The following is a 56,112-nucleotide window of genomic DNA, read 5'->3' as shown; positions in this document are numbered from 1 at the left end:
TCCGCTGATCGACCCGCTGCTGGAGATCCGCGACCTGCCGTGGACGGCGGACCTGGCCGGCGTCGGGGCCCTGGCCTTCACCAGCCGCAACGGCGTGGCCGCCTTCGCCCGGGCCAGCGACGAGCGCGGCCTGCCGGTGTTCGCGGTCGGCGCGGCCACCGCAGACCTCGCCGCCGAGGCTGGCTTCACCCGTATCGAATCGGCGCAAGGCGACGTCGCCGGCCTGGCCGGCCTGATCGCCGCCCGGCGCGGCGCCTTCGGCGGCGCCCTGCTGCATCCCGCCGCCGCCGAGCCGGCCGGCGACCTCGTCTCGCCCCTGCTGCGCGCCGGGATCGAGGCCTCGTCGGTCGCCGTCTACGAAAGCCTCGCCCGCGCGCCGGCGCGCGAGACCCTGGCCGCGCTCGATCACCTTTTCGCCGTGCTGCTGCACTCGCCCAAGGCCGCCCGCGCCCTGGCCGCGCTGCTGGGCCAGCGCCCCGCACCGGGACTGAGGGCCCTGTGCCTGTCGCCCGCCGTCGCCGCGCCGCTGGCCGTGCTTTCCGCCGACGGACGGCTGGGGCCTGTGGCCGCCGCGCCGCGCCCTCGCGAAACAGCGTTGTTCGACCTGCTCTCGCCTTAAGGCGAAGTTGCACCCAAATCGCGCGTGGGGCACGAATGGGGATCATGAGCGCCGCCCCCGATCCCGCCGAAATCGCCGCCCCCAGCGACCCGGCCCTCTATGCCAGAAAGCCCCTGCTGGGACCCATGTTCTGGGTGATGATCGTGCTGTGCGTCGCCTGCGTCGGCGCAGGCGTCGCCATCGCTCGTTTCGGCCCGACCTGGTTCATGAAAAAGGGCGGCGCTCCCGAGGCGCCGCCGCCGACCCAGCAGCCCGTCGCCGCCGGCTTCGCCGCGCCCCTGGCCGACACGCCGGCGGTCGCCGCCCCGCCCGCCCCGCCGCCCTCCGCCGAGGTCGACCGGCTGGAGGCCCGCATCGCCCTGCTCGAATCGGGCCAGCGCCGCACGCTGGACGCCGCCGCCGGCGCCCTGGCCGCCGCCAGCCTCGCCGAGGCCGCCCAGAGCGGCGAACCCTTCGCCGACGCCGTCGCCGCCCTCGAACGCGTCCTGCCGCCATCGTCGGAGGTGCGCGCCCTCGAACGCCTGGCCCGCCAGGGCGCCCCCACCGTCGCGGGCCTCGCCGCCAGCTTCGACGACCTGGCCGGCCGCGCCTCGGTGGCCGCCCATGAACCGGGTCCCGACGCCGGCGCCCTGGCCAAGCTGCAGCACGCCCTCTCGCGCGTCGTCACCATCCGCCAGGTCGGCTCGACGGCCGGAAACGGTCCCGACGCCGTGCTGGCCCGCGCCGAGGTCAGGCTCGACGCGGGCGACCTGACCGGCGCCCTGCGCGCCCTCGACGCCCTGCCGCCCGGCGCCCGGCCAGTGCTGGCCGCCTGGCGGGCCGAGGCCGAGCGCCGCGCCGAGATCGACCGCCTGGTCGCCGCCGTCCGCGACGAAGCCCTGGCCGGCCTGATGCAGGTCTCGCGGGCCCAGGCCGACGCCCGCCTGGCCGGCGTCGCGCCGGTTGCCATCCCATGATCCGCGCCCTCCTCGCCCTGGTCCTGATCGCGGTCATCGCCGTGATCGTCGTGTCGCTGACCGGCGAGCCGGGCGCGGCCAGCCTGGAATGGCTGGGCTGGCGCGTCGAGATGACGGCCGCCGCCGCCGCCCTGCTGACCCTGCTGCTGGCGCTGCTGGCCGCCGCCCTGTGGCGGGGCCTGCTGTGGATCATCGAAGCGCCCAAGCGCGCCGCCCGCGCCCGCGCCGAGGCCCGCCGCAAGCAGGCGACCGAGGCCCTGTCGCGCGGCTTTCTCGCCGTGGCGGCGGGCGACGGCTCCGAGGCCCGGCGCCTGGCCCAGAAGGCCGCCGACCTGACCGACGACGCCCCGGGCCTCGTCCGCGTGCTCACCGCCCAGGCCGCCGAGGCGGCCGGCGACGCCCTCGCCGCCCGCCAGGCCTGGAACGCCATGCTGGGCTTTCCCGAGATGCGCCTGGCCGGCCTGCGCGGCCTGATGCAGCTGGCCCTGGCAGAAGGCGACCGCCAGCTGGCCCTGAGGCACGCCGAGACCGCCTATGGTCTGGCCCGCTCGGCCCTGTGGGCCTGGCGCGCCCTGCTGGAAGCCCGCCTGGAGGCTGGCGACTGGGCCGCGGCCCTGCAGCTCGTCCAGGGCGGCCAGGAGCGCAAGATTGTCTCGCCCGTGGTGGCCGAGCGCGCCCGCGCCGCTCTCCTCGCCGCCTCCGCGGCGAACCTTGAGGAAAGCGACGCCCCCAAGGCGCTGGACCAGGCTCTCGACTTCGCCCTGCAGTCGGTGAAGCTGAAGCCCGACTTCGCTCCCGGCGTGGTCATGGCCGCCCGCCTGCTGGCCGCCGACGGCAAGGCCGCAAGGGCTGGAACCCTGATCGAGGCCGCCTGGAAGGGCGCGCCCCACCCGGCCCTGTGGCTGGCCTATCGCGACCTCAAGACCAGCGAGACCCCCAAGACCCGCGCCGCGCGCCTGGCGGCCCTGGCCCAGCTGAAGCCCGAGGCTCGCGAGAGCCGCATCCTCAAGGTCGAGAGCGCCCTGATCGCCGGCGACCCGGTCGCCGCCCGCGCCGCCGCCCGCCTGCTGCCCGAAGAGGCCGCGCCCACCGCGCGCCTGGCCGGCCTGATGGCCCGCGTCGCCTTCGCCAACGCCGAGCCCGACGAGGCCCGCGCCTGGGTCGCCCGGGGCGTCGCCGCCCCGCAGGAGCCCGACTGGAGCGACCTCGACCCCGAGGGCCAGGCCTTCGCCTACGGCCGCGAGGACTGGGCCCGCCTGGCCGCCAGCTACGCCGAGACCGGCGAACTGATCCATCCGCGCTTCGAGCGGCGCGAGCGCACGATGAGCGACCTGCCGCAGCTGCCTTCGGCCTACGCCCAGTCGACCTTGGCCGAATCCACCGCCTTCGTGCACGCGGCCGAGACCGGCGGGGCCCTGATCCCCTTCCTCGACCACCCGGGCCTGGACGACCCCGGCGCCCTCGACGATCCGCCCTCGCCCGACGCCCCCGGACCCGCTCCGGCGCCCCGTCGCAACACAGGCGCACGACGACGCTTGGCAAGCGGCCCGCGCCCCGCTAAATAGGCGCTCCCTCCGCCCGGCGAATCTCGCCGGCGCGCCGTGGGCCGCCTTAGCTCAGCCGGTAGAGCGGCGCATTCGTAATGCGTAGGTCAGGTGTTCGAGTCACCTAGGCGGCACCACCACTTCCTTCTCTTGATATCCAGCCTGCCCGTCCGGGCCGCGCCCATGTGCCCGCGAGGCGGGAGGAACGCGCGTTCTGCGCGTCCGGCGCGCAACCCTCAATGGTCAAGCTTGTGCTGCACAACCTTTCCACAGCTTCCGCGCGGGACGAACAATCAACGGTCACAAGCCGGCCCTAACGCTCTCGATCCAAGGTTGACGTTGACGCGCCGGGGCGGGGCGCGCGCGATCGGCTGAGTGTTCGTAACTCGGGGGATCGACATGCAGTACCGCAGGGACATCGACGGACTGCGCGCCGTGGCCGTCTTGCCCGTCGTCGCCTTCCACGCCGGCTTCAACCAGCTGCCGGGCGGCTTCGTCGGGGTGGACGTGTTCTTCGTCATCTCCGGCTACCTGATCACCGCCAACATCTTCGCCGAGCTGAGCCGGGGCGACTTCTCGCTGGTGCGGTTCTACGAGCGCCGGGTCCGGCGGATCGCCCCGGCCCTGCTGGCCGTGCTGGCCGCCACCACGGCCCTGGCCTATTTCACCCTGCTGCCCGGCGAGATGCTGGAATACGCCCGCAGCCTGATCGCCTCGGTGTTCTCGGCCTCGAACGTCTTCTTCTGGACCCAGGCCGGCTATTTCGACTCCGACTCCTCGACCAAGCTCCTGCTGCACACCTGGTCGCTGTCGGTGGAGGAGCAATTCTACATCGTCTTCCCGCTGCTGCTGTCGTTCGTGCTGCGGGCGTTCCCCACCCGGCTTAAGCCGATCATCTGGGTGCTGATGGCCGTCTCGTTCGCCAGCGCCGTCGCCAGCGTGGCCCTGGCGCCCAGCGCCGCCTTCTACCTGCCGCACAACCGCGCCTGGGAACTGATGGTCGGCTCGGTGCTGGCGCTCGGCATGGTTCCCAAGATCCGCAGCGCCTGGCTGCGCGAGACCGCCGCCCTCTCGGGCCTGGCCATGATCGGCGCGGCGGTGCTGTTCTACCGCGAGCAGATGCCCTTCCCCGGCGCGGCCGCGATCCTGCCCTGCCTGGGCGCTGGCCTGGTCATCGCCGCCGGCGAGACCGGCCCCACCCTGATGGGCCGCCTGCTGTCGTGGCGGCCGGTGGTGTTCATCGGCCTGATCTCGTACTCGCTGTACCTGTGGCACTGGCCGGTGATGGTGGGCGCCCAGATGAACAGCTTCCTGTTCGGCGGCGCCCCGGCCATGGCCATCAAGATCGGCACGGTGCTGGTCTCGATCGTGCTGGCGACGATCTCCTGGTGGTTCATCGAGCGACCGTTCCGCAACGGCCCGCTGAAGCTGGCCCAGAAGCCGCTGTTCCAGCTGGCCGGCGTCGCCGCCGCCGTGCTTGTGGCCGTCGGCGTGGCCGGCCAGTTCGACCAGGGCCTGGCCTACCGCTACTCGCCGCGCGTCCAGCAGATCGCCGACCTGCTGACCGACAAGAGCCACCGCCAGATGCGCGAGGGCAGCTGCTTCCTGCCGTCGGGCTCCACGGTCGACGACTTCGACATGGCCTGCGTGAAGCAGGACCCCCAGCGCCGCGACTACCTGCTGATCGGCGACAGCCACGCCGCCCACCTGTGGTACGGCCTGGCCAAGGCCATGCCGACCGTCAACGTGATGCAGGCCACCGCCTCGGGCTGCAAGCCCACCCTGACCCATCCCGGCTCGGCCGAGGAGCGCTGCGTGGCGCTGATGGACCGGATGTTCGACGGCTACCTGCCCAGCCACAAGGTCGACACCGTGGTGCTGGCTGCGCGCTGGAAGCGGGACGACCTGCCGCGCCTGGAAGCCACCCTGACCAAGCTGCGCGCCCAGGGCCTGGACGTCATCGTGTTCGGCCCGATCATCGAGTACCGCTCGCCCCTGCCTCGCCTGCTGGCCGTCTCCGACCGCATGCACGACCCCGACTTCGTCGACGAGCAGCGGGTGGACGTCAGCGCCGTCGACCGCGCGGTCGGCAAGCTGGCCCGCCAGAAGGGCGCCCGCTACGTGTCGCTGGCTTCGGCCATGTGCCCCGCCGGCCACTGCCTGGAGGTCGACGGCAAGGGCTATCCCGTGCAGTTCGACTACGGCCACCTGACCGGCAGCGGCTCGGAGATCCTGGCCAGACGGGTGGTGGCCAAGGATCCAGGCCTGAGCCAGGGCCCGATCGCCGCCGCGCCGGCGACGACGAACGCCAAGGGGGCCTGATCGGCGCGGTTGCGCGCGGCCGCCCGTCACGCGAAGGTCGCCCCCGTGTTCAGAGGGGTGAACCATGCAGCTGATCAGCCTCCCGGCCTCGCCGTTCGCGGCGCGGGCCAGGATCGCGGTCCGCGCCAAGGGCCTGGACGTCGAGATCGTCCCGCCGCCCTCGGGCTGGCCGCACGACCGGCGATTTCGCGACATCAGCCCGACCGGCCGCGTGCCGGTGCTGATCCTCGACGATGGCGTGGCGGTCTGGGAATCGGCCGTCATCCTGGAGCTGCTGGAAGAGCTCTTTCCCCAGGCGCGCCCGCTGCTTCCCGCCGGCGTCCTGGAACGCGCTCGGACGCGGCAGCTGGTGCGCGTGGCCGATCTCTACCTGATGCCGCCGATGGTCGCGCTGGCCACGCCCCAAAGCCCGACCGAGAACCGACGGCTGCTCGATCAGCTAGCCGACGCCCTGGCCATGCTCGACGACCTTCTGGAAGACGGCCCCTACGCCGTCGGCGGATCGCTGTCGCATGCCGACTGCGCGATCGCGCCAGCGCTGCTGGCGGCCCGGGTCACGGGCGGACGTTTCGGGATCGATCCGATCGAGGCCCTGCCGCGCGTGGAGGCCTATGCGCGCGCGGTGATCCGCGACGAGCACGTCGTGGAGGCGCTCCTGGAAATGGAAGAAGGGATCCGGCGCCTCGTCCCGAGGCGCTGAGATCCCCTCGCCTGCGCGTATTAGTGCTGGCTTTCCGGCAGGCGCACGACCAGGCCGTCCAGGGCGTCGCTGACCTTGATCTGGCAGGACAGGCGGCTGTTGGGCTCGACGTTCTCGGCGAAGTCGAGCATCGACTCCTCCATGGCCGACTTGTCGCCGGTCTTGTCGGTCCAGGCGTCGTCCACATAGACGTGGCAGGTCGCGCAGGCGCAGGCGCCGCCGCAGTCGGCGTCGATGCCCGGCACGTTGTTCTTCACAGCGCCTTCCATGACCGTCAGGCCCGGCTTGACGTCGAGGACGTGCTCGGTCCCGTCGAATTCGATGTAGGTGATCTTGGCCATGGTTCCCCTGCGTAGCTAGCGGGCGGCTTTCAGGCCGCCACTTCCTTCATGGATATCGCCGGATCGGACAGCTTTGTCTTAGACACGGGCGTCCGCTTGGCGATCAATTGTTTGCCGGCCATGAACTCGGGCGGCGCGTTGACGGCTTCCACGGCCTGGACGAGATCGCCCTTGAGGTGGAAGACGGCGAACTTGGCGGCGGCGACGTCGCCGCGCACGATCGTGCTGTCGGCGTCGAACGGCAGGCCGGCGATCTGGAGCTTGAGGTCGTACTGGTCGGACCAGAACCACGGCACTTCCGGTGAAGGCCCGGCGCGGCCGACGATGGCGGCGGCGGCCTGCTTGGCCTGCTCCAGGGCGTTGGGCACGCTTTCGAGGCGGAACTGGCGCTCGTACAGCGGCAGCGGCCGGTGGGCGACATCGCCGATGGCGAAGACGCGCGGGTCGCTGGTGCGGGCTTCCAGGTCGACGACGATGCCGCCCGCGCACTCCAGGCCCGCGTCCTGGGCCAGCTCGACATTGGGATGGGCGCCGACGCCCACGAGCGCGGCGTCGCACGCGACGATCTCGCCGCCCTTCAGGCGCACGCCGGTGACGCGACCATTCTCGCCCTCGAAGGCCTCGACATTGGCGTTCAGCTCGAACGTCACGCCGCGGGCGCCGTGATAGTCCTGGAAGAAGGTCGACAGGGTCTCGCAGGCCACGCGGGCCAGCACCCGGCTCTCGCGCTCGATGACGATAGCCTGCGCGCCTAGGGCGCGGGCCGAGGCGGCCGCTTCGAGCCCAACATAGCCGCCGCCGACCACGGCCAGGCGCTTGCCCGCACCCAGGGCGGCCTTCAGCCCTTCCGCGTCGGCCGCGGTGCGCAGCGCCAGCACGCCGGCAAGATCGGCGCCGGGGATCGGCAGCTCGCGGGCGCGGGCGCCGGTGGCCAGGATCAGGAAATCGTAGGTGATCACCTCGCCCGAAGCGAGGCTGACGGTGCGGGCGCCGCGGTTGAGGCTGGTCGCCACGCCCTGCAGGCGAAGCGCGACATTGGCCTCGGCGTACCATTCCTGGGGCTTCAGAGCGAGGCTGTCGGCGTCGGCCTCGCCCTTCAGCCAGGCCTTGCTGAGCGGCGGGCGTTGATAGGGCAGCAGCGGCTCCTCGCCGATCAGCACGATCGGGCCCTCGTGGCCGTACTGGCGCAGGAAGGCGGCGGCCGAGCCGCCGGCATGGCCGGCGCCGACGATCACCACCTTGGCCTTCGGATCGCTCACGACCGCTTCACTCAACGCCTTTGTCTCCCGCACGGAACAAAATTGACGACCCCGTCATCTTTTGCAAGCCGGGCTAGCCCGGACGGGTCATCCAGAACCAGCCATAGAACAGCAACCATCCCGCCGTGAAGACGGCCAGCGTGGTCTTTGGCCCTGCTCGCCCGCGCATGATGGCGCCGATCAGCGAAAACGCCGCCGCCACGAGCAGAAAGCGCGGCAGGCGAACAGGCAGGGCCGCCGCGGCGAAGGCCGGCAGGCCGGCGCCCGCCTGCGGAGCCAGGGCTGCATAGACCTTGTAGGGCGTCGAGGTCAGCGGTCCCTTCAGGCTGGCGAGGAGCCAGCCCTCTCGGGCCATGTCGCCCCTGGCCTTGTCGATCATGGCGTCGGAGACCGACGGCACGGCCGCCACCGCCTTCAGCGCCGCATCCGGCGCGCTGGCGCTCCACAGCCACATCAACGCCCCGCCGACCATCGCTCCCAGCCCCGCGGCCAGACTGGCCATGGCCCCCATGCGAAAGCCTCGCCGCAGAGCGACGAGGCTTATGAGCACGTCCGGAACGACGAAGAACAGGAAGCCCTCGGCCGCGCCCCACAGGAATGCGGCGAGACCGAAGGCCCGGGCAGTCCTCAGACCACCCGCTCCACCAGCATCTTCTTGATCGAGGCGATGGCCTTGGCCGGGTTCAGGCCCTTCGGGCAGACCTGGGCGCAGTTCATGATCGTGTGGCAGCGATAGAGCTTGAACGGGTCCTCGAGGTCGTCGAGGCGCTCGCCGGTGGCTTCATCGCGGCTGTCGATCAGCCAGCGGTAGGCGTGCAGCAGCGCGGCGGGACCCAGGTACTTCTCGCCGTTCCACCAGTAGCTAGGGCACGAGGTCGAGCAGCAGGCGCACAGGATGCACTCGTAGAGGCCGTCGAGCTTCTCGCGGTCTTCCGGGGCCTGGCGCCATTCCTTCTGCGGCTCGGGGGTCGTGGTGTGCAGCCACGGCTCGATCGAGGCGTACTGGGCGTAGAACAGCGTCAGGTCCGGGATCAGGTCCTTGACCACCGGCGCGTGCGGCAACGGGCTGATCTGAACGGCCTTGCCGGGCACCTCGCCGTGGCCGTGCGTGCAGGCCAGGGTGTTGCGGCCGCCGATGTTCATCGCGCACGAACCGCAGACGCCCTCGCGGCACGACCGGCGGAACGCCAGGGTCGGGTCGATGGTGTTCTTGATGTAGAGCAGCGCGTCCAGGACCATGGGACCGCAGGCGTCGACATCGACGTCATAGGTGTCCCACCGCGGGTTCATCCCGGTCTCGGGATCGTAGCGGTAGATCTTGAACGAGCGCACGTTCTTGGCGCCGGCCGGAGCGGGCCAGTGCTTGCCGCTCTGAACGCGGGAGTTCTTGGGAAGAGAGAGCTGGACCATCTGCGTTCCCCTAGTAGACCCGTTGCTTCGGCGGGATGTAGTCGATGTCGGTCGACATGGTGTAGTTGTGCACCGGGCGGAAATCGATGCTCACCTTGCCGGTCTCGTTGTCGAGCCAGGCCAGGGTGTGCTTCATCCATTCGGTGTCGTTACGCTCGGAGAAGTCCTCGCGGGCGTGGGCGCCGCGGCTCTCGGTGCGGTTGGCCGCGCCGTTCACCGTCACGACCGCCTGGCCGATGAGGTTGTCGAACTCGAGGGTCTCCATCAGGTCGGTGTTCCACACCAGACCGCGGTCGGAGACCTTCACGTCGCCCTTCTTGTCCCAGACGGCCTGCAGACGGGCCACGCCGCTGTCCAGGCTCTCGCCGGTGCGGAACACGGCGGCGTCTTCCTGCATCGCCTTCTGCATTTCGAGGCGCAGTTCGGCGGTCGGGATCGAGCCGTTGGCGTTGCGCATGCGGTCGAAGCGCTCGATGTGGGCTTCGGTCTGGGCCGGCTTCAGCTCCGGCTGCTTGGCGCCGGGGGTCAGGACCTCGGCGCAGCGCAGGCCGGCCGCGCGGCCGAACACCACCAGGTCGATCAGCGAGTTCGAGCCCAGGCGGTTGGCGCCGTGCACCGACACGCAGGCGGCTTCGCCCACGGCCATCAGGCCCGGGATCACCTGGTCGGGATTGTCGCCCGACTTGGTGACGACTTCGCCGTGGTAGTTCGTCGGGATGCCGCCCATGTTGTAGTGGACGGTCGGCAGCACCGGGATCGGCGCCTTGGTCACGTCGACGCCGGCGAACACCTTGGCGGTTTCCGAGATGCCCGGCAGGCGCTCGGCCAGGATCTTGGGATCCAGGTGGTCGAGGTGCAGGAAGATGTGGTCCTTGTTGGGACCAACGCCGCGGCCTTCGCGGATCTCGATGGTCATCGCGCGGCTGACCATGTCGCGGGGCGCCAGGTCCTTAACCGACGGGGCGTAGCGCTCCATGAAGCGCTCGCCCTCCGAGTTGGTCAGGTAGCCGCCTTCGCCGCGGGCGCCCTCGGTGATCAGGCAGCCGGCGCCGTAGATGCCGGTGGGGTGGAACTGCACGAATTCCATGTCCTGCAGCGGCAGGCCGGCGCGCAGCGCCATGGCGTTGCCGTCGCCCGTGCAGGTGTGGGCCGAGGTGGCCGAGAAGTAGGCCCGGCCGTAGCCGCCGGTGGCCAGGATCACGGTCTGGGCCTGGAAGCGGTGCAGGGTGCCGTCGTCGAGCTTCCACGCGGTCACGCCGCGGCAGGCGCCGTCTTCCATGATCAGGTCGAGGGCGAAGTACTCGATGAAGAACTCGGTGTCGTGGGCCAGCGACTGGCCGTACATCGTGTGCAGCATGGCGTGACCGGTGCGGTCGGCCGCCGCGCAGGTACGCTGGATCGGGCCTTCGCCGAAGTTCTTGGTCATGCCGCCGAAGGCGCGCTGGTAGATCTTGCCCTCGGCCGTGCGCGAGAACGGCACGCCCCAGTGCTCGAGTTCATAGACCGCCGCCGGAGCGTTGCGAGTCAGGTATTCGATGGCGTCCTGGTCGCCCAGCCAGTCCGAACCCTTGACGGTGTCGAACATGTGCCAGCGCCAGTCGTCCTGGCCCATGTTGCCGAGCGAGGCCGAGATGCCGCCCTGGGCCGCCACGGTGTGGCTGCGGGTCGGGAACACCTTTGTGATGCAGGCGGTCTTGAGGCCGGCTTGCGCGGCGCCCAGCGCGGCGCGGAGGCCCGAGCCGCCGGCGCCCACGACGACGACGTCGAACTTGTGGTCGATGAACGTGTAGGCCGACATCAAAGGGCTCCGGTGAAGGCGATCTTCAGGATCGAGACGATCCCGGCGGCGCCGGCGAGCATGCAGAGGAACAGGTTGCCGATGACGAGGGCGGCCTTCGGGGCGAACGCCACGACATAGTCCTCGATGACCACCTGGATGGCGTTCTTCAGGTGCACCAGCAGCGCGATGAAGAGCAGCGACAGCAGGACGGCGTTGATCGGGATCGCCACCCAGGCGGCGACCGTGTCGAAGTCGCTGCCGGCCAGGCGGATGCCGGCGAAAGCGCCCCACAGGAACAGCGGGATCAGGGCCAGGCCCGAGACGCGCTCGGCGATGAAGTGGCCCACGCCGTGGTGCGACGCGCCCAGGCCGCGAGCGCGCGACAGCGGGGTGCGGAATTGGCTGTTGGAGGTGCTCATGGTCAGATCGCTCCGGTGGCGAAGGCGATGATCCAGGTGACGACGGCGGCGACGATCGCGAAGGCGATCACGGCCAGGCCCGTGGCGTCGGCGGTCTTGGGGTTGAAGCCCTTGCCCAGGTCCCAGAAGCTCTGACGAACGATGTAGGCGACGTTGTAGAAGACCGCGACCGTGATGCCGAACAGCACCAGCTTGCCCAGCAGCGAGCCCAGCACGCCGGTGTAGCAGGCGTAGTGCTCGGGACCCGAGGCCAGGGCCAGGGCCCAGCCGGCCAGCAGCAGGACGCCGACATAGAGGGCGAACAGGCTGGCGCGGTGCAGGATCGAGCACGCCATGGTGATGTGCCAGCGCCAGACCTGGAGGTGCGGCGACAGCGGACGCTCAGGGAGCCCCCGGCTCGTCTCGGTCATTTTTACGTCCAACCTGTGGATTTGTGCGTTGCGGGACGCTTTTAAGCGCGAGCGCCGGGGTGTCAACGAAACGGCCGTTACTTGAGATACGTTCGCATTTCACTCGTCAGGGGAATGAAGGAACCTCTCTAGCCAAGCTTGCGTTATCGCAGGCTATTGTGGGGGACGACGTTGCGACGATGACCGGGCCGATCGACTTCGCGGCGGTGTTCGATCGTCTGCCGACCCCCTACATGATGCTCGACCGCGATCTGCGGTACGTGGCCGCCAACCAGTCCTATCTGGACACCCTGGGCCGCGCCTGGGACGAGATCGCCGGCGCCTATGTCTTCGACGCCTTCCCCAGCGAGGGCGAGTCGCGCGAACGGCTGGAGGCGTCGTTCCTCCGCGCCCGCGACGGCGGCAAGCCCGACCACCTGCCGCTGATCCCCTACGCCATCGAGCGGCCGGCCCATCTGGGCGGCGGCTTCGAGGACCGGATCTGGAGCGCCACCAACACCCCGATTCCCTGCCCCGACGGCAAGACCGCCTACATTGTCCAGCACACTCAGGACGTCACCGCCATTCAGAGGCTGAAGGAGGTCGCCTTCGGCCGGGGCGAGATGGCGATGCTGCAGGACGACGTTCTGCTGCGGGCCGGAGCCGCCGGCGCCCAGAACGAAGACCTGCGGCGTCTCTTCATGCAGGCGCCCAGCTTCATGGCCGTGCTGCGGGGGCCAGAACACCGGTTCGACCTGGTCAACAACGCCTATAGCCAGCTGATCGGCTGGCGCGACGTGGTCGGCCTGCCCCTGCGCGAGGCCCTGCCCGAGGTCGTCGAGCAGGGCTTCGTGACCTTGCTCGACCGGGTGACCGCCAGCGCCGAGGCCTTCGTCGGCCGCGAGATCAAGGTCGCGCTGCAACGCACGCCGGACGGGCCGCTGGAGGACCGCTTCCTCGACTTCATCTACCAGCCGATCATCGAGCCGGACGGATCGGTCTCCGGCGTGCTGGTCGAGGGCTCGGACGTCACCGACAAGGTGCTGGCCGGCGAGCAGCAGCGGCTGCTGCTCGACGAGCTGAACCATCGCGTGAAGAACACCCTGGCCACGGTCCAGGCCATCGCCCGCCAGACCCTGCGCGGCGCCCTGACGCCCGAAGCCTTCGCCCGCGCCTTCGAGGCCCGGCTGCTGGCCCTGTCGCAGACCCACAACGCCCTGACCGACAGCCAATGGGCAGGCGCGGGCCTGCGGCAGATTCTCGGGCAGGAACTGGCGCCCTACGACCCGGCCCGCATCGTCATGGACGGCCCCGACCTTAACCTGCCCGCCCGGGTGGCCCTGTCGCTGGGCATGGTGTTCCACGAACTGGCCACCAACGCCGCCAAGTATGGGGCGCTGAGCAGCGAGAGCGGCCGCCTGCTGCTGACCTGGCGCGTCGACGCGCCGGGCATGCTGAGCTTCGAATGGCGCGAAGCCGGCGGCCCTGGGGTGACCGTCCCCAGCCGTCGGGGCTTCGGCTCGCGCCTGATCGAACGCAGCATCGGCGGCGAGCTGCGCGGCCAGGTGGCCATCGACTACGAGCCGACAGGGCTGGCCTGCCGGTTCACGGTGTCGCTGGACCGGGTGTTCTGAAGAGGCCCTGCGTCCTTCGAGGCCCGCTGCGCGGGCGCCTCAGGACGAGGAATTCAATGCAAGGAGATCCTCATCCTGAGGTGCGAGCCGCAGGCGAGCCTTGAGGGACGCAGGGAGCTCAGTCCCGCACCCGCCCCACATAGTCCGCCGAACGCATCTCCTGCAGGCGCGACACGGTCCGCTCGAACTCGAACGAGCCGTCGCCGGCCGGATAAAGCGCCTCGGGCTCGCCGGCGGCCAGGGCCACCAGCTTGGCGTCGGCCTCGTAGAGGGCGTCGATCAAGGTGTTGAAGCGTTTGGCTGCGTCGCGCTTCTCGGGGACCAGCAGCGGAATATGTTCCAGGAAGATGGTGTGGAAGCGCTCGGCCAGGGCCAGATAATCCTGCGGTCCCAGCGCCTGCTGGCACAGGCTGGCGAACGAGCTGCGCACCAGGCCGCCGGCGGCGCGCGGCAGGCGCAGTTTCCGCCCCATCACCTCCAGCGTCGCGCCGGTCTCCTCGGCGCCGTCCAGCATGTCGGCCCACAGCGTGTCGAACTCGGCCTCGGTGGTCTTGTCGACCGGCGAGAGCCAGGTGCGGCCAGCCCGCAGGCGGTCCAGGCGGAAGTCCACCGGCCCGCGCACGGCCACCACCTCCATCTTCTCCTTCAGCATGGCGATGAAGGGCGTGAAGAGCTGGCGGTTGAGGCCGTCCTTGTAGAGGTCGTCGGGCGGACGGTTGGAGGTGGCCACCAGCGTGACCCCTTCTGCGAACAGCGCCTCGAACAGCCGGCCCAGGATCATGGCGTCGGCGATGTCGGTGACCTGCAGTTCGTCGAAGCACAGCAGGCGGGCTTCGCCGGCGATCAGTTCTGCCGTCGGCGCGATCGGATCGTCGCCCTTGTGACGTCCAAAGCGGGCTTTGCGCTCGGAAGCATCGCCCTTTCGCCAGGCGTCGATGTGGGCGTGCACCTCGGCCATGAACACATGGAAGTGGACGCGCCGCTTTCGGTGCACCGGGGCGCTGTCGAAGAACAGGTCCATGACCATCGACTTGCCGCGCCCGACCGGCCCCCAGATGTAGAGCCCGCGCTGGCTCTTGGGCTTGCGGCCGAAGAACGAGAAGCTGGGCTCGCCGGCGCTGTCGAGATCGGATTCCAGGCGGGCCAGGGCGTCGATGGCGGCGGCCTGGGCGACGTCGGGACGGATCTCGCCGGCGGCGAGACGCTCCCGATAGGCGGTGCGTACGGACTGGGGCATCGGGGATGCGGGTTAGCGCGTGAAGGGCGGCGGGGGAACCCTCTCCCTGAAGGCAGAGGTGCTGGCGAAGCCGACGCAGAGGGGTGTGGAGCGATGATCGGCAGGTTCAGCGGCAGCTGAAAACGGCCCCCTCCGGCGCTTCGCGCCACCTCCCCCAGAGGGGGAGGATCAAAAAAAGCCCCGGCCTTTCGGGCCGGGGCTCTTTTGAAACTCAAGCGTCGGGCGATCAGGCGACCCGGCGAACCTTCTTGACCTTGGCCATCGCCCGGTCGCGGCGCAGGCGCGACAGGTGGTCGATGAACAGCACGCCTTCCAGGTGGTCCATCTCGTGCTGGATGCAGACGGCGAACAGGCCCTCGGCCTCCTCGACGACCTGCTCGCCCTGATAGTTCAGGTAACGCACCTTGATGCGGGCCGGACGCTCGACGGCGTCGAAATATTCCGGCACCGAAAGGCAGCCCTCTTCGTAGACGAACAGCTCTTCGGAGGGATCGAACAGCTCGGGATTGACGAAGTAGCGCGGCGCCGGCTCCTCGCCCTCGCGGGCCAGGTCCATGACGATGATGCGCACGGGCTCGCCGATCTGCACCGCGGCCAGGCCGATGCCGGGCGCGTCGTACATGGTCTCCAGCATGTCGTCCATCAGGGCGCGCACCTCGTCGGTGACGGCCTCGACGGGCGTGGAGATCTTCTTCAGCGTCGCCAGGTCGGCGGCGTTATCGATGGTGAGGATGCGACGGATGGCCATAACGAAACTCAGGTAGGCGTCCCGTTTCCGAGGGTCAAGGCGGGGGATTGTCCCACCCCGTCATCAGTTTGCGCCCCGGGAGCCGTAATTTCCAGCTTGGTGACCGGCCGGACGGCGGTGTCGACCCCGGCCAGCTCCTCGATGCCCTTGCCGCCGTGCTCGACCTTCAGCTTCTCGAACTCGCGGGCCTTGGGCAGCACCCGGCTCTCCAGCGAGCCGACGAAGGCGTTGTACTTGTCGACGGCGGCCGACAGCGAGCGGCCCATGCCGGCCACGTGGCCGCCCATGTCGGCCACCCGCTTGTAGAGCTCGCGGCCCAGGGCGGCGACCTCGACGGCGTTCTTGGCCTGCTCCTCGACGCGCCAGCCGTAGGACACCGCCTTGCAGAGGGCGAAGAGGGTCGAGGGGGTGGCGATGATCACCCGCTTCTCCATCGCCTCGGTCATCAGCTCGGGCGCACGTTCCAGGGCGGCGGCCAGGATGCCGTCGCCGGGCACGAACATCGCCACGAAATCGGGCGAGACCTCCAGCGCGTCCCAATAGGCCTTGGCCGACAGCGACTGGATGTGGGCGCGCAAGGACGCGGCGTGGCGCAGATAGGCCGCCTCGCGGGTGACGTCGTCGGGCGCGTCCTGGGCTTCGAGATAGGCGGTCAGCGAGCACTTGGCGTCGATGACGAAGGCGGCGTTGCGCGGCATGCGCACCACCACGTCGGGGCGGACGCGGCCGCCGTCCAGCTGCACCTGCTCGGTGAAGTCGACGCCATGCTTGAGGCCAGCCATCTCCAGCACGTTGCGCAGCATCTGCTCGCCCCAGCGGCCCTGCACGCCGGCCCCGCGGCGCAGGGCGGCCGACAGCTTGCGGGCCTCGGCCTGGGTGGCGGTCGAGGCCTCCATCAGGGCGGCGATCTGGGCTTTCAGGCCGCCGGTCTCCTCGGCGCGCACCTTCTCGACGGCGGTGACCTGAGCCTCGAACTTGGCGAGCGTCTCGGCCACCGGCTTGAGCTGGGCCTCCAGACGGGCGTGGGTCAGCTGGTCGCGGCTCTTGGCGTTCTCGTCGGCCCGCTTGATCAGTTGCTCGGCCACGGCATGGGCGCTCTTTTCGGCCTGGGCGCGAATCAGCTCGATCTGGGTCGCCGACTGCTCTTCCAGGTGCCGATGCTTCTCCAGCGCCTGCTCCAGCTGTGCGGAGAGCCGCCACACCTCCTGCTCGGCGCCGGCCGCCTTGCGCTGGGCCATGATCGCCCAGACCACCGCGCCGGCGGCGGCGAGCAGAAACACCAGGGCGAGGATCAGGTAGGGGTCGACGGCGTCGTTCATGCTCCGTTCTTAGCCGGAGTCGACGGCCAGAGGAAGGCGGCCTGCGCGCCGCTACGCTAGTCCGCGAGGCGCCAGCCCTCCAGCGGGACCACGGTGGCGCAGGCCGGGCCGCCGTCCCTGGCGCGGCCGGGCAGCAGGACCTCAAGCACCGCGCCCTCCAGGGCCAGCGCCAGCAGCTCGGCCGGGAGGGTGTGGATGTCGATCTTGGCGCGCCGCGTCCAGGTCGAGCCATAATCGCCCGCCGAGGTTCCGATGGCGATATAGACGAACCGCCGGGTGGGGCCTTCGCTGCGGACGAACTCGCCCAGGAACCGGGGACCGGGCGCGACGCTCAACGGCACGTCGAAGGCCAGCGGCCCGTCACCAGAGACCACCGGCCCCACGGGGTGGTTCTTCTTGTCCTGCAGGCTGTAAGTCACGCCAGGAACCGGATCCTGGATGCGCAGCCTCAGCGTGATCGGCCGACCGGTCATGGCGCTCCTCCCAGGAGGAAATCGTAGCCGCCCCCGCGCCCAGGCGAAACAGCCGTCTGGAGCCTAAGGCCCGCAGGTCCAGCGACCCGGCAGGGTCAGGCTGGCGCCGTCGGCGCGCATGTAGGTCAGGGTCGCCGGGCGCGGCGGAGACTCGCCGCCGCCTATGGCCGGCCCGGTCAGGGCGATGCGGATGGTCTTGCCCTGGCCGCTGAAGGTCGCGCCGCCCGTCATGCCGTCGAAGCCGCCGGGCGCGGCGATCCGTTCCACATAGTCGCCGACCTTGACCAGGCCCTGGGCGGGCTCGCGCGAGCCGACATTTCCCTTAGCCAGCAGCAGCGAGCCCTGCTCTGCCGAGAACCCGCAGGCTAGTTCGCCCGCCAGCGGCTGGCCCTTGAGATCGCCTTCCGACAGGGGCGACAGCCGGATTTCGGAGCCGTCGCCGCCCACCGTGCGCGGCTCGACCGGCGGTCCGACCTCGGGCGGCGGGGTCAGGGTGGTCGGCGGCGCGTCGGGCGATGGCGCGGAGGCCGCCTGGTTCGAGGCGTCCTTGGGCTTGGGATCCGAGCAGCCGGCCAGGGCCAGCGTCGCCAGGGCGGCCGCGCCGAAAAGGAAAAGGGGCCGGGATCGGGGCATGGCGGTACTCCTCGCACTCGGCAGGAAGTACGCCCCGGATCCCGGACGGGTTCCTCCCCGCCTACCTGGCGTAGCGGGCGGCGACCGGCTCGTAGCGGTCCCATACCTGCCTGTCGGCCAGCGAGCGCAGCAGCTTGAGGTATTCGGCGTGCGACCAGGCCAGCGGCGTGGCCGAGTCCGTGCCTTCGCCGGTCACGTAGGGGTGGCGGGTCTTGGCGCCGACGCCGTCCCACACCTGCTCGGGGATCAGCAGGCCGTCATTGGCGAACAGCTCGATGCCCTTGACGTAGCGGGCGCGGATAGCGTCGATCTGACCCTTGCCGACCTTGCCCTTTTCAGCGGCCAGGGCCAGCTCGTAGTGGCCGCGCTCGCCGGTGAAGATCGGCCACACCCGGCCGCGCTGGCCGGGCGACATCTCCCCGCCCTCGCCGTAGTTGGCGCCGGTCCTGGCGTCCTCGCCATAGCCGTCGACGTCGTAGCGCCGCCAGCCGGGGAAGCTGCCCTTCACGCCCGGGAAGCTGAAGTCGTAGCGCACGCGGTACATGTCCTCGCGGGCCGTGTCGTCCAGCTCGGGCAGGCTGCCGACGATGCGGCTGTCGTCGGCCCGGCGCACGCCGTAGCGGACGAGTTCCAGGAACCCGCCGTCCACGACCTCGTCCTCGGGCGGGGCGATCTGGCCGTTGGCGGCCCCGATCGGGGCCTTGTCGTTGGGGTCTTCGTTCTTGTTCAGGCGCATGAAGTAGCTGCCGTCGCCGAACTTGCCGCCGGTGGTGAACATCCGCGCCTCGATCTTGGCCGAATAGGCGTCGGCGGCGGCGCGATAGCGGTCGCCCGACTTGGCATCGCCGGCCAGGTCGGCGATCTCGCCGGCCGTGACCAGGCCCGCGATCACCGCGGCCGTGGTCGAGGGCGAGTGGCCGGCCTGCTCCTCCCAGCGCTCCTGCTGGGTGAAGGGCGGGACGATCGTCTCCTTGTTCCAGCCGATATTGACCTTGCCGCCGTCGACCAGGAAGTCGGCGGCCGGCTTGATCATGCGGGCGTAATAGGCAGCAAGGTCAGGCTCGCTCAGCCAGCCCAGCTTCCACAGCTTCCAGCCCAGCATGATCGGCATGGCCGTCTGGTCGAGCTGGACGCCGACCCACTCGGGCGTGCCGTCCACCTCCGACTTCTGCAGGAACCAGCCGCCAGCGCCCTTGTTGCCCGGGGTCTTCTCGCCGACCTGCACGGTGGGCAGGTAGTGGAAAGCCGCCAGCGGCGTCTCCATGTCGCCCAGGGCCGCGAGGGCCATGGCGCACTGGTAGAAGTCGCGCGGCCAGACGGCCTTGTAGCCGGTCGAGGGCTTGGCGGCGTCCACCGTGTCGCCCCACGGGTTGGACAGCGAGGCGATCAGGGCGCCGGCATGGGTGCGGTCTTCCTGCACCTTCAGCATCAGGGCGCTGGCATAGGCCAGCTTGCCGCCGTCGGCGCTCTGGGCGGCCACTCGCGGCAGCTCGGTCAGCGAGGCGATGTAGTCGCTCCAGCCGACGCGCTCGCCCTCGCCGTTGTAGCGGGCCAGCACCTCGTCATAGCCGGTCTTCAGGCTGTCCATGGCCGTCTGGGCCGAGGCGCCCGGATCGGCGCCGAAGCCGATGGCGAAATCGTAGGTGGCGCTGCCCGAACCCTGCGTCGGCAGCTGGGCGGCCAGCACGATCGCGCCCTTGGCTTCCGAACCGCCGGCCAGCACGCCGTCGTCGCCGAGGATCTTCAGGGCGTCGTTGCCTTCCAGCCTGGCGGCGGCGGCCTTGGCGAAGGGGCGGTCGCCGCGCAGGGTCAGGTAGACCTTGCCCTCGCCGGCCGTCAGGGCCTGGGCGCCGGCCGAGCCGACGTCATTTCCGCCGGTGTTGGCCATGTGCGGCTCCAGCACCAGGAACGGCGTCACCGGGCCCTTCAGCGCCTTGATGGTCACCCGCAGGAACAGGGCGTGGCGGTCGGGATCGGTGAAGATCCGCTTCTCGATGACGAAGCGGCCGGCCTTGTCGGTCGTGGTGATCTTGTAGGCCGGCGACAGCGGGCGGCCCTTTTTGTCCGTGTACAGATATTCCGTTCTGGCGGTCGTATCGCGGCCCTCGACGGCGACGCCGTCGGCGGTCTTCACGGCGATCCGCATCTGCTTGATCTGGGCCTCGTGGATCAGGCCGTACATGGTTTCGGTCAGCACGCCGTCGGCGACCGAGAACCACACCTTCGACACCGCGCCGGTGGGGCCGCCGTCCCTGTAGGCGCCATCGACATAGGCCTCGTACGAGGCGCCGACGGCGGTCTTGGCCGAATAGGCCCAGGTGGTCGCCGGTTCGGCGGCGCAGGCGGCCGAGGCGCCGGTGAGGGCCGAGGCGGCCAGGATCAGGGTCTTGAGGGTGCGCATGAGGGACCTCACGAAGCAGACTTGGCCAGCCGCTTGGGCTCGCCCGGGTCGTTGACGGCGAAGACGGAAACCGCGGCGATCAGGAACGAGGCCGCGCCCAGCACGAGCGCATAGATCGCCTGGCCGCCGAAGAAGGTCTTGAGCAGCAGGCCCAGCACCGTGGCGGCCAAGAGCTGCGGGATGACGATGAAGAAATTGAAGATGCCCATGTAGACGCCCATCTTCCGCCCCGGCACCGAGCCCGACAGGATCGAGTAGGGCGACGACAGGATCGAGCTCCAGGCGAAGCCGACGCCGACCATGCCGATCACCAGCAGCTTCGGATCGCGGATCACGAGGAACGACAGCAGGCCAAGCCCGCCCAGAACAAGGCACAGGGCGTGGGCCACACGGCGGCTGAAGGCCCGCGCGATCACCGGGATCAGCAGCGCCGCCAGGGCCGCCACGCCATTATAGACGCCGAACAGCACGCCCACCCAGTCGGCCCCGGCGTTGTAGGCGGCCGAGGCCGCATTGGCCGCGCCGTAGTGGAAGGCGGCCACGGCCGGGGTGGTGTAGATCCACATGGCGAAGAGGCCGAACCACGAGAAAAACTGCACCACCGCCAGCTGCTTCATGGTGGCGGGCATGGCGAAGAGGTCCTCGACCACTTCGGAAAAGCCGTTGGCCGCGCGCCCCGCCCGCTTCAGCTGGCCGGCGACCAGCTGCGCTAGGCCGAAGCCGGCGACCAGGGCGGCCAGGACGTAGAGCTCCTTCTCCAGCTTGGCGGCATAGACGCCCGCCGCGACGGCGAGGCCGGCGATCGTCCAGATCGCGCCGCCGGTCAGATAAGCGGCGACAGCGCGCCCGGAACCGGCTTCGACCGCCACGGCCTCGCCCTTGGCCCCAGCCTCGGCGGCTTCGAAGGCGGCCATCTGTTCGGGCGAATATTCGCGGGTGGAGAAGACCGTCCACAGCACCGAGGCCAGCAGCGCCGCGCCCCCGACATAGAAGGCGATGCGCACCGACGGCGGGATCTGGCCGGCTGGGGCGGTGTTGGCCACGTCCAGCCAGTTGGTCAGGATCCACGGCAGGCACGAGGCAAGCACCGCCCCGATCCCGATGAAGAAGCTCTGCATGGCGTAACCGGTCGCGCGCTGCTCGTCGGGCAGGTTGTCGCCGACGAAGGCCCGGAACGGCTCCATGGTGATGTTGATAGAGGCGTCCATGATCCACAGCGCCGAGGCCGCCATCCACAGGGTCGGCGAATTGGGCATCAGGATCAGGGCGGCCGTGGTCAGGATCGCGCCCCAGAAGAAGTAGGGTCGCCGACGCCCCAGCCGGCCCCAGGTCTTGTCGGACAGGTGGCCGATGATCGGCTGCACCAGGAGGCCCGTGGCCGGCGCGGCGATCCAAAGAATGGCCAGGTGGTCGATCTCGACGCCGAGGGTCTGGAAGATGCGGCTGGTGTTGGCGTTCTGCAGGCCAAAGCCGATCTGGATCCCGAAGAACCCGAAGCACATGTTCCAGATCTGGAAGAGGCTCAGCCTGGCTTTGATCATCGCTTCCCCGCCTTGACGCCGCCGGTTGGCCCGGCCGCTTGCGCAAATATTTGCAATGCGCTTTGCGAGGCGCATTTGCGCATGGGGCGACGGGGGATGCAATGAGGAAGTGGGCATTTTGGCCCGCCCATCGGGTCATATGGACGACAAACCGAACATCCATGGCCCCGCACCCCGCGATGCCACCGCCTTCGGCCAATCTATGTCGCAGCAATAATTCTCATAAATTTGCATCACCAGAATCGCCTCCCCGGTCCTTGCGCCCAGGGTCCATGGTTCAGCCGCGAAGCCCCACCAGCCATCCATGTCTGAGCGGCGGCGCGATGGATCCTGGGCGCAAGCCCCAGGAAGGCGACCTGAGGGAAACCAAGCGCCCAACGGGAAACTCGTCCCCTTGCACCTCGCCCCATCACGTAACATATATGATTACATGAAACGGAACAGCCGCCTCTCCGTCGCCCTGCACGTGCTGCTGCACATGGCCGAACAGGCCGACAAGGCCCTGACTTCGGACGTCCTGGCCTCGTGGGCCGCGACCAATCCGGTGGTCATCCGCCGCACCTTCGCGGGCCTGCGCGATGCCGGCATCGTGGGCTCGACCAAGGGCCACGGCGGCGGCTGGACCCTGCTGAGGCCGCTGGACGCCGTCACCCTGGCCGACATCCAGGCGGCGCTGGACGAACCGCTGCTGGCGCTGGGCAAGGCCGAGGAAAGCCCCGGCTGCATGGTCGAGCGGGCGGTCAACGCCGCCCTGGACGACGCCGTGGCCGAAGCGCGCCGCCTGCTGGACGAGTGCCTCTCCAGGATCACCCTGGCGGACCTGGCCGCCCAGATCGGCCCGCGCCGCGTCGTGCTGCAGGCGGCCGGCTGCAAGGATCCCCATCATGAGTCATGACGTCATCGTCGTCGGCGGCAGCTTCGCTGGCTTGTCCGCCGCCATGCAGCTGGCCCGCGCCCGCCGCGACGTGCTGGTGGTCGACGCCGGCCTGCCGCGCAACCGCTTCGCCGACGCCTCGCACGGCTTCCTCGGCCAGGACGGCAAGGCGCCGTTCGACATCCTGCGCGAGGCCCGCCGCCAGCTGGCCGGCTACCCCACCGTCGCGTTCGTCGAGGGCGAGGCGCGCGACGCCGGGACGGACAGCGACGGTTTCGCCGTGGCGCTGGGCGATGGCCGCACCCTGCGGAGCAAGCGCCTGGTGCTGGCCACCGGCGTCGCAGACCAGCTGCCCGAGATACCGGGCCTGAAACCCCGCTGGGGCGCGACCGTGCTGCACTGCCCCTACTGCCACGGCTACGAGGCCCGCGACCGCAGGTTGGGCGTGCTGGCCAGCGGCGCGATGGATCTGCACAAGGCCCTGATGATCCCCGACTGGGGCCCCACCACCCTGTTCAGCCAGGGCCTGCCGATCGACGCCGACATACGAGGCCAGCTGGCCGCGCGCGGCGTGGCGATCGAGGAGGTTCCGGTGGTCGAGCTGCTGGGCGACGAGCCGGACCTGTCGGGCGCGCGCCTCGCCGATGGCCGCATCGTGGCCATCGAGGCGATCTTCGCCTCGCCCACCGTGCGCATGGCCAGCCCCCTGGCCGAGCGCCTGGGCTGCGCGCTGGAGGACGGCCCGCTGGGACCGATGATCAGCGTCGACGACTGGAAGGCCACCAGCGTGCCGGGCGTCTTCGCCGCCGGCGACGCCGCGCGGGCCAACCACAACGCCACCCTGGCCTCGGCCGACGGCGTGCTGGCGGGCGTGGGCGCCCATCGGTCGCTGGTGTTCGGGTGATCCCCTACCCGTAAAAACCCCCGCGGAAGCGGGGATTTTACGGGGGAGAGACCTAGCGCTTCCCGAGCGCCACGAACCGGATCGCCTGGCCGCCGCCGGGAGCCAGTTTCAGCTCCAGCACATCGGCCGCCGTGACCTCGCGGGCCTCGATGACGATGTCCTGCGGGGCGGTCTTCCAGTCGGCCGCCTCACCGTCGCGATAGATCTCGGCGCGGTACTTGCGGCCCGGATCCAGGAACGACAGAGGCGCCGAAAGCACCCGGCCCTGCTCGTCGCTGATCGCGCCCAGGTACCAGTCGTCGCTCTTGCGGTCCTTGCGGGCGATGGTGACGAAGTCGCCGATCTCGCCGTTGACGACCTTGGTGTCGGCCCAGTCGACAGGCACGTCCTCGATGAACTTGAACGGCTTGGGATTGGCCTCGTAGTTCTCGAGCAGGTCGGCGGCCATCTGGATCGGGCTGTAGATCACCACGTACAGCGCCAGTTGCTTGGCCCAGGTGGTGGCCACGCCGTCGGGGGCCTTGGTCTTCATGCCGAAGATGCCCGGCGTATAGTCCATCGGTCCGGCCAGCAGGCGGGTGAAGACGAGGTTGGCCTCGTGCTCGGGCGGATTGCCCGGCTGGCCCCAGGCGCTGAACTCCATGCCCCGCGCGCCCTCGCGGCTGATCCAGTTGGGATAGGTGCGGCGCAGGCCCGTGTCCTTGATCGGCTCGTGGGCGTTGATGGCGATCTGGCGCCTGGCGGCCGCCTCGAGCACCCGCAGGTGATGCCGCGCCATCGGCTGGCTCTCATGCCAGGCGAAATGGGTCTTGCCGTCCGCACCCAGCACCTGGGCGCCGCCGGCGTCGGCCACATATCCGGTCTTCACGGCCGGCACGCCCACCGACTTGTAGAGATCGAAGGCGGCCTCCATCTGGCGCTCGTAGACGACGGTGTTGCCGGCCGTCTCGTGGTGGCCGATCAGGACGACGCCCTTCTTGCGGGCGTAGTCGGTCAGCTTCGCAAGATCGAAGTCGGGATAGGACTGCGTGAAGCTGAACTCCGAGCCGTCGGCGAACCAGGCGCCGTCCCAGCCCTTGTTCCAGCCCTCGACCAGCACCCCGCCCAGGCCGTGTTTCGCGGCGAAGTCGATGTGGCGCATGACGTTGTTATTGGTCGCGCCGTGCTTGGGACCCGAGCCCCAGGTCTTGTGGTCCAGATGCATCTCCCACCAGACGCCGACATATTTCATCGGCTTGATCCACGAGACGTCGCCCAGCCTGTTGGGCTCGTTGAGATTCAGGATCAGGCTGGAGGTCACCAGGCCGCCGGCGCTGTCGGCGATCTGCAGGGTGCGCCAGGGCGTCGGGAACGGCAGGGCGCGCTCGACCTTGGCCTCGCCGATCCCCGGCGTCAGGCTGGCGCGGAAGCGGCGATCCTGAGCGCGGGCCAGGTTCATGCCGGCGTAATCCACGAGCGAGGCCTCGTGGATCGAGACGTGCAAACCATCCTTGGTGCGCAGGGTCATCGGCGTCTGGGCGACGCTGACCTCTTCGACCGGCGTGGTGTTGTAGAGATATTCCTCGCGGTTCCACTCATAGGCCGGGATCCACCAGGCCGTGGCCTCGTCGACCAGGGAAAACTCGGTCAGTTCCTCGCCGATGCGGGCGGCCTGCAGGTTCGGCTGCTCTGGGAACTCGTAGCGGAAGCCCAGGCCGTCGTCATAGAGCCGGAACACCACGTCCAGGCGGCGGTGCAGCGGGGTCTTCTCGACCAGGCTCACGCGCAACTCGTTGAAGCGGTTGCGCACGCTCTTGCGCTCGCCCCAGGGCAGGTCCCAGGTCTCGTCGACGCTGCGGGTCTGCTGGTCCGCAACCTCGAAATTGCGCTGCAGCTTGGGGGCGTCGACCAGGATGAAACCCAGCTTCGACGGGGCCACCACCGGCCGCCCCAGGCGGCTGACCGAATAGATTGGCTGGCCGTCGTTGTCGGTGGTCACCGTCACGCTCAGCACCTTGTCGGGCGAGGCCGCGGTCGCCGTGACGGCCGCGAGCGCGGGCGAAGCCGCCAGGGCCAGGACGGCCACGGCGAGAAGGCGCAGGATCATGCTTGAACTCCCCAAATCCTCGCCTCGCCGCACTTGCCAAGCGCGACGGGCGATGTGTTAAACAGGTCAGTGAAAAATTTTGCGGCAAGTTTTGCATCAGCAATCCTTGGCGCCAGAGCCGACGGGGACGGGACACCGTGAGCAAGGGGGCGACGCGTCTGGAAGACCTGGCCAGGATGGCCGGCGTCTCGATCTCCACCGCCTCGCGGGCGCTGAACGACAGCCCCGCCGTCAACCAGCGCACCAAGCAGCTGATCTGGAAGCTGGCGCGGGAGATGGACTATCCGTTCCGCCGCTACATGCCCGCCGGGCCGATCGGCGCCGAGGGCACGATCGCCATCGTCGTGCCGCGTCCCCAGCACCGCGAGGGCCGGCTGTCGGACCCGTTCTTCCTCGAACTGTTCGCCGGCGTCGGCGAGGCCGCGCGCGAGCGTGGCTGCGATATCCTGGTCAGCCACGTGGCCCCGGGCAGCTTCGAGGACCTGTCGGCGGCCATGACCACCAGCCGTGCCGACGGGGTGATTTTCCTCGGCCAATCCTGGCTGCACACCGCCTTCAACCGCCTGGCCGAGACCGAAGCCCGCTTCGTGGTCTGGGGCGCGCAGTTGCCCGACCAGGCCTATTGCTCTGTGGGTTCGGACAACCCCCTGGGCGCCAGGCGCGCGACGCTGCACCTGGCGCGCCTGGGCCGCAAGCGCATCGTCTTCCTGGGCGACACCGAGGCGCCCGAGGCCATGCAGCGCCACCGCGGCTATCTCGACGCGGTCGAGCAGTTCGGCCTGGGCGTCGATCCCGACCTGATCGTGCCGGCCCACTTCGAGGTCGAGTCGGCCGAGGCCAGCATCGACTCCCTCATTCAGCGCGGCGTGAAGTTCGACGGCGTCGTGGCCGCCTCCGACCTGATCGCCTTGGGCGCCATCAGGGCCCTGCAGCATGCGGGCCTGTCGGTCCCCGGCGACGTGTCGGTGATCGGCTACGACGACGTCCCCTTCGCCCGCTACTCCAGCCCGGCCCTGTCGACCATTTCGCAGGACACGGCCAAGGCCGGTCGGCTGATGGTGTCGAAGCTGCTGGACGCCAGCGGCCAGGGGGCCAGCCGGAGCGAGCGGGTGCCGACGGACCTGATCGTCCGGGAAAGCTGCGGGGGTTAGAAATCCCTCTTCCCCCCTGATGGGGCAAGGGTCGGGGATGGGGGTGACGCGGCGCTGGCCAAGCCAAGCGGCCTGCGTGGGTTCACCCCCACCCAACCCTCCCCCATCGAGGGGGAGGGCTTTCACGCAGCGCCCCGCTTCGCCAGCAGGCCGCCCAGCGGCGGCACCGAGCCCGGCGCGCCGAGGTTGACGCTGTCGACCACCGCCCAGCCTTCCGGCAGGTCCCAGGCCACGGCCTCGAAGCCGATGTTGAACACGCACAGCATCGCGGCCTCGCCCTCGCCGCGCTCGAACACCAGCAGCGGGGTGTTGGTGTCCACGAGGTGCATGCCGCCGGTGCGCAGCGCCGGCCACTTCGCGCGCAGGCCGATCAGCCGGCGGGCGACGTGCAGGGTCGAGGCGGGATCGGCCTCCTGGGCGTCGACCGCCAGGGGCAGGTGCTCCGGATCGACCGGCAGCCACGGCTCGACGGTGGAGAAGCCGGCGTTCACAGCCCCGGCCGTCCACGGCATCGGCGTGCGGGCCCCGTCGCGGCCCAGGGTCTGGGGCCAGTTGGCGATGGCCTCGGGGTCGACCAGGCGCTCGAACGGCACGTGGGCCTGCGGCAGGCCCAACTCCTCGCCCTGGTAGACGAAGACGTTGCCGCGCAGGGTCATCAGCAGCAGCAGGCCCATCTCGGCGAAGGCCTTGCGGTCGCGGCCGCGCGCCCAGCGCGACACCGCGCGCGGGGCGTCGTGGTTGGAGAAGGTCCAGGACGGCCAGCCCTCGCCCTCATGGCCCGGCCACGAGGTCGCGCCGAAGCGCACCAGTTCGTCCTTCAGCTCGTCGGCATAGAGGTAGAGAAAGCTGTAGGCGCTGTTCAGCCGGTCCTCGCCAGCCGTGAACAGCTTCATCTCCTCGTCGGCCCGGTCGCCGCCGATCTCGGCCACCGAGAACCGGCCTTCGTACTGGTCGGTCAGGGCTCGCAGGCGGGAGAGGAACTGCGGAATGTCCGGATGGCCCTGGTTGAAGACCTTGTCCTGAAAGTCGAACGGCCGCGTGCGCTTGCCGCCCGGCGGCAGGGGCGGATTGTCCCGCAGGGCCGGGTCGTGCATCGAGAAGTTGATGGCGTCGAAGCGGAAGCCGTCCACCCCGCGCTCCAGCCAGAAGCGGGTGATGTCGAGCAGGGCCTCCTGCACTTTCGGATTGTGCAGGTTCAGCTGCGGCTGCGAGGCCAGGAAGTTGTGCATGTAGTACTGGCCGCGCCGTGCGTCCCAGGTCCAGGCCGGACCACCGAACACCGACTGCCAGTTCGACGGCGGCGAGCCGTCGGGCTTGGCGTCGGCCCAGACGTACCAATCCGTATACGGATTATCTCGGCTTTCGCGGCTCTGGGCGAACCAGGCGTGCTCGTCGCTGGTGTGCGAGAACACCAGATCGATGATGATCTTCACGCCCAGGCGGTGGGCCTTTTCGATCAGGACGTCGAAGTCGGCCAGGGTTCCGAAGATCGGGTCGACGTCGCGATAGTCCGAAACGTCGTAGCCGAAGTCCTTCATCGGCGAGGCGAAGAACGGCGACAGCCAGATCGCCTGCACGCCCAGCGAGGCGATGTGCTCGAGACGCGCGGCGACGCCTCGCAGATCGCCCACCCCGTCGTCGTTGGAGTCGGCGTAGCTGCGCGGATAGACCTGATAGATCACCGCCCCGCGCCACCATTCGGCGCTGCTTGCGGAAACGGGATACGCGGCGGTGTTGGCCAGACTGTCGATGGTCACTGGTGCGCGCCCTCCGAGACGCAGATCTTGTAGTCGAGCGGCGCGATGGTCACGCGATAGCTGCCGGGCGCGGCGGCGGCCGGCGCGCAGGCGCCGACGGCCGAGCGCCAGGCCGCCGAGGTCGTCTCGACCTCGACCTGGGCGTCCACCGGCGCCGCGCCGGTGTTGAACAGGACCAGGACCTCGCGGCCCTGGAGGATGCGGGAGACGGCCAGCAGGCCGGGCTTGTCGCCGGCGGCGCGGATCACCTGGCGGCCGGACCGCAGAGCGGGCTCGGCGGCGCGGACCTTGGCCATGCCGGAAATGGCGCGATAGAGCGGCGCGCCGGCGTCATAGCGGTCGGCCGAGCCGCCCTTGCCGCCGATCAGCCGGTTGTCGTTGTAGACGGCGACCTTGCTGGCGAACATGTCCTCGCGGGCGTCCTTGTCGTCGCCGTCGCCGGTGAAGCCCTGCTCGTCGCCGTAGTAGAGGGTCGGGGCGCCGCGCAGGAACATCAGCATGGCGTGGGCCAGCACGTTGCGCTGGACCAGCTCTGCATCGGACGCTTCCGGATGGCCGGCCAGCAGCCGGCGGCCGAAGCGCCCCATGTCGTGGTTGCCCAGGAAGGTCGGGATCTGCGGCCCCGCCGCCTCGCCGCCGCGATAGAGCGCGTCGGCGGCATAGAGCCGGGCGAAGCGATCGGTCCCGGCCTTGCCCGCGACGGTCTCGGTCGCCGCCTGCTGGAAGGCGAAGTCCAGCGCGGCCGGAAAGCCGTCGACCACGGTCGAGCGGGCCAGGGCCACCGGATCGGGATCGGCGATCTCGGCGAAGATGTGGAAGTTGGGGATGCCGCGCTTTGCAGCCCGCTCCCGCATGGCCGGCACGAAGGCCCGCCAGAACTGCGGGTTCACATGCCGGGCAGTGTCGACGCGAAAGCCGTCGATCCCGAAATCGTCGATCCACTTACCATAGATGTCGATGAAGCCGGCCACCACGCGCGGATGCTCGGTATAGAGGTCGTCGAGCCCGGCGAAGTCGCCATAGAGCGAGCTCTCGCCGACGAAATCGCTCTCGCCGCGGTTATGATAGTAGATGGGATCGTTCAGCCAGTCGGGCTTCTTGATCCCGGCCTCGGCGGCCGGGACATAGGGCGTGTAGGCGAAGTCCGGCCGGTTCAGCTTTGCGAAATTGCCTTCCGAGCCGTCGTCATCGCCCGCGAAGCCGGCGTTGATCGCCGCGCCCGACACGCCGCCTCGGCGCGAGACCGGATAGTCGGCCTTGCTCCGGTATTCGCAGCGCCGGCCCTCGCACTCCCTCAGCTTGATGACGTCGGCGGTGTGGTTGATGACGATGTCGAGATAGACCTTCATCCCCCGCGCATGGGCGGCGTCGACCAGGGCCTTGAAGTCGGCCTTGGTTCCCAGATGCGGGTCGACGTCGGTGAAGTCGGTGATCCAGTAGCCGTGGTAGGCGGCGCTTTCCTGGCCCCGGGGTCCCTGCACCGGCTTGTTGACGAAGATCGGCGCCAGCCAGATCGCCGTCGCGCCCAGACCCTGCACATAGTCGAGCTTGCCCGTCAGGCCCTTGAAGTCGCCGCCGTGGAAGAACCCCTTGTCGGCAGGGTCATAGCCGGTGGCCAGGCGATCGCCCGAGTGGCCGCCGCGATCGTTGGAAGGATCGCCGTTGGCGAAGCGGTCGGCCAGCACGAAATAGATCACCTCGTCCTGCGGAAGCCGGTCGCGAAAGGCCTGCGACGAGGGCGCCGAAAGGGCCGGAGAGGCCGCCAGGGTCATGCCGGCGCAGCCGAGCGCGGCCGCCAGCCGCCCCCACCGATTGCGGGTGTCCATCCCCTGCCCCTCCATCCCTAGCGTCGCGATCCTGAACGATGCGTCGCCCAGGTCAATTTTGCATAGATTTGCAAAGCCGTTTGCAGCCTGTCAATCCATTCGCCTCGCGAGCAGCGCCGGGAACCGGGCCGCACTGTGGCGAGAAAGCCGCAAAAACCCTTTTAAACGTGGACTTCGCACGCCTCGCCGTCGCGTAACATGACAATCCATCCATTTTTCAGTTGCAAATACCGCCGGTCATTTGCAGTAATTTGCGCAACACGGCGCGGGAGAACCGCGCGGACCAACTTGCGGGAGGGAACACATGGACATCCGATTCAAGCCGCGCCGCGCGGCGCTGATGAGCGGGGCCGCCACTGGCCTGGCGCTGCTGATCGCCGCCGGAGCCGCCCAGGCCCAGGCCGCCGGCCAGACGACCGAAGACAACGCCGTCGAGGAAATCACCGTCACCGGCATCCGGGCCTCGATCGAGAACTCGATCGCACTGAAGAAAGCCTCCAGCTCGATCGTCGAGACGGTCTCGGCCGAAGACATCGGCAAGCTGCCCGACACCTCGATCGCCGAATCCCTGGCCCGCCTGCCCGGCCTGACCGCCCAGCGCCTCGACGGCCGCGCGCAGTCGATCTCGGTCCGGGGCCTGGGTCCCGATTTCAACACCGTGCTGCTGAACGGCCGCGAGCAGGTCTCGACCAGCGACAACCGCGGCGTTGAGTTCGACCAGTATCCGTCTGAAATCCTCAGCGGCGTGGTGGTCTACAAGACCCCCGACGCCAGCCTGGTGGGCCAGGGCCTGGCCGCCACGGTCGACCTGCGCACCATCCGCCCGCTCGACTACGGCAAGACGGTCATCTCGGCCAACGCCCGCTACGAGATGAACGGCGAGAAGAAGCTGAACCCCGACGCCAAGGACACCGGCCGCCGGATCAGCGCCACCTTCGTCGACCAGTTCGCCGACGACACCGTGGGCGTGGCCTTGTCGGTCTCGCACATCCAGTCGCCAACCCAGAGCCGCCGCTTCAACGCCTGGGGCTACGCCACCTTCGACGCCGACGCCGCGCCCTATGCCGGCAATCCGGCCTACACCGCAGCCGACGGCGCGCTGATCATCGGCGGCGCCAAGCCGTACAACCAGTCCAACAACCTCAAGCGCACCGGCGTCATCGGCGTGCTCGAATATAAGCCGACCGACAAGTTCCACACCGCGCTCGACCTCTACTACTCCGACTTCAAGGAGAAGCAGATCCTGCGCGGCATCGAGATCCCGCTGTTCTGGGGCGGCGCCGTGCTGCAGCCCGGCTACACGGTCACCGACGGCATCATCACGAGCGGCACGTACAGCAACGTGAAGGGCGTGATGCGCAACGACCTCAACACCCGCCACGCCAAGCTGGGCTCGGTGGGCTGGAACACGTCGTACGAATTCGACAACGGCTGGACGGCGACGGCCGACCTCTCCTACTCGCACGCCAAGCGCAAGGACGTGATCTTCGAGTCCTATTCGGGCACCGGCCCGCAGGGCGTCGGCGCCACCGACACCATGGGCTTCACCACCACGCCGGGCGGCGGCACCCTGTTCAAGTCGACGCTGGACTACACCAACGCCGCCCAGATCGTCCTGACCGACCCGCAAGGGTGGGGCGCGGGCGCGGCAGGCGGCGCCCTGACCCAGGCCGGCTTCTACAATACGCCGCAGATCAAGGACGAGCTGGAGGCCATCAAGCTGTCGGCCAAGCACGACCTGTCGTGGGGTCCGATCAGCAGCGTCGAGTTCGCCTACAACGGCAGCCTGCGCGAGAAGTCCAAGGAAGTGCACGAGAGCTTCCTGACCTTCGGCGGCCGCATCGCCCAGGGCGCTCCGACCAGCCGCGCCATCCCGACCGCGGCCCTGATCGGCGACGTCAGCCTGGGCCTGATCGGCATCGAGGGCATGCTGGCCTACGATCCGACCTACCTGCTGAACAACGGCGTCTACACCCTGATCGCCGACCAGAACCCCGCGGTTCAGACCCGCAACTGGTCGGTCCGTGAAGAGGTGCACCTGGGCTATGTGAAGTTCGGCATCGACAGCACGCTCGGCTCGATCCCGGTCAAGGGCAACGCCGGCCTGCAGGTGGTGCACACCGACCAGTTCTCGACCGGCGTGGCCGTCGATCCGAACAACGTTTCCCAACCGATGTCGACCGACGACGGCGACAAGTTCACCTACGTGCTGCCCAGCATCAACCTGACCTTCGACCTCAGCAACGAGACCCTGCTGCGGGTCGGCGCGGCCCGGACCCTGGCCCGCGCCCGGATGGACGAACTGCGCGCCAGCCAGTCGTTCACCACCAACCCGGCCTACCTGACCTCGACCAACCCCAACCAGTCGTTCTTCAGCGCCAACGGCGGCAACCCGAAGCTTCGTCCCTACATCGCCGACGGCGTCGACGTGTCTCTGGAGAAGTACTTCGGCCGCTCGGCCTACGTCTCGGTGGCCGCCTACTACAAGAAGCTGTCCAACTACGTGAACTCGAACTCGTCGAGCTACAAGGACTTCGCGGCCTTCACCTACCTGCTCTCGCCCGCCCAGCAGCAGCAACTGGGCACCACGGTCGGCCTGGTCACGGGCCCCGACAACGGCAAGGGCGGCTACATCCGCGGCGTCGAGTTCTCCACCTCGATCCAGGGCGACATCCTCTGGGAGCCCCTGCGCCACTTCGGCCTGCAGTTCAGCGCCTCGCTGACCGACAGCGAAGTGAAGCTTGAGGACGGCCAGGACCCGATCGACATGCCCGGCCTGTCGAAGAAGGTGGTCAACACCACGTTCTACTACGAGAACAACGGCTTCAACGCCCGGATCAGCAACCGTTATCGCGGCAAGTTCCTGGGCGAGGTCTCGGGCCTGTCGGCCTCGCGCATCTACCGCACGGTGGACGCCGAGTCGGTGCTCGACGCCCAGATCGGCTACGAATTCCGCGAAGGCCGCTTCGAGGGCCTGTCGCTGATGCTGCAAGCCAACAACATCACCGACGAGCCGTTCAAGACCTACGAGAACGGCGATCCCCGCCGGACCATCGACTACCAGAAGTACGGCACCACCTACATGTTCGGCCTGGCCTACAAGTTCTAAGGCCGCTTCGAAGAGCCCCGCCGGTCCACCGGCGGGGCTTTTTGCTTTCTTTGGGGAGAGAAGGACGCAGGGCCATGACGGACAACCGTATCGGCAGGATCGTCATCGTCGGCGGCGGTACGGCCGGATGGATGAGCGCGGCCATGCTGGCCCGCGCCCTTGGACCTGGCGTCGCCATCAGCCTGGTGGAGTCCGAGGCGATCGGCACGGTCGGGGTCGGCGAGGCCTCGATCCCCCAGCTGCGCAACTTCAACGCCTTCATCGGCCTCGACGAGGACGCCTTCCTGCGGGCCACGGAAGGCACGATCAAGCTGGGCATCGAATTCGTCGACTGGCTGCGCCCCGGCCACCGCTACATGCACGCCTTCGGACCCGTGGGCCGGCCGCTGGGCGTGACGCCCTTCCACCACTACTGGCTGGACGCCCGCAGGCGCGGAACGGCCGGGGACGACTTCTGGGCCTGGTCGGCCAACGCCCTGGCGGCGCGCGCGGGCCGGTTCGGCCGCGTTCCCACCAGCCCGGCCCAAGCGGGCGGGGCCGAGCCCCTGACCTGGGCTTTCCACTTCGACGCCGCCCTCTACGCCCGCCACCTGCGGACCCGCGCCGAGGCCCGGGGCGTCGCGCGCGTCGAGGGGCGCATCGTCGGCGTCGACCAGGACGGCGAGACCGGCTTCCTGCGCGCCGTGACGCTGGAAGGCGAGCGCCGTGTCGAGGGCGACCTCTTCATCGACTGCTCGGGCTTCCGGGGCCTGCTGATCCAGGAAGCCCTCGAGACCGGCTACGAGGACTGGCGCGAGTGGCTGCCGATGGACAGCGCCTGGGCCGTTCCCAGCCGCGACGAGGCTCCGCCGGTTCCCTACACCCGCGCCTGGGCCCGCGACGCCGGCTGGCAGTGGCGTATCCCGCTGCGGCACCGCACCGGCAACGGCCATGTCTTCTCCAGCGCCTGGACCGACAAGGACGCCGCCGCCCGCGTGCTGATGGATAACCTGGAAGGCGAGGCCCTGGCCGAGCCGCGCCTGCTGACCTTCGTCACCGGACGCCGCAAGCGGAGCTGGAACCGCAACGTCGTGGCCCTGGGCCTGGCCGCCGGCTTCATGGAGCCGCTGGAATCGACCAGCATTCACCTGGTGCAATCGGGCCTGGCCCGCCTGCTGGCGCTATTCCCCGACAAAGGCTTCGACCCGCTTCTGGCGGCCGAGTTCAACCGCCAGACCGCCGACGAGTACGCCCGCATCCGCGACTTCCTGGTGCTGCACTACAAGGCCACCGAGCGCGAGGACACGCCGTTCTGGGCCAGCCGGCGGACCATGGAGATCCCCGACACCCTGGCCGAGCGCATGGCGCTGTTCGCCAGCTCGGGCCGCGTGTTCAGCCGCGACGACGATCTCTTCAAGGAAAGCAGCTGGGTGCAGGTGCTGCTGGGCCAGGGCGTGACCCCCGCCGCGACGCACCCGATGACCGGCGTGGTCGCCGACGACCAGATCGACGGCTGGCTGGACGACCTGTCGCGCATCACCGCCCGCACGGCCGCCGCCCTGCCGAGCCACGCCGCGTTTCTCGGCCGCGCCGAGACCCGCCTGGCCGGCTGACCCCTTCCCCTGACTGACCCTCGCCGGAACCTGCGCCGGCGGGGGTCGATTTTTCAGGGACGCCTCAGCCGATCGGCTTCTTGGCCATCATGTCCATGATCTTCAGGATCGCCGGGCCGAGGATGACGATGAACAGCACCGGCAGGAAGAACACGATCATCGGCACGGTCAGCTTGGGCGGCAGGCTGGCCGCCTTCTTCTCGGCCGCCGACAGGCGCAGCTCGCGGTTTTCCTTGGCCATGACCCGCAGGGCCGCGCCCAGCGGCGTGCCGTAGCGCTCGGCCTGGATCATGGCCGTGGCCACCGACTTGATGCCGGGATGGTTGGTGCGCCTCGCCAGGCCCTCATAGGCCAGGCGGCGGTCGGGGAGATAGGAGAGCTCGGCGGTGAGCAGGGACAGTTCCTCGGCCAGCTCCATCGAGCTCGCGCCCACCTCGGTGCTGACCTTCTGGATCGCCGCCTCGATCGACATGCCGCTCTCGACGCAGATCAGCAGCAGGTCGAGCGCGTCGGGAAAGGCCGCGACGATCGACTCGCGGCGCTTCTGGGCGGCGTTCTCGATGTAGAGGTTGGGAGCGTAGTAGCCGATGGTCAGGGCCACGACGCACAGCGCCAACCTCTGCACCATCTGCAGGCCGAAATCGTTGATGCCGAAAAGGTAGATCGCCGCCAGAACCGCGAAGACGAACGGCATCACGAAGCGGAAGAAGTAGAAGGTCGACACCGGCTTGGGGCCGCGGAAGCCGGCCTGGGCCAGCTTGTCGACGACCTTGGGATCCTCCAGCAGCTTCGACAGCTGCAGGCGGTCGACGATGGTCTTGTAGACGCCCTCGTCGTTGTGGCGGAGGCTGGACCCGCCGCCGCCCTTCTGGGCCATGGCCGCGCGCGAACGGCGGCGCAGCTCCTCGCGGCGATTGGCCACCGACTTCAGGCGGCTTTCCAGCCCGTCGTTGCTCATCACCGGCGCGGCCAGCGTGATGATGGTGGCGAACACCACCACCGCGACGAAGGCGGTCAGCAGGTTCGAGGGATCGGTGAGCATCTGGACCATGCGCGCCTCCCTAGAACTTGAAGTTGATCATGCGGCGCATGATGAAGATGCCCGTGCCCATCCAGAACGCGGCCACCAGCAGCAGCAGGCGGCCGCGCAGGTCGGAGAACAGGGTCGCCATGTAGTCGGGGGCGATCACGGTGATCAGGATCATCACGCCCGGCGGCAGGCAGCCAATGATGAAGGCCGAGGCCACGGCTTCGGCCGACAGCGCCTTGATCTTCTCGGCCATCAGCTTGCGCGAGCGCAGCACGGTCGACAGGTTGCCCAGCGCCTCGGCCAGGTTGCCGCCGGTCTTCTGCTGGATGTTGAGCACGATCGAGAAGAACCGCACCTCGGCGGTCGGCATCCGCTCGTACAGGCGCTCCAGCGCCGTATCCAGCGGCATGCCCATGGCGATGTTCTCGGTCAGGGTGCGGAACTCGCCGGCCAGGGGCTCGGGGCTCTCCTTGCCGATGATCTTCAGGCAGTCGTGGACCGGCAGGCCCGACTTGATGCCGCGCACGATGATGTCGATGGCGTCGGCGAAGGCCTCGATGAACTTCTTGGTGCGCTGCTTGCCCATGAAGCCGATCACCCAGCGCGGCAGGCCAAAGCCGGCCGCGAAGCCGCCCCCCAGGGCGACCAGCGGGATCTGCTGCACGACCAGCAGGATCAGGGTCACGACCACGCCGAGCACGCCGCTGATGATCCAGAACATCCTGACGTTCTCGCCCAGGCCCGCGGCGCGCAGCCGGGCGGCGATGGTCAGGGTGGCCTTCTTCTGCTGGCGATCCTGTTCCTTGAGGGTCTTGAGGATCTGCTTGCGGCGGGCGTCGGGGGTGTTGGCCGCGACCTTGGCCCGCGCAGCGGCCTGGCGCTCGCCGCCGCCGACGATCACCTGGGCGCGCTTGCTGGCCTTGGCGCCCGCGCTCTCGCCGCCGCCCGTCAGGACGAAGCCGAGGCCGGCGATGGTGATGAAGCCCAGAACCGCGATCAGGATGAACATGGCGCCGCCCTATTCCGCCGCGTCCAGGGCCTCGGCCAGCTCGCGCTCGAGGCCGTAGTAGCGGGCGCGGTCCCAGAAGCGCGGACGGGCGATGCCGGTCGAGCGGTGCTTGCCCAGCACCTTGCCGTTCTCGTCCTCGCCGGTGATCTCGTAGACGAAGAGGTCCTGGGTGACGATCACGTCGCCTTCCAGGCCCACCACCTCGGTGACGTGGGTGATGCGACGGCTGCCGTCGCGCAGGCGCGCGGCCTGGATGATCACGTCGACCGAGCCGACGATCATCTCCTTGATGGTCTTGGAGGGCAGGCCGTAGCCGCCCATGGTGATCATGCTCTCGACGCGGCTGATGGCCTCGCGCGGGCTGTTGGCGTGCAGCGTGCCCATCGAGCCGTCGTGGCCGGTGTTCATGGCCTGCAGCAGGTCGAAGGCCTCCGGGCCGCGGACTTCGCCGACGATGATCCGCTCGGGACGCATCCGCAGGCAGTTCTTCACCAGGTCGCGCATCGTCACCGAACCCTGGCCTTCCAGGTTCGGCGGGCGGGTTTCCAGGCGCACCACGTGCGGCTGCTGCAGCTGCAGTTCGGCGGCGTCCTCGCAGGTCACGACCCGCTCGGTGGGGTCGATGAAGGCGGTCATGGTGTTGAGCAGGGTGGTCTTGCCCGAGCCGGTGCCGCCCGAGATGATGACGTTGCAGCGGCAGGCGCCGATGACGCCCAGGACGCGCGCGCCCTCGGGACTGATGGAGGCGTACTCCACCAGGTTCTTCATCGTCAGCTTGTCCTTCTTGAACTTCCGGATGGTCAGGGTGGGACCATCCAGCGCCAAGGGGGGCGCGATGACGTTGACGCGGCTGCCGTCGGGAAGGCGGGCGTCGCAGATCGGCGAGCTTTCGTCGACCCGGCGCCCGACCTGGCTGACGATCCGCTGGCAGATGTTCATCAGCTGAAGATTGTCGCGGAAGCGGACGTTGGTCAGCTGCACCTTGCCGGCGACTTCGATGAACACCCGGTGGGCGCCGTTGACCATGATGTCGGCGATATCGTCGCGCGCCAGCAGGGGCTCCAGCGGGCCGTAGCCAAGGACGTCGTTGATGATGTCCTGGACCAGGTGCTCCTGCTCGGAGACCGACATCGAGACGTTCTTGATCGCCACCAGCTCGGCGACAATGTCGCGGATTTCCTCGGCGGCGGCCTTCTGGTCCAGCTGGGCCAGCTGCGACAGGTCGATGGTGTTGAGCAGGGCGTTGAAGATCGTCGTCTTCGTGGCGTGGTAGTAGTCGCTCTGCTCCCGGACGATCGTGGTCGTCGCCTGGGCCTGGCCCTGGGCCGCGCGCAGCTGCTCCAGGCCCTGCGTGGCCTTGGGCGCGGCCGCCGGCTTGGCCGGCGCGGCGGGAGGCGTGGCGGCGGGATCGACGCGCTGCGGACGCGTGGCGATGGCCGTCCCGCCCGTGGGGGCGGGCGGCGGCGCCTGACGCTCGGTGACGGTGGCCTGATCGCGCTTGCCGAACATTCGCCCCTACTTCTTCCTGAACAGGCCCGACAGGATCGACGCCGACTTGGCCGCCGGCGGCGCCTCGCGGCGGCTGATCAGCCGCGCCAGGTGATCGATGCCCTCGGCCGCCTTCGACTTCGGCGCCACCTCGGCGACCATCTGGCCGTTGTTGGCCGCCTGGCCGAACAGCTTCGGATCGAACGGCAGCACCAACGACGGCGTCACGCCCAGGGCCTCGCCGAAGTCCTTGACCGGGATCTCCGGACGGCCAGGCACGCCCACCTGGTTCAGCACCAGGCGCGGGGGCACGTCATTGGGGCGCGCCTGGCGCACCAGGTCGACGATGTTCTTGGCGTTGCGCAGGGAGGCCAGGTCCGGCGTGGCGACGATGACCAGATCATCGCTGCCGACCAGCACCTTGCGGGTCCACGGCGCCCAGGTATGGGGCAGGTCCAGCACCACGAACGGGGCGGCGCCGCGCATCTTCTGCGTCACCTCCTCGTAGGCGTCGGCGCCGATGTCGTAGTCCTGCTCCAGGGTGGCCGGCGCGGCCAGCAGCGACAGGCGGTCGCCGCAGCGGACCATCATCCGGTCCATCAGCACCGGGTCCAGGCGCTCGGGCTGGCTCAGCGCGTCGAGCACGCCCTGCAGCGGATCCTGGTTGAAGTCGAGGCCGGCGGTGCCGAACGGCAGGTCGAGGTCGACGATGACCGTGGCCGCCTCCATCCGCTCGGCCATCGACCAGGCGAAGTTGTGGGCCAAGGTCGAGGCCCCCACCCCGCCCTTGGCGCCGACGAACGACACCTGGCGGCCGATGAACGGCGCGGACGGATCGGAATAGAGCGCGGTGACCGCGCGGATCACCTGCAGCGGGCTCTTGGGCTGGGTCAGGTACTCGCTGACCCCGCGGCGCATCAGCTCGCGATAGAGGGCGATGTCGTTGGTCTGGCCGATGACCACGACCTTGGTGCCCGGGTCGCAGACCTGGGCCAGGCCGTCCAGCAGGGCCAGCATGCGCTGGGCCGAGTCCATGGTCTCGACCATCACCAGCGAGGGGGTCGGCTGGTTCTGGTAGAAGTCGACCGCCGCCTCCAGGCCGCCCGGACGGGTCACCACCGAGGCGCGCGTCATCCGGCGATCGGCCGCGGCGGCCTCGATCACCGCCAGGGTCTCGGCGCGGACGCCGAAGGCGTGGATGGCGATGCGCGGCACGCTGGCCTCGCCGACGCCGGCGTCAGGCAGGATCTCGTCATGAGCCGAGACGCCCCAGTCCATGGCCGGCGGCTCGGGCGCGGCGATCGGGGCCGGGCGCGGAGCCTCGGGGATCGGCGACGGCGCCAGCTCGGCGAACGGGTTGACGGCCAGGCTGGCCAGGCCCGGCGCGGGCTCGGCCCGGACCTCCGGGCGCGGACGGGCCGGCGGGAAGTCGGCGAAGTCCGCGAAGGGGTCGACGCCCTGCGCGAGCGCGGGGGCCGGCGCCGGCGCGGGGGCCGTGCGCCAGGGATCGCCGCCGGCGGGCGCGGCGAACTCGTCGTCGGCCTCGAAGCCCAGGTCGAAGGGATCGGTGTCGGTCGTCCTGAAGGTCGTCATTTCACCACCCGAGAAACGGCGCCGTCGGACTGTGCGTCCTTCTGCGAGGCGGTCGGCTCGCCCGCGCGGTACTTGCCCAGCACCACGCCACGGCGCATGGCGTCGGCCGGATCCTCGCGCCGGGGCCCTTGCAGGTCGGCGGGATTGGCCACCTGGGCGGCCATGTTGGCGGTCACCGCGCAGCCGAAGTTGCCGTAGGCGTCGTTGGCGCGCGTGGCGGTCAGGTTCTCCCAGGCGCCGCAGCGCGGGGTCTCGACCTCGTGGCGCAGATAGCCCACCCGCAGCGGCGGCGCCTTGTCGCCCTCGGCCGGATAGGAGTCGATGCGGACGGCGAAGCGCGGCGCGCCGGCGTCGATCAGGTAGGCGCGGGCGGCGGCGGCCATGCGGCCGGCGGCCGGGGCCTCGGGACCGCCGACGGGCGCCAGCACCACCAGCTCGCGCGCCTCGGCCTCGGTGAACCGGGCCAGGAGGGCGTCCAGCGCCTGGACCTGGCGGGGCGACAGCCCCTCGGCATGCACGGCCAGCAGCACCTCGTCGGGCGCGGCGGTGACCTTGACCTTGTCGGCCCACTGCTCGGTCGACGTGGTCGGCGCGGCGGCCTGGCCCGAAGGCGAGACGCCGGCCGAAGCGCAGGCGGCCAGGGCCAGAAGGCCGGCGCCGGCGAGGATCACGCGGAAGGTCTTGGCTCGCGTCATGGTCCGCGTCCTCATTCGATCACGTAGCCGACCGGACCCTGGTAGGTCCGTCCGGAGTTGGCGCCCGCCGGGGCCTTGACCACCTTGTTCAGGCGCCCCAGCAGCACGGTGCTCATGTCGCCGGCGATCTGCAGGCCGTCGGCCGGCGTCTGCTGGTCCTGCGGGCGGGTCGGGTCGACGATGTAGGGGGTGATGATCACCACCAGTTCGGTTTCGCCGTTCAGGTAGTCGCGCGAGCGGAACAGCGAGCCCAGGACCGGCAGCGACGTCATGCCCGGCAGGGAATCGATGTTCTGCTTGGTCTGCTGGTGCAGCAGGCCGGCGATCATCAGGGCGCCGCCCGAGGGCAGCTCCACGGTGGTCTCGGCGCGGCGGACCGACAGGCCGGGGATCACCAGGGTCGAGCTCGTGCCCGAAGAGACCGTGAAGGCGCCCAGGCTCGACAGCTCCGACACCTCGGTCGACAGCTTCAGCGAGATGCGGCCGCCCGACAGCACCACCGGCGTGTAGCCGAGGCCCACGCCGTAGGGCTTGAACTCGATGGTCACCCGGCCGTCCTCGTCGGAGCCGGTTGGCACCGGGAACTCGCCGCCGGCCAGGAACTTGCCCGCCTCGCCCGACACGACGGTCAGGTTCGGTTCGGCCAGGGTGCGGATCAGGCCCACGCGCTCGAACGCCTGCAGGCAGGCGTTGAGGTTGTTGCCGGTGGCCATGCTGTAGGCGGTGCTGGCGGCGCTGGAGACCAGCCCCGTCAGGGAGTTGCTCGTACCGCTCGACGACGTCGGACCCGCGGTCGTGGTGGTCGTGGTGGTCACGGTGCCGGTCACCGGATCGGTCGCTTCCACGGTCGTGGAGACCGAGCTGCCGTTGGAGGTCGTGGCGCCGCTGGTCACGCTGCCCTGGTTGGTGACCGAGGCGTTGTTGGTGTAGTTCGTCGTGCGGACGTTGTTGCGGCCGTAGCAGGCGCCGCCGCCGCCGACCATGCCGCCGTTGACCGCGAAGGTGTTGTCGCGACCCAGGCTGTAGGTCTTGAAGCCGTCGTTGAGCAGGTTGTTGGTCGAAACGCCCAGCTGCTTGATGATGTCGCGCTGGACCTCGACGATCCGCACCTTGAGCATCACCTGGTCCTTGCCGGCGATGCTCAGCATGTTGACCACCTGCTCGGGCCTGGCCACGAACTGGGCGGCGACCAGGGCGGCCTTGCTGGAGTCGGCGGCGTTGGCCACCGTGCCGGTCAGGATCACGCTGTCGCGCACCGGCTGCACCTCGATGCGGGAGTCGGGCAGCACCTTGCGCAGCGTATCCTGCAGCAGGCCGGAGTCCTCGTCGACGCGGATGGCCAGCGACAGCAGCTTGCGGCCGGCGGCGTCGAAGAACACCGCGTCCGTCGAGCCCTTGCCCACGCCCAGCACGTAGATCCGGCGCGGATTGCGCAGCACCGCGTCGGCCACCTGCGGGTTGGTCACCAGCATGTCGCGCACGTCGACCGGCAGCTCGATGATCGCCGACTTGCCGCGCGGCAGGTTCAGCACACGGGCGTCGGGGCCGGCGGTCAGGTCGACGCGCAGCACCTGGTCGGCGACCGGCTGCGAGGCATAGGTGACGACCGGCGCGGGCGCGCGCGTCACGGCGCGGGCCGGGCGGTAGACCCGGTTGCCGGCGTAGCCGTCGGCCAGGGCCGGGGCGGCCGGGGCCAGCGCCGTCAGGACGACGAGCGAGGCCGAAAGCGAGAGAGAGGCGAACCGGCCGATCATTGGCGCACCGCGATGCTGGAAGTCTGTCCGCCGCGATTGATGCGGATGACCGTGGAGTCCTGGGACGGGGCGGAGACGCCGGAGGGGCCGCCCAGGTCGGTGTAGGCGCGAAGCGCCAGGGTGACGGGGCCGCTGGCCTTGGCGCGGGTCAGAGCCTCGGCCTCGGCGGGACGCACCTCGAGGGTGGCGGTGGCGGCGACGATGGTCTTGGCGTCCTTCTCGGCGGCGGTGGCCTGGTCGAGGGCGAGGACGCGGATGTTCTGCAGCACGGTCTCGGCGACCACCTGCTTGCCGCCGCCGCCGTTGCTGTCGCTGTTGGGCGCATCGCGGCTCATCAGCACGTCGACGCGGTCGCCGGGCAGGATGAAGCCGCCGGCCGCGGTCTCGGAGGTGACGGGAACGGCCATGGCGCGGGCGCCGGGCGAAAGCACCACCGACAGGTAGCCGCCCTCGCCGCCGCGAACGATCTTGCGGGCCACGATGGGCTCGCCGGCCAGCAGCGGGTCGCGAACGATCGCGCCCTCGACGCTGGCTTCGGGCGGCGCGCCGCCCAGGACGCCGGCAGCCTCGCCGACGGTCTTCACGGCCTTGGCCGCACCGGTCTGGGGCTCGACGGGGGCCGCGCCGTTGGTGAGATAGACGGGGCTGACGGCGTCGGCCGGCCAGGCCTTCCACTCGACGTCGTCCTTGGTCAGGCGCGTGCCGATCGCCAGGTCGCGCTTGGCGACCAGCACCAGGGTCATCGGCTTGGCGTCGAGGGTGGGCGCGGGGGCCGAGGCGACGGCTTGGGTTTCCGCGGGCTTGCCGCCCATGGCTTTCTGCATCAGCACGGCCAGGCCGATCGCCGAGACGGCGGCGACCAGAACGATGATGATTCTGACAGGGTTCATGCGCGGCGGAGCTCTGGCGTCGGCAGGACGGGTTCGGCGCGACTGGAGAGCTTCGGACTTCCGGACGCAGGGATCGAACAGCCGTTCTGGCCGCATCGCAAACTGCGGCGCCCATGGTTAACGACCGCTAAAGGAAGCAGCGTTTCCGGGGCCTTAAGGCCGCGACAGCCTGACGCGGACTCCCCAAAATGGGGAGTGTGGGCGATCAGTTGAGCAGGGCTTGGCCGATGATGCTCTGGGGCAGCGCCGCCAGGGCGCCGACGGCGATGGCCACGCCGTAGGGAATGTCGCCGTTCTTGTCGCCGAGACGACGCACCCAGGCGGGGCCGCCGGCGATCATCGGCGCCAGCCAGCCCGAACGCAGGCTCATCAGGCCCATGGTCAGGGCGCCGCCGGCCAGGGCCGTGGTCAACAGGAACGGGGCGATGCCGGGCACGCCCATCCATAGGGCGCAGGCGGCCAGCAGCTTGGCGTCGCCGCCGCCCACCCAGCGCAGGGCGAACATGATCATGCCGACCACCAGCAGGCCCAGGCCCACCAGCAGCGACCAGCCGGCCGCGCTCCAGCCGACGCCGCCAACGAGCGCGGCGACCGGAAAGGCGGCGATCAGCGCCAGCGAGATCCAGTTGGGAATGGTGTAGCTGGTCGCGTCCTTCAGGCCGGCGACGACGGTCAGGCCGGCGAAGACGATCAGGGGCAGAAGCTGCAGCGTTTGCATGGCGGATCTCGAACCTGGACTTTCACAAGTCTAGCCAGACGCCGATGAAGCAATCGTTTCCAGCGGAGCGTGGCTGGAAGACCGGCGGGAACAAAAGAAAAGGGCCGCGACGTCGAAACGTCGCGGCCCCTTCTGTCTTGGTCGGTTCCGACCTCTCGTCGCTATTTGCCAGCGGCGTTGAGGTGGTCCCTTACCCGCTCGAACGCGCCCTGAATGGACGGCCCGAGCAGAGGGACGGCGGCCACGACCATGATGCTCACGAAGCAAGCGATCAGGCCGTACTCCACGACGGTGGCGCCTCGTTCGTCCTTAAGGAAGCGATCGAAAAGCGTGCCCATCGGCCGTCTCCTCTCCTGACGTCGCGTCTTACTTCGCGTTGTCGAGGGCGGTGCTGGTGCGGGTGAAGGCGCCGGTCAGGGCGGGCTTCAGGGTGGCGAACGCGGCCACGATGACGACGGCGATCAGGGCGATGATGAGGCCGTATTCGATGGCCGTGGCGCCCGACTCGTCCTTCAGGAAGCGCGTGACAAACTTCGACATGACTTGATCTCCTGCTGAGAAAACTTGGCTGGGCCTGCAAGCCGTGGCGACTTGTTCACCCCCGAAAACACGATCAATTTCGCCCATCTCGATTAATCCGCAGTAAACGTCGAAGTTTTTTGCCGATTTTTCTTTTGGTTTATTTAATTTTACCATTATCAACTCTTAACTATGTCGAGTTTTCGACGACGAAATCCGTTGATCCATAAGGGATTTCCAACAGTCGAGTTTGTCGCAGCAAGAGCTTTCTTAGGTTTTTATTGACCATTCTTCGGCAGTGTCGCGGTCATAGATTTCGCTCCGACAGGACCGCCATGCGCCGCCTTTCGCTCGCCATCACCGCCTTCTTCAGCCTCTGCGGCGCCGCCGTGGCGGCCCAGGCGGCCGTTCCGACCGCCCCCGCGCCCGCGGGCGCTGCCCGCACCATGACGGTGGCCGCGGGCCAGGCGGCCACAGTTCCCCTCGGCGGCCCCGCCCGCGAGATCGTCGTCGGCGACCCGCAGATCGCCGACGTCAGCGTCGTCAACGACCGCACCCTGGTGATCCTGGGCAAGCGCGTGGGCGTCACCACCCTGTTCGCCTTCGACGCCCAGGGCCGCACCCTGACCGGCGGCCAGGTGCTGGTCACCGACGTCGCCGCCGACGCCGTGACGGTCCAGCGCGGCGTCAACGCCTCGGCCTACGCGTGCGACGGCCGCTGCACCGCCCTGACCCCGACCGAAGCGGTCGCCCCCGCCCCCATCGCCGGCCAGCCCTGATCTTCCAGCAGGAAGACGGGCGCGCCCCGCGCGCGTGCTCGCGAGGCCGGTTAGGGCGCGGTTAGGGAGCGGCCTTTATGGTCGCCCGCATCGCAGTCACGGACCTTCGTATGGGGACGCCGTCCATCTTGCTCAACGCCCGCATGAGGCTGGCCGCCCGCCGCCGGCTGGGCCGTTTCGCGCGCGCCGAGGGCGGCGCGACCGCCGTCGAATTCGCCCTTCTGCTGGCGCCGTTCCTGCTGCTGTTCTTCGGCATCATCGAGCTGGCCCTGGTCTATTTCGCCTCGATGACGCTGGAGAACGCCGTCGTCGACGCCGGCCGCGAGATCCGCACCGGCCAGGTCCAGACCAACGGCGGCGACGCCGCCAGCTTCAAGACCTCGGTCTGCTCGCGCATGACCTGGATGGAAAGCGGCTGCGCCGCGGCGCTGCGCGTCGACGTGCGCACCGTGGCCACCTTCAGCGCCAGCAGCGGCCTGGCGACGCCCAAGGCCACCTGCTGGGATCCGGGCGGCGCGGAGTCGCTGGTCCTGGTGCGCGCCTATTACGACTGGCCGCTGATCACCCCGCTGCTGCAGGCGGTGATGCAGACGGCCAACGGCAAGCGCACCCTGACCTTCACCACCGCCTTCGCCAACGAGCCCTACAACAGCGACACCGCCGCCAGCGTGACGTGCCCCGCATGAGCCAGCGCCGCCTTCCGTCCCGCCGCTTCCTGCGCGACGCCGCCGGCGCCGTGGCCGTCGAATTCGCCCTGCTGGCGCCGCTGCTGCTGATCTTCTATTTCGGCCTGGCCGAGCTGACCCAGGCCATGATGGCCCAGCGCCGCCTGTTCCACACCACCTCGCTGATCGGCGACATGGCCGCCCAGAACGGCCAGATCGACCAGGCGCGCGTCGATGCGATCTACGGCATCGCCGAGGCGGTGATGAAGCCGTTTCCGGCCTCGCCGCTGCGCCTGTGCCTCTACAGCGTCGTCTCCGACGCCAACGGCAAGGACACCGTGGCCTGGGTCGCGCCCAAGAACAGCCCGGTCAACTGCCCGGCCGCCAACACCGTCAGGACCGACGTGCCCGAAAGCGTGCTGCCGGCCAGCAGCAGCGTGATCATCAGCACCACCAGCTACGACTACACGCCGGCCACGAGCCTCAGCAAAGCCTCGTTCACCTTCAGGCGCACCTACTATCTGCGCCCGCGCCGCACCGAGACGGTGGAGTGGCCGAAGTAGGGATCTAGCCGGCGGCGGCCGCCAGGGCGGCCACGCGCGGATCCTCGCCCAGGGCGCGGCCGTCCAGGGAAACCAGGGGCCGCACGCCGGTCAGGCTGTTGGTCAGGAACGCCGCCCTTGCGGTCGCCAGCGCCTCGATCCCGGCGCGCGCCTCGCGCACCGCAATCCCCAGGCCGGCGGCGGCCGCCATGACCCGCCCACGCGCCAACCCCGCCAGCACGCCGCAGTCCAGGGCCGGCGTCGCCAGCCCCTCGCCGTCCAGCCAGAACAGGTTGCCAGCCGAAGCGCAGGCCAGGTGGCCACGGTTGTTCAGCATCAGGGCCTCGTCGGCGCCGGCGGCGCGAGCCTCGGCGCGGGCCAGCACGTTGTCGAGGTAGGCCAGGGTCTTCAGACGCGAGGCCGGCGAGCCTTCGTTGCGGCGAACCGTCGCGACCACCGCACGGGCCGGCGCGCCGGCCGGCGGCGCCGGGGCGCAGGCGGCGAACAGCTCCGGGACCGGCGCCTCCGGACGATCCAGGCCCCGCCCGCCGGAGCCGGCGGTCAGGGTCAGGCGCACGGCGGCGCGACCGGTGGCCAGGCCGGCCGCTCCCGGCGCAGCCGTGATCAGCGCCCGGGCCCCGTCGCGGTCCAGCGGCGGCAGGCCCAAAGCCTCGCAGCCGGCCGCCATGCGGTCGAGATGGGCCTCGACGTGGCGGACCTGCCCGTCCACCGCCAGCAGGGTCTCGAACAGGCCGTCGCCCAGCAGCAGGCCCCGATCTGCGAGCGGAATGGCCGTCATGCCCCCTCCCCGGTCAGCGCCCGGCGCAGGGCGTCGATCTTGGCCTCGGTCTCCAGCCGCTCGGCCAGCGGATCGCTGTCGGCGACGATGCCGGCCCCGGCCCTGGCCTCCAGCGTCCAGCCTCCGGCGTCCTGCGCCAGGGCCACGGTGCGGATCAGCACGCTGGACTCGAACGCCCCGTCGAAGCCGGCCCAGAACAGCGAGCCGCAATAGGGACCACGCGGCCCCTCCAGGCCGGCGATCACCTTCATCGCCTGCACCTTGGGCGCGCCGGTGATCGAGCCCGGCGGAAAGGTCGCCCGCAGCAGGTCTGCGACCCCGAGGCCCGGCTTCAGCCGCCCTTCCACCGTGGAGACCAGGTGATGGACGTTGGCGAAGGTCTCCACCTTGAAGAGCTCGGGCGTGCGCACGCCGCCCGGCGGGCTGACCCGGGCCAGGTCGTTGCGCATCAGGTCGACGATCATCAGGTTCTCGGCCCGGTCCTTGGCGCTTGCCGACAGCTCGAAGGCCAGGGCGCGGTCCTCGCCGGGGCTAGCGCCGCGCGGCCGGGTGCCCTTGATCGGCCGGGTCTCGATCTCGCCGCCGCGCACCTTCAGGAAGCGCTCGGGCGAGTTGGAAACCATCGCCCGCCCCTCCAGCCGCAGATAGGCGGCGAACGGCGCGGGGCTGGCGCCGCGCAGGCGCGCGAAGAGGTCGAAGGGATCGGCCGCGCCAGCCAGCCGCCCCCGCCAGGCGCGGGCGATGTTGGCCTGGAAGATCTCGCCGGAGACAATCCGCTCGACCACCTGCGCGACCGCCGCCTCGTAGGCGGCCGGCGGCTCGGCTTCCAGCGTCTCGCACAGCCGGCCCTCGAAGGGATCGCGGGCCGGGGCGTCCAGCCAGGCCAGGGCCTCACGGGCGCGGCTCTTCGCCTGCGCTCGACCCTCGCCGCGCCCCACGGCCACGACGGCGCGCTGCAGGTGATCGAAGGCCAGCAGAGCCGGATAGCGGGCGCAGACCAGGTCGGGCCAGTCGCCGCGCGCCAGGTCCAGCGCCTCGATGCGGTCGCCCAGCTCGTAGGCGGCCAGGCCGACGACGCCGCCCTGGAACGGCGGGCCTTCCGGATCGGACGGCAGGGCGGGACCGATCATGCCGGCCAGGGCCAGGAACGGATCGCGGCGGTCGGCCGCGTCGAGGGCCAGGGTCTGGTCGGGCGCGCGCAGAAGGTACGACCACCGCTCGCCCGGACCGCCCGACAGCAGGGCGCAGGCGAAGGGCTCGTCCCGGAAGGGGGCCGCGGCCCAAAGTGGGTCGCGCCAGGGAGCGGCGATGAGGGCGACGTCGCGCATCGGCGGGTGATAGCGCTCCGGGCGGCCGGCGGCTACCGCCTCAAGCCTCGCGCCCGCCGCCGCGCACGGCGAACAGGCCGACCGCGCCCAGCGCCATCAGGGCGACGATCGGCACGAAGCCGGCGACCTGACTGTGGAACAGCGTCGTGGCCGCCGCCACCAGGGCCGAGCCCAGCCACACCGTCGCCGTGCCCGACAGGGCGTAGAGCCCGAAGAACGCAGCCGTGCGGTCCGCCGGCGCCAGGCGCACCAGCAGGGTCCGGCTGGAAGCGTACTGCGCCGTGACGCAGACGGCGATGACCAGGCCCAGGCCCACATAGAGCAACTCGGGCGCGGTGCGGTAGAGCGGCCCGTCCCACACCGGCGGTCCGGCGCGGTCATAAGCGAAGACATAGAGGATGCGGTCGGGCCGCATGCCCAGCAGGCATATCAGCGCCGCCAGGCAGCCGGCGATCTCGATCTGCACGGCGCGCCTTGGCCCCACTACGCGGTCGAGCTTGGGCGCCAGGAAGCCGCCCAGCGCCCCGACCAGGCTCAGCGACACGCCATAGACCAGCATCTCCAGCGCGCCCCAGCCCATCACCCCAGCCGCGAACAGCCCGCCGAACACGAGGAGCGCGGTCATGCCGTCGCAATAGAGCATCCGCGCCGCCAGGAAGGTCGCCACGTCGCGGTGTCCCCTCAGGTTGGCGAAGGTGTCGCGCAGCAAAGCCAGACCCGCCTTCAGCGCCCCGCCAAGGCTCTGCCCCGTACGCGGCGCGTCGGGCGTCCACAGCAGGAACGGGATCGCGCCCAGGGCCATGATCAGGGCCGACAGCGGCCCGGCCAGCCGGCTCGGCTCATGATGGTTGGTCGAAAGGCCCAGCAGCGGCGCCTCGGGGATCCCCGGCCAGTCGACCTGGCCCGGCAGCACGAAGCCCCACAGCATGAGGATCAGCATCAGCACCGACAGGCCGTTGGAGAACACATAGCCCAGGCCCGACAGCAGCGAGGCCTGCCCCGGCTCGGCGGCGGCGCGCGGCAGCAGGGAGTTGGCGGCGACGTCGCCCCAGTTATAGGCCACGCCCAGCACGATCAGCGCCCCGGCCGTCGCGCCCAGCGGCAGGCCGCCGGCCGGCGTCGCCCACCACAGGACGATCAGCATCGGCAGCATGAGGGTCAGCAGGGTCGCGGCCAGCGGCTTGCGCGGGCCGTACTTCTCGACCGCTGCACCGAGGATCGGGGCGGTCAGGGCGACGATCAGGCCGTAGGTGGTGGCGATCTGGGCCATGATGGCCTGGCCCCGCACCGGATCGCCGACCAGCACGCCCGAGAAGTAGGGGGCGAAGATGTAGATGGTGACCAGCACCACATAGACGTCGCGCGAGCCCTGGTGCAGCACCCACGACCACCCGCCCCGGGTGATCGGCTTTCGCGCCGGTTTCGACTCGGCGCCCAGGCGCGCGGGCGCGCCGTCCAAGACTTCGCTCATAATCTCCGCCCTGCAGCGGGCCGTCTGACGCGGCCCTGAAGCGGAGCCTCGCCCGCGAACAGCGGTTTGTCACGCCTTCTTGGGGAAGCCTGGAAAGATCCGGCGCAGGAGCATCGCCCCTCGTCGACCCAGGGTGGGTGGAGGTTGCGGCAGATAATAGCGATCCGCCGCCCGTCCCATCTCGGGTCCGAGCATCGGCCGCAGGGCCTGCAGCGCTTCACGGTCCAGGCTTTCCAGGAAAGACAACGCGATGACGGCGACCGTCTCGGCGTCGACGTGGCTGACGCCCTCCTCCGCCCAGGCCTGCTCCATCAGCGCCAGCATGGCGGCCAGCCGAACCCGGTCCTCGTCGGATCCCCGGTGCAGGGCGACGGCCTGCGCAACGACGTCGTAGGAGAAGAAGATGTAGCCCAGCAGTTCGTCGTAGTCGGCGTAGTGCTCGGCCAGCCTCGGCGCCAGTTCCGGCGCGGCCGCTATCAGCCCGTCAATAAGGGTCTCCATGTGCATGGCGGCACGAAAACCCAGATCGCTTGGGGCGCCAAGGCTCAGGCCAGAATATGCGCCTTGATCGCCTCGCGGGCCATCGCATCGACGCCCAGCACCGTCTCCAGATAGGCGTCGATCGAGCCGTGGGCGGCCTCGATGGCCTCGATCGAGGCCAGGATGTACTCGGCCTCCACAGCCAGGGCCGCGCGGATCGCCGCCTCGGGCGGAACCGAACCGGTGTAGCCGGCCAGGTAGCGGCCGATCCGCTCGCCGATACGGGCGTAGCGCTCGGGATCGTTGGTGGCCAGGTAGTCCTCGACCAGGTCGTCGCGCGACACGCCGGCCAGGTGGTGGGTCAGGGCGGCCAGCAGGCCCGTGCGATCCTTGCCGGCGGCGCAGTGGATCAGCACCGGACCCTTCGCCTCCGCCAGCGCCGCGAAGTATCGGGTGAAAAGGTCCACGTGGCGCGGCGTGAACGGCTTGCGGCGATAGGACTCGACCATGTAGCCGCGCAGGTCGGCCTCGGCGTAGTCCCAGCCGCGCAGGAAGGTCTGCCAGGGGTCGTCGCCCTCGCCGCCCAGGTCGTTTTCGATCACCTGGGCCGAGAAGCCCGTCCAACGCCGCGACGGCTCGCGCGCCCGCTCCGGAGCCCGGCGCAGGTCGACGACGGTGACCACGCCCAACGCGCCCATGGCCGCCAGGTCCTCGTCGGTGGCGTCGGCCTGGTGGGCGGCGCGGAACAGCAGCCCTTTCTTGAGGCGTCCCGCCCCGGCGGCATAGTCGCCGTAATCACGGAAGTTCTCGACGCCTTGCAGGGGAATATGACGGGTCATGGCGTCGATGTAGTCGCACCGTGTGACGAAATCGAGAGTCTGGACGGATCGTGCGTCTGCGCAGATTGTGCCGCCATGCTTCCGGTCCAGCGATTCCAGAGCTTTGACGGCGTCTCCATCGCCTACCGCACCCTGGGCGAGGGCTGGCCGACCCTGCTGCTGCATGGCTTCCTGGCCAGCGCCGAAAGCAACTGGTTCCTGCCTGGCGTCGCCCAGGCCCTTGTCGGCGCCGGCCGCAAGGTGATCGCCCCCGACCTGCGCGGCCACGGCCGCTCCGACGCCCCGACCGACCCGGCCGCCTGGCCCGCCGACGTGCTGGCCATGGACCAGCAGGCGCTGGTTACGCACCTGCACCTGACGGACTACGACCTCGTCGGCTATTCGCTGGGCGCGCGCACGGCGGTGCGGATGATGGTGCGCGGCGCGCGGCCCGAACGGCTGGTGCTGGCCGGCATGGGCGCCTCGGGCCTGATGGGCGCGGGCGAGCGGGCGGCGATGTTCGAGGACGCCATCCGCAACGGCGACCTGGCCAGGGATCCCCGCGCCGGGCGCCGGGTGCGGGCGATGATGGCCGCCGGCGACCTCAAGCCCGAGGCCATGCTGGGCGTGCTGAACGCCTTCGTGCCCACCGACGCCGAAGCCATCGCCCGCATCGACACGCCCACCCTGGTCATCGCCGGCCAGCGCGACGACGACAACGGCTCGGCCGAGGCCCTGGCCGGCATGCTGCCCAACGGCCGCGCCATGCGCGTGCCCGGCGACCACATGAGCGCGGTGATGGAGCCGACCCTGGCCGCCGGCATCGTCGGCTTCCTGGATCGCGTCTCCCGCTGAGCGAAGGCGCTTGGCGTAACACCGTTACGGGCGCTGAATGGCGCTCATGGCCGATCTGCGGTTTCTCCTCTGTGTCGCGCTGCCGGTCCTGATGCTGGCCGCCACCACCGCGAGCGCGCTCTGAGCTGTTTCGAGAACGTCGGTTGACGACTACGATGACAAGTGTCAACGTCGCCATCGTTGACAAACGTCATCGAGGAAACGTCCATGAAGATCAGTTCGGCCGAGAGCGTCATCATGGAGGCGCTGTGGCGGAAGAACCCGCTGACCTCCGAAGTGATCATCGCCGAGGTCGGCGAGCCCAACGGCTGGACCGAGGGCACGGTCAAGCAGCTGCTCAGCCGCCTGGTGAAGAAGAAGGCTGTCGGCGCCACGCCCGAGGGCCGCCGCTACCAGTACGCCCCGCTGGTCGCCCGGGGCGACTACGTGGCCGCCGAGAGCCAGGGCCTGCTCGACCGGCTGTTCGAGGGCCGCCTGGCCCCGCTGGTCACCCAGTTCTCCGACGCCGGTAAGCTGAGCGACCAGGACATCGCCGAGCTGAAAGCCCTGGTCGAGAGGATCTCCAAATGAGCGGTCCGATCCTCGAGGCGCTGATCCGCGCCAACCTCGCCCTGGCGCTCGCCATCGTCGCGGTGATGCTGCTGCGCCGGCCCGTGCGCCGCCGGTTCGGCCCGCTGGCCGCCTACGTCCTGTGGCTGGCCGCGCCGCTGTGCGCCCTGGTCAGCCTGGTTCCGGTCCACGCCCCGACCACGGTGATGGCCCCGGCCGTCGAGTTCGCCGCCACGGCGGCCAGGACGGTCGCGCCGGCCGCCGCCAAGGCCCCGGCCCTGGCAACCATCGTCTTCATACTGTGGGAGATCGGGGTCGCCCTGGCCTTCGCCCTGTTCGCCATCCGCCAGGCCCGCTTCGTGCGCGCCGTCGGCCGGCTGACGCCGCTGGACGACAACCGCGCCGTGCTGCGCGGCGAGCATGTCGACGCCGGTCCCCTGGTGCTGGGCTGGCTGCGTCCGCGCATCGTCGTGCCGGCCGACTTCGCCGACCGCTTCGAGGGCGAGGCCCGCGCCTTGGTGCTGGCCCACGAGGACGTCCACCTGCGGCGCGGCGACGCCACGATCAACGGCCTGGTCGTGGCCCTGCAATGCCTGTGCTGGTTCAACCCGCTGGTCCATCTGGCCGCCAAGGCCCTGCGCGTCGACCAGGAGATCGCCTGCGACGCGGCGGTGATCGAGCGTCATCCGCACGCCCGCCGCCTCTATGCCGAAACGCTGCTCAGCACCGTGCTGACGGTCAACACCGCCCCGCTAGGCTGCCATTGGCCCGCGGCGGGGCCTCCCCCCCTGAAGGAGAGACTGACCATGCTGAACGCCGCCTCCCTCACTCCGCTGCGCCGCAAGGCGGGCCTGGCCCTCGTCGTACTGGTCGCCTCGGCCGCCGCCGGCGCGGTCTGGGCCGCCAATCCGGCCCCGGCCCTCGAACCGGCCGTGATCACCCGCCCGGACTGGGCGCAGAAGCCCACCGCCGACGATCTGGCCCGCTTCTATCCGGCCGACGCGGCCGCGGCCAAGGCCGGCGGCCGGGCGACCATCAGCTGCACCGTCGCCGTCGCCGGCAATCTCGAGAACTGCCGGGTCCTGAGGCAGAGCGAAGAGCCCTACGCCTTCGGCGAGGCGGCGATCCAGCTCAGCCAGATCTTCCGCATGCAGCCACAGACCCTGGACGGCAAGCCCACCGCCGGCGGCAAGGTGACGATCCCCATCCTCTTTTCAGTTCCGAAGTAAGGCTGGGCCGAAGTCAGGCCGGCTCGACCGGGCGCAAAGAAAAAGGGGGCGGTGGATGACCACCGCCCCTTCGTCGTTATCAGACGGACGCCGCTCTTACCGGAAAGGCGGCTCGTCGAAGGCCCGCAGCTTGCGCGAGTGCAGGTTGGGGCCTTCCTCGTGCAGCAGCTTGCAGGTCAGGATGCCGATCTGCAGGTGCTGGCTGATCGCCCGCTCGTAGAAGGCGTTGGCCTGGCCGGGCAGCTTGATCTCGCCGTGCAGCGGCTTGTCCGACACGCACAGCAGCGTCCCGTACGGCACCCGGAAGCGGTAGCCCTGGGCGGCGATGGTGGCGCTTTCCATGTCGATGGCGACCGCGCGGCTCTGGTTGAAGCGCAGGGCCGAGAGGCTGTGGCGCAGTTCCCAGTTGCGGTCGTCGGTGGTGACCACGGTGCCGGTGCGCAGGCGCTTCTTCAGTTCCTGGCCGGTGTCGCCGCTGATCGCCTTGGCCGCGTCGTAGAGGGCGCGCTGCACCTCGGCGATCGACGGCACCGGGATCTCCGGCGGCAGCACCACGTCCAGCACGTGGTCGTCGCGCAGATAGGCGTGGGCCAGCACGTAGTCGCCGATGGTCTGTGTGTCGCGCAGGCCGCCGCAGTGGCCGATCATCAGCCAGGCCTGCGGACGCAGCACCGCCAGGTGGTCGCAGATGGTCTTGGCGTTGGACGGGCCGACGCCGATGTTGACCAGGCTGACGCCCTGACCATTGGGGGCGATCAGGTGGTAGGCCGGCATCTGGTGCTTGCGCCAGGCGCCGTCGGAAATGGCCTGCTCGGCGTTCGGCGTCTCGGCGGTCACCACCACGCCGCCCGAGCACGACAGCGCCGTATAGGGACTATCTGGCTTCTTCAGCTGCTCCACGCCCCAGCGGACGAACTCGTCCACGTAGCGATGGTAGTTCGTGAACAGGATGAACGGCTGCACGTGCTCGGCCGGAGCGCCGGTGTAGTGGCGCAGGCGGGCCAGCGAGAAATCGGTGCGCAGGCCGTCGAACAAGGCCAGCGGCCGGGTGTCTTCCAGCACCGGGCTCCAGACGCCGTCGGCGATCTCGTCGCCGATGAAGGCCAGGTCCGTGGTCGGGAAGAAGCGGGCGATATCCTCGCTGCGCACATCGGCCTGGTTCAGGTCGATGCTGGCGTCCAGCACGTAGGGATAGGGGATCTCCTGGTTGGAGCGGGCGACCTCGATCTCAACGTCGAAATCGTCCATCAGCAGGGTCAGCTGCTCGACCAGATAGTCCTTGAACTGGGCCGGCTTGGTGACGGTCGTCGAATAGACGCCGGGACGGCTGACCCGGGCGAAGGCGCGCGCCAGTTTCGGCGGCAGGGCTTCGGGATCGTAGGTGAGGCGCAGCTCGGGATAGGTGAACGAACCGTCGAACCGCATCTGCGGATCGGGGCGGGTTCCATTTTCGAGATAGGCCCTGAGGGCGGTGCGCAGCGCCTCGACGGCGCGTTCGTATTCGGAGTTGAGCCGTTCGACGACGGCGATCGCTTTTTCTTGGTTAGACATGGCGTCCTATATCAGCCTTCCCACAGCCTGACCAGACCGGGGCATAGACCCCCCAGGCTGCGCCTTTGTGACGCCGCAGGCATGGACGAAGGCCTCCCGCTCCGCCAAAAGGGGCGCCACATGCCCCCTTCCGGGGCGTCCATGAAACGAATGCGCCTGCTGGGAGGGCGCTGAGCAGGACCCGGCCGCCCCGCGGCCGAGGGGGAACGGAAGACGCTCGATGAACAAACGCTTCGCCTATCTGATCATCGGCGCGATGGTGCTGGGGATCCTCGTCGGCTGGGGATGCAACCAGTTCCTGGACGCCGAAGGGGCCAAGTCGGCCG

At 69.8% G+C, this 56,112-nt stretch carries 49 protein-coding genes, 1 tRNA gene and 2 pseudogenes (1 of these 52 only partly in view); 19 read left to right on the top strand and 33 right to left on the bottom strand.

All coding sequences use genetic code 11. The features are described 5' to 3' along the window. The 6 genes from DDF67_RS19650 to DDF67_RS19625 all read left to right on the top strand — a co-directional run. Positions 1–619 carry the 3' portion of a uroporphyrinogen-III synthase gene (locus DDF67_RS19650; RefSeq protein WP_109102526.1) on the top strand. Its footprint begins 89 nt before the window's first position, so only the last 619 of its 708 coding nucleotides appear in the window; its start codon lies beyond the left edge, outside the window; the stop codon is at positions 617–619. A 44-nt stretch (positions 620–663) separates the two neighbouring features. After that, positions 664–1,575: a COG4223 family protein gene (locus DDF67_RS19645; RefSeq protein WP_109102548.1), complete on the top strand. Its 912-nt coding sequence runs from the start codon at positions 664–666 to the stop codon at positions 1,573–1,575. Then, complete coding sequence (locus DDF67_RS19640; RefSeq protein WP_109102525.1) at positions 1,572–3,140, top strand: heme biosynthesis protein HemY; 1,569 nt, start codon at positions 1,572–1,574, stop codon at positions 3,138–3,140. Before DDF67_RS19645 ends, DDF67_RS19640 begins: the two co-directional genes overlap by 4 nt. A gap of 40 nt (positions 3,141–3,180) precedes the next feature. After that, positions 3,181–3,256 (top strand) — tRNA-Thr (locus DDF67_RS19635). Positions 3,257–3,518: 262 nt separating this feature from the next. Continuing rightward, entirely contained in the window at positions 3,519–5,441 is a 1,923-nt protein-coding gene (locus DDF67_RS19630) for an acyltransferase family protein (protein ID WP_109102524.1), read from the top strand. A gap of 64 nt (positions 5,442–5,505) precedes the next feature. After that, on the top strand, positions 5,506–6,141 hold the full coding sequence (locus tag DDF67_RS19625; protein WP_109102523.1) for a glutathione S-transferase family protein: 636 nt from the start codon (positions 5,506–5,508) through the stop codon (positions 6,139–6,141). A gap of 20 nt (positions 6,142–6,161) precedes the next feature. Here DDF67_RS19625 and DDF67_RS19620 read toward each other — a convergent pair whose 3' ends face one another. The 7 genes from DDF67_RS19620 to sdhC all read right to left on the bottom strand — a co-directional run bounded on the left by DDF67_RS19620 (position 6,162) and on the right by sdhC (position 11,760). Then, on the bottom strand, positions 6,162–6,482 hold the full coding sequence (locus DDF67_RS19620; protein ID WP_101713977.1) for a 2Fe-2S iron-sulfur cluster-binding protein: 321 nt from the start codon (positions 6,480–6,482) through the stop codon (positions 6,162–6,164). A 29-nt stretch (positions 6,483–6,511) separates the two neighbouring features. Further along, entirely contained in the window at positions 6,512–7,741 is a 1,230-nt protein-coding gene (locus DDF67_RS19615; protein ID WP_109102522.1) for an NAD(P)/FAD-dependent oxidoreductase, read from the bottom strand. Between the two features lie 73 nt (positions 7,742–7,814). Then, on the bottom strand, positions 7,815–8,243 hold the full coding sequence (locus tag DDF67_RS19610) for a hypothetical protein (RefSeq protein WP_146198060.1): 429 nt from the start codon (positions 8,241–8,243) through the stop codon (positions 7,815–7,817). 125 nt (positions 8,244–8,368) lie between these two features. Next, complete coding sequence (locus tag DDF67_RS19605; protein WP_101713980.1) at positions 8,369–9,151, bottom strand: succinate dehydrogenase iron-sulfur subunit; 783 nt, start codon at positions 9,149–9,151, stop codon at positions 8,369–8,371. Positions 9,152–9,161: 10 nt separating this feature from the next. Next, positions 9,162–10,949, bottom strand: a complete 1,788-nt coding sequence (gene sdhA, locus DDF67_RS19600) for a succinate dehydrogenase flavoprotein subunit (protein ID WP_109102520.1) — start codon at positions 10,947–10,949, stop codon at positions 9,162–9,164. Further along, positions 10,949–11,350 (bottom strand): succinate dehydrogenase, hydrophobic membrane anchor protein, encoded by a 402-nt coding sequence (gene sdhD / locus DDF67_RS19595; protein ID WP_109102519.1) that lies wholly within the window; start codon positions 11,348–11,350, stop codon positions 10,949–10,951. Before sdhD ends, sdhA begins: the two co-directional genes overlap by 1 nt. Positions 11,351–11,352: 2 nt before the next feature. Then, the gene (gene sdhC, locus DDF67_RS19590; protein ID WP_109102518.1) at positions 11,353–11,760 is read right to left on the bottom strand and encodes a succinate dehydrogenase, cytochrome b556 subunit; all 408 of its coding nucleotides are present in this window, start codon (positions 11,758–11,760) and stop codon (positions 11,353–11,355) included. A gap of 179 nt (positions 11,761–11,939) precedes the next feature. Between sdhC and DDF67_RS19585 the strand changes: the two genes are divergently transcribed. After that, positions 11,940–13,373 (top strand): sensor histidine kinase, encoded by a 1,434-nt coding sequence (locus DDF67_RS19585; RefSeq protein WP_109102517.1) that lies wholly within the window; start codon positions 11,940–11,942, stop codon positions 13,371–13,373. A gap of 118 nt (positions 13,374–13,491) precedes the next feature. Here DDF67_RS19585 and zapE read toward each other — a convergent pair whose 3' ends face one another. The 7 genes from zapE to DDF67_RS19550 all read right to left on the bottom strand — a co-directional run bounded on the left by zapE (position 13,492) and on the right by DDF67_RS19550 (position 21,725). Then, complete coding sequence (zapE, locus tag DDF67_RS19580) at positions 13,492–14,610, bottom strand: cell division protein ZapE (protein WP_109102516.1); 1,119 nt, start codon at positions 14,608–14,610, stop codon at positions 13,492–13,494. A gap of 226 nt (positions 14,611–14,836) precedes the next feature. Beyond that, a complete protein-coding gene (def, locus tag DDF67_RS19575; protein ID WP_109102515.1) occupies positions 14,837–15,358 on the bottom strand; it encodes a peptide deformylase in 522 nt (173 codons plus the stop codon). Positions 15,359–15,366: 8 nt separating this feature from the next. Further along, on the bottom strand, positions 15,367–16,677 hold the full coding sequence (gene rmuC / locus DDF67_RS19570) for a DNA recombination protein RmuC (protein WP_109102514.1): 1,311 nt from the start codon (positions 16,675–16,677) through the stop codon (positions 15,367–15,369). 56 nt (positions 16,678–16,733) lie between these two features. Beyond that, positions 16,734–17,150, bottom strand: a complete 417-nt coding sequence (locus DDF67_RS19565; protein ID WP_109102513.1) for a DUF5990 family protein — start codon at positions 17,148–17,150, stop codon at positions 16,734–16,736. A gap of 63 nt (positions 17,151–17,213) precedes the next feature. Beyond that, the gene (locus tag DDF67_RS19560; RefSeq protein WP_109102512.1) at positions 17,214–17,783 is read right to left on the bottom strand and encodes a hypothetical protein; all 570 of its coding nucleotides are present in this window, start codon (positions 17,781–17,783) and stop codon (positions 17,214–17,216) included. Positions 17,784–17,844: 61 nt separating this feature from the next. Beyond that, the gene (locus DDF67_RS19555; RefSeq protein WP_109102511.1) at positions 17,845–20,184 is read right to left on the bottom strand and encodes a glucan 1,4-alpha-glucosidase; all 2,340 of its coding nucleotides are present in this window, start codon (positions 20,182–20,184) and stop codon (positions 17,845–17,847) included. Positions 20,185–20,192: 8 nt separating this feature from the next. Beyond that, the gene (locus DDF67_RS19550) at positions 20,193–21,725 is read right to left on the bottom strand and encodes an MFS transporter (protein ID WP_109102510.1); all 1,533 of its coding nucleotides are present in this window, start codon (positions 21,723–21,725) and stop codon (positions 20,193–20,195) included. A gap of 430 nt (positions 21,726–22,155) precedes the next feature. Between DDF67_RS19550 and DDF67_RS19545 the strand changes: the two genes are divergently transcribed. Together DDF67_RS19545 and DDF67_RS19540 are read left to right on the top strand one after the other, a co-directional pair. Further along, a complete protein-coding gene (locus DDF67_RS19545) occupies positions 22,156–22,620 on the top strand; it encodes an RrF2 family transcriptional regulator (RefSeq protein ID WP_109102509.1) in 465 nt (154 codons plus the stop codon). After that, a complete protein-coding gene (locus DDF67_RS19540) occupies positions 22,610–23,503 on the top strand; it encodes an NAD(P)/FAD-dependent oxidoreductase (RefSeq protein ID WP_109102508.1) in 894 nt (297 codons plus the stop codon). The genes DDF67_RS19545 and DDF67_RS19540 overlap by 11 nt, the downstream gene beginning before the upstream one ends. Before the next feature lie 52 nt (positions 23,504–23,555). On the opposite strand, the gene DDF67_RS19535 is transcribed toward DDF67_RS19540, so the two are convergent. Further along, entirely contained in the window at positions 23,556–25,589 is a 2,034-nt protein-coding gene (locus DDF67_RS19535) for a glycoside hydrolase family 97 protein (protein WP_109102507.1), read from the bottom strand. Positions 25,590–25,684: 95 nt separating this feature from the next. Here DDF67_RS19535 and DDF67_RS19530 point away from each other — a divergent pair, with 95 nt between their 5' ends. Next, on the top strand, positions 25,685–26,740 hold the full coding sequence (locus DDF67_RS19530) for a LacI family DNA-binding transcriptional regulator (RefSeq protein WP_408608626.1): 1,056 nt from the start codon (positions 25,685–25,687) through the stop codon (positions 26,738–26,740). Positions 26,741–26,862: 122 nt separating this feature from the next. Here DDF67_RS19530 and DDF67_RS19525 read toward each other — a convergent pair whose 3' ends face one another. Together DDF67_RS19525 and DDF67_RS19520 are read right to left on the bottom strand one after the other, a co-directional pair. After that, a complete protein-coding gene (locus tag DDF67_RS19525) occupies positions 26,863–28,497 on the bottom strand; it encodes an alpha-amylase family glycosyl hydrolase (RefSeq protein WP_109102505.1) in 1,635 nt (544 codons plus the stop codon). Continuing rightward, positions 28,494–30,323 (bottom strand): alpha-amylase family glycosyl hydrolase, encoded by a 1,830-nt coding sequence (locus DDF67_RS19520; RefSeq protein WP_109102504.1) that lies wholly within the window; start codon positions 30,321–30,323, stop codon positions 28,494–28,496. The genes DDF67_RS19525 and DDF67_RS19520 overlap by 4 nt, the downstream gene beginning before the upstream one ends. 304 nt (positions 30,324–30,627) lie before the next feature. Here DDF67_RS19520 and DDF67_RS19515 point away from each other — a divergent pair, with 304 nt between their 5' ends. Together DDF67_RS19515 and DDF67_RS19510 are read left to right on the top strand one after the other, a co-directional pair. Continuing rightward, positions 30,628–33,432 (top strand): TonB-dependent receptor, encoded by a 2,805-nt coding sequence (locus DDF67_RS19515; protein WP_109102503.1) that lies wholly within the window; start codon positions 30,628–30,630, stop codon positions 33,430–33,432. 74 nt (positions 33,433–33,506) lie between these two features. Further along, on the top strand, positions 33,507–35,024 hold the full coding sequence (locus DDF67_RS19510; RefSeq protein WP_109102502.1) for a tryptophan halogenase family protein: 1,518 nt from the start codon (positions 33,507–33,509) through the stop codon (positions 35,022–35,024). Between the two features lie 64 nt (positions 35,025–35,088). On the opposite strand, the gene DDF67_RS19505 is transcribed toward DDF67_RS19510, so the two are convergent. The 10 genes from DDF67_RS19505 to DDF67_RS19460 form a co-directional block, all read right to left on the bottom strand. After that, the gene (locus tag DDF67_RS19505; protein ID WP_109102501.1) at positions 35,089–36,075 is read right to left on the bottom strand and encodes a type II secretion system F family protein; all 987 of its coding nucleotides are present in this window, start codon (positions 36,073–36,075) and stop codon (positions 35,089–35,091) included. A 10-nt stretch (positions 36,076–36,085) separates the two neighbouring features. Beyond that, positions 36,086–37,063 carry a type II secretion system F family protein gene (locus DDF67_RS19500; protein ID WP_109102500.1) on the bottom strand — a complete coding sequence of 326 codons (978 nt, stop codon included), beginning with the start codon at positions 37,061–37,063 and terminating at the stop codon, positions 36,086–36,088. Positions 37,064–37,072: 9 nt separating this feature from the next. Beyond that, complete coding sequence (locus DDF67_RS19495) at positions 37,073–38,572, bottom strand: CpaF family protein (protein ID WP_109102499.1); 1,500 nt, start codon at positions 38,570–38,572, stop codon at positions 37,073–37,075. Between the two features lie 6 nt (positions 38,573–38,578). Further along, positions 38,579–40,144 carry an AAA family ATPase gene (locus DDF67_RS19490; RefSeq protein ID WP_109102498.1) on the bottom strand — a complete coding sequence of 522 codons (1,566 nt, stop codon included), beginning with the start codon at positions 40,142–40,144 and terminating at the stop codon, positions 38,579–38,581. Further along, entirely contained in the window at positions 40,141–40,839 is a 699-nt protein-coding gene (locus DDF67_RS19485) for a CpaD family pilus assembly protein (protein ID WP_109102497.1), read from the bottom strand. Before DDF67_RS19485 ends, DDF67_RS19490 begins: the two co-directional genes overlap by 4 nt. 11 nt (positions 40,840–40,850) lie before the next feature. Further along, positions 40,851–42,593, bottom strand: coding sequence for a type II and III secretion system protein family protein (locus DDF67_RS19480; RefSeq protein ID WP_109102496.1), 1,743 nt, complete (start codon positions 42,591–42,593; stop codon positions 40,851–40,853). Beyond that, positions 42,590–43,483 (bottom strand): Flp pilus assembly protein CpaB, encoded by an 894-nt coding sequence (gene cpaB / locus DDF67_RS19475; protein WP_109102495.1) that lies wholly within the window; start codon positions 43,481–43,483, stop codon positions 42,590–42,592. Before cpaB ends, DDF67_RS19480 begins: the two co-directional genes overlap by 4 nt. A 205-nt stretch (positions 43,484–43,688) precedes the next feature. Then, the gene (locus DDF67_RS19470; RefSeq protein WP_109102494.1) at positions 43,689–44,201 is read right to left on the bottom strand and encodes an A24 family peptidase; all 513 of its coding nucleotides are present in this window, start codon (positions 44,199–44,201) and stop codon (positions 43,689–43,691) included. Positions 44,202–44,362: 161 nt separating this feature from the next. Further along, positions 44,363–44,539 (bottom strand): Flp family type IVb pilin, encoded by a 177-nt coding sequence (locus tag DDF67_RS19465; protein WP_109102493.1) that lies wholly within the window; start codon positions 44,537–44,539, stop codon positions 44,363–44,365. Positions 44,540–44,567: 28 nt separating this feature from the next. After that, positions 44,568–44,741 (bottom strand): Flp family type IVb pilin, encoded by a 174-nt coding sequence (locus DDF67_RS19460; protein ID WP_109102492.1) that lies wholly within the window; start codon positions 44,739–44,741, stop codon positions 44,568–44,570. Positions 44,742–45,055: 314 nt separating this feature from the next. Between DDF67_RS19460 and DDF67_RS19455 the strand changes: the two genes are divergently transcribed. From DDF67_RS19455 to DDF67_RS19445, 3 genes are all read left to right on the top strand, one after another. Next, complete coding sequence (locus tag DDF67_RS19455) at positions 45,056–45,499, top strand: pilus assembly protein N-terminal domain-containing protein (RefSeq protein ID WP_109102491.1); 444 nt, start codon at positions 45,056–45,058, stop codon at positions 45,497–45,499. Between the two features lie 110 nt (positions 45,500–45,609). Beyond that, complete coding sequence (locus tag DDF67_RS19450) at positions 45,610–46,185, top strand: TadE/TadG family type IV pilus assembly protein (RefSeq protein WP_109102547.1); 576 nt, start codon at positions 45,610–45,612, stop codon at positions 46,183–46,185. Next, entirely contained in the window at positions 46,182–46,727 is a 546-nt protein-coding gene (locus tag DDF67_RS19445; protein ID WP_109102490.1) for a TadE/TadG family type IV pilus assembly protein, read from the top strand. Before DDF67_RS19450 ends, DDF67_RS19445 begins: the two co-directional genes overlap by 4 nt. Before the next feature lie 4 nt (positions 46,728–46,731). Here the strand turns inward: DDF67_RS19445 and DDF67_RS19440 are convergent, their stop codons facing one another. The 5 genes and pseudogenes from DDF67_RS19440 to DDF67_RS19420 form a co-directional block, all read right to left on the bottom strand. After that, complete coding sequence (locus tag DDF67_RS19440) at positions 46,732–47,505, bottom strand: aminotransferase class IV (RefSeq protein WP_109102489.1); 774 nt, start codon at positions 47,503–47,505, stop codon at positions 46,732–46,734. Next, positions 47,502–48,877: pseudogene (gene pabB / locus DDF67_RS19435) on the bottom strand (aminodeoxychorismate synthase, component I). The gene DDF67_RS19440 and the pseudogene pabB overlap by 4 nt, the downstream one beginning before the upstream one ends. 2 nt (positions 48,878–48,879) lie before the next feature. Further along, positions 48,880–50,304, bottom strand: a pseudogene (locus tag DDF67_RS19430) (MFS transporter); the annotation flags it as partial. Positions 50,305–50,373: 69 nt separating this feature from the next. After that, on the bottom strand, positions 50,374–50,805 hold the full coding sequence (locus DDF67_RS19425) for a DUF7674 family protein (protein WP_146198059.1): 432 nt from the start codon (positions 50,803–50,805) through the stop codon (positions 50,374–50,376). Between the two features lie 44 nt (positions 50,806–50,849). Continuing rightward, entirely contained in the window at positions 50,850–51,623 is a 774-nt protein-coding gene (locus DDF67_RS19420; RefSeq protein ID WP_109102485.1) for a tyrosine-protein phosphatase, read from the bottom strand. A 75-nt stretch (positions 51,624–51,698) separates the two neighbouring features. On the opposite strand from DDF67_RS19420, the gene DDF67_RS19415 reads away from it, so the two are divergent. The 3 genes from DDF67_RS19415 to DDF67_RS19405 all read left to right on the top strand — a co-directional run bounded on the left by DDF67_RS19415 (position 51,699) and on the right by DDF67_RS19405 (position 54,235). Next, entirely contained in the window at positions 51,699–52,457 is a 759-nt protein-coding gene (locus DDF67_RS19415; protein WP_109102484.1) for an alpha/beta fold hydrolase, read from the top strand. 207 nt (positions 52,458–52,664) lie between these two features. Continuing rightward, the gene (locus tag DDF67_RS19410) at positions 52,665–53,027 is read left to right on the top strand and encodes a BlaI/MecI/CopY family transcriptional regulator (RefSeq protein WP_109102483.1); all 363 of its coding nucleotides are present in this window, start codon (positions 52,665–52,667) and stop codon (positions 53,025–53,027) included. Next, entirely contained in the window at positions 53,024–54,235 is a 1,212-nt protein-coding gene (locus DDF67_RS19405; protein ID WP_109102482.1) for a TonB family protein, read from the top strand. The genes DDF67_RS19410 and DDF67_RS19405 overlap by 4 nt, the downstream gene beginning before the upstream one ends. A 96-nt stretch (positions 54,236–54,331) precedes the next feature. Here the strand turns inward: DDF67_RS19405 and DDF67_RS19400 are convergent, their stop codons facing one another. Continuing rightward, positions 54,332–55,786: an AMP nucleosidase gene (locus DDF67_RS19400; protein ID WP_109102481.1), complete on the bottom strand. Its 1,455-nt coding sequence runs from the start codon at positions 55,784–55,786 to the stop codon at positions 54,332–54,334. Positions 55,787–56,006: 220 nt separating this feature from the next. Here DDF67_RS19400 and DDF67_RS26130 point away from each other — a divergent pair. Continuing rightward, positions 56,007–56,112 (top strand): hypothetical protein (locus tag DDF67_RS26130; protein ID WP_233247488.1); only part of this gene is annotated, 106 nt, incomplete at its 3' end.

Source organism: Caulobacter endophyticus (assembly GCF_003116815.1).
GTDB classification, from domain to species: domain Bacteria; phylum Pseudomonadota; class Alphaproteobacteria; order Caulobacterales; family Caulobacteraceae; genus Caulobacter; species Caulobacter endophyticus.
Note: the sequence above shows the minus strand (reverse complement) of the source record. Positions and strands in the feature narration are given on the sequence as shown.

Bases quoted from the DNA above. Each gene is read 5' to 3' on its own strand.
- DDF67_RS19645 (WP_109102548.1), top strand. From the start codon at position 664: ATGAGCGCCGCCCCCGATCCCGCCGAAATCGCCGCCCCCAGCGACCCG.
- DDF67_RS19640 (WP_109102525.1), top strand. From the start codon at position 1,572: ATGATCCGCGCCCTCCTCGCCCTGGTCCTGATCGCGGTCATCGCCGTG.
- DDF67_RS19630 (WP_109102524.1), top strand. From the start codon at position 3,519: ATGCAGTACCGCAGGGACATCGACGGACTGCGCGCCGTGGCCGTCTTG.
- DDF67_RS19625 (WP_109102523.1), top strand. From the start codon at position 5,506: ATGCAGCTGATCAGCCTCCCGGCCTCGCCGTTCGCGGCGCGGGCCAGG.
- DDF67_RS19620 (WP_101713977.1), bottom strand. From the start codon at position 6,482: ATGGCCAAGATCACCTACATCGAATTCGACGGGACCGAGCACGTCCTC.
- DDF67_RS19610 (WP_146198060.1), bottom strand. From the start codon at position 8,243: ATGGCCAGTCTGGCCGCGGGGCTGGGAGCGATGGTCGGCGGGGCGTTG.
- DDF67_RS19605 (WP_101713980.1), bottom strand. From the start codon at position 9,151: ATGGTCCAGCTCTCTCTTCCCAAGAACTCCCGCGTTCAGAGCGGCAAG.
- sdhA (WP_109102520.1), bottom strand. From the start codon at position 10,949: ATGTCGGCCTACACGTTCATCGACCACAAGTTCGACGTCGTCGTCGTG.
- sdhD (WP_109102519.1), bottom strand. From the start codon at position 11,350: ATGAGCACCTCCAACAGCCAATTCCGCACCCCGCTGTCGCGCGCTCGC.
- sdhC (WP_109102518.1), bottom strand. From the start codon at position 11,760: ATGACCGAGACGAGCCGGGGGCTCCCTGAGCGTCCGCTGTCGCCGCAC.
- DDF67_RS19585 (WP_109102517.1), top strand. From the start codon at position 11,940: ATGACCGGGCCGATCGACTTCGCGGCGGTGTTCGATCGTCTGCCGACC.
- zapE (WP_109102516.1), bottom strand. From the start codon at position 14,610: ATGCCCCAGTCCGTACGCACCGCCTATCGGGAGCGTCTCGCCGCCGGC.
- def (WP_109102515.1), bottom strand. From the start codon at position 15,358: ATGGCCATCCGTCGCATCCTCACCATCGATAACGCCGCCGACCTGGCG.
- rmuC (WP_109102514.1), bottom strand. From the start codon at position 16,677: ATGAACGACGCCGTCGACCCCTACCTGATCCTCGCCCTGGTGTTTCTG.
- DDF67_RS19565 (WP_109102513.1), bottom strand. From the start codon at position 17,150: ATGACCGGTCGGCCGATCACGCTGAGGCTGCGCATCCAGGATCCGGTT.
- DDF67_RS19560 (WP_109102512.1), bottom strand. From the start codon at position 17,783: ATGCCCCGATCCCGGCCCCTTTTCCTTTTCGGCGCGGCCGCCCTGGCG.
- DDF67_RS19555 (WP_109102511.1), bottom strand. From the start codon at position 20,184: ATGCGCACCCTCAAGACCCTGATCCTGGCCGCCTCGGCCCTCACCGGC.
- DDF67_RS19550 (WP_109102510.1), bottom strand. From the start codon at position 21,725: ATGATCAAAGCCAGGCTGAGCCTCTTCCAGATCTGGAACATGTGCTTC.
- DDF67_RS19545 (WP_109102509.1), top strand. From the start codon at position 22,156: ATGAAACGGAACAGCCGCCTCTCCGTCGCCCTGCACGTGCTGCTGCAC.
- DDF67_RS19540 (WP_109102508.1), top strand. From the start codon at position 22,610: ATGAGTCATGACGTCATCGTCGTCGGCGGCAGCTTCGCTGGCTTGTCC.
- DDF67_RS19535 (WP_109102507.1), bottom strand. From the start codon at position 25,589: ATGATCCTGCGCCTTCTCGCCGTGGCCGTCCTGGCCCTGGCGGCTTCG.
- DDF67_RS19520 (WP_109102504.1), bottom strand. From the start codon at position 30,323: ATGGACACCCGCAATCGGTGGGGGCGGCTGGCGGCCGCGCTCGGCTGC.
- DDF67_RS19515 (WP_109102503.1), top strand. From the start codon at position 30,628: ATGGACATCCGATTCAAGCCGCGCCGCGCGGCGCTGATGAGCGGGGCC.
- DDF67_RS19510 (WP_109102502.1), top strand. From the start codon at position 33,507: ATGACGGACAACCGTATCGGCAGGATCGTCATCGTCGGCGGCGGTACG.
- DDF67_RS19505 (WP_109102501.1), bottom strand. From the start codon at position 36,075: ATGGTCCAGATGCTCACCGATCCCTCGAACCTGCTGACCGCCTTCGTC.
- DDF67_RS19500 (WP_109102500.1), bottom strand. From the start codon at position 37,063: ATGTTCATCCTGATCGCGGTTCTGGGCTTCATCACCATCGCCGGCCTC.
- DDF67_RS19495 (WP_109102499.1), bottom strand. From the start codon at position 38,572: ATGTTCGGCAAGCGCGATCAGGCCACCGTCACCGAGCGTCAGGCGCCG.
- DDF67_RS19490 (WP_109102498.1), bottom strand. From the start codon at position 40,144: ATGACGACCTTCAGGACGACCGACACCGATCCCTTCGACCTGGGCTTC.
- DDF67_RS19485 (WP_109102497.1), bottom strand. From the start codon at position 40,839: ATGACGCGAGCCAAGACCTTCCGCGTGATCCTCGCCGGCGCCGGCCTT.
- DDF67_RS19480 (WP_109102496.1), bottom strand. From the start codon at position 42,593: ATGATCGGCCGGTTCGCCTCTCTCTCGCTTTCGGCCTCGCTCGTCGTC.
- cpaB (WP_109102495.1), bottom strand. From the start codon at position 43,483: ATGAACCCTGTCAGAATCATCATCGTTCTGGTCGCCGCCGTCTCGGCG.
- DDF67_RS19470 (WP_109102494.1), bottom strand. From the start codon at position 44,201: ATGCAAACGCTGCAGCTTCTGCCCCTGATCGTCTTCGCCGGCCTGACC.
- DDF67_RS19465 (WP_109102493.1), bottom strand. From the start codon at position 44,539: ATGGGCACGCTTTTCGATCGCTTCCTTAAGGACGAACGAGGCGCCACC.
- DDF67_RS19460 (WP_109102492.1), bottom strand. From the start codon at position 44,741: ATGTCGAAGTTTGTCACGCGCTTCCTGAAGGACGAGTCGGGCGCCACG.
- DDF67_RS19455 (WP_109102491.1), top strand. From the start codon at position 45,056: ATGCGCCGCCTTTCGCTCGCCATCACCGCCTTCTTCAGCCTCTGCGGC.
- DDF67_RS19450 (WP_109102547.1), top strand. From the start codon at position 45,610: ATGGGGACGCCGTCCATCTTGCTCAACGCCCGCATGAGGCTGGCCGCC.
- DDF67_RS19445 (WP_109102490.1), top strand. From the start codon at position 46,182: ATGAGCCAGCGCCGCCTTCCGTCCCGCCGCTTCCTGCGCGACGCCGCC.
- DDF67_RS19440 (WP_109102489.1), bottom strand. From the start codon at position 47,505: ATGACGGCCATTCCGCTCGCAGATCGGGGCCTGCTGCTGGGCGACGGC.
- DDF67_RS19425 (WP_146198059.1), bottom strand. From the start codon at position 50,805: ATGGAGACCCTTATTGACGGGCTGATAGCGGCCGCGCCGGAACTGGCG.
- DDF67_RS19420 (WP_109102485.1), bottom strand. From the start codon at position 51,623: ATGACCCGTCATATTCCCCTGCAAGGCGTCGAGAACTTCCGTGATTAC.
- DDF67_RS19415 (WP_109102484.1), top strand. From the start codon at position 51,699: ATGCTTCCGGTCCAGCGATTCCAGAGCTTTGACGGCGTCTCCATCGCC.
- DDF67_RS19410 (WP_109102483.1), top strand. From the start codon at position 52,665: ATGAAGATCAGTTCGGCCGAGAGCGTCATCATGGAGGCGCTGTGGCGG.
- DDF67_RS19405 (WP_109102482.1), top strand. From the start codon at position 53,024: ATGAGCGGTCCGATCCTCGAGGCGCTGATCCGCGCCAACCTCGCCCTG.
- DDF67_RS19400 (WP_109102481.1), bottom strand. From the start codon at position 55,786: ATGTCTAACCAAGAAAAAGCGATCGCCGTCGTCGAACGGCTCAACTCC.